Origin of the sequence: Microbacterium sp. NPDC058062, assembly GCF_042885375.1 — a bacterium.
Classification (GTDB): domain Bacteria; phylum Actinomycetota; class Actinomycetes; order Actinomycetales; family Microbacteriaceae; genus Microbacterium; species Microbacterium trichothecenolyticum_C.
This window is the reverse complement of record NZ_JBHVSC010000003.1, coordinates 369,247-425,959: the sequence shown is the minus strand read 5'-3', so window position 1 is coordinate 425,959 and position 56,713 is coordinate 369,247. Positions and strand designations below refer to the sequence as shown.

Here is a 56,713-nt window from a genome sequence, read left to right as displayed (position 1 = left end):
TGGTCGAGGGGCCGCAGGCGATCGCCTCGGGCATCGCCGCATTCGGCTGGCAGTCGCTGCTGTCGACGCTCTACACCGCGGTGCTGTGCACGATCATCGGCTACTCGATCTGGAACGGCCTGCTCGCCCGCAATCCCTCCGCAGCGGTGGTGCCGTGGGTGCTGCTCGCTCCGGTGGTCGCGATGGCGTCCGCGGCGCTGCTGCTCGGCCAAATCCCCACGCCCGCCGAGGTGATCGGCGGCGCGCTCCTGGTCGGAGGTGTGCTCGTCACCGGACTGCGTCGGCGAGGCTCTCGACGAGCACACCCCACGCCGCATCGAGATCCGCTCCGGGCGGGAACCGATGCGCGATCTCGAGGCTGACCAGCCCGTGCGGCCATGCCCGTGCGACGTCGTGACGCTCCGAAATCAGGGATCGATTTCCCGAATCGATTCGATACACTGGCTGCTGCCACTCGGCACCTCTCCGTCGCCTGCGGGCGCGGCATCCGTCCCCTTCCTCGCCTTCTCGTTCGAGAGCCGCCCTCATGACCACCGCCCTGACGACGGGCCGCCCTTGGCGCGTCATCCTCCTGTTCTCCGTCCCGCTGCTGATCGGCAACGTGGTGCAGCAGCTGTACCACTTCGTCGATGCCGTCGTCGTGGGGCGCCAGCTCGGCGTCGATGCGCTGGCCGCGGTGGGAGCGACGGGCAGCATGCTGTTCCTGCTGCTGGGGTTCGCGTGGGGTCTCACGTCGGGGTTCGCGATCCCGACCGCGCAGGCGTTCGGGGCGCGCGACTATGCGGCGGTGCGCCGTTCCGTCGCGGCGGGCACGATCCTCACGGGCATCTGCACCCTCCTGCTCACCGTCGGCGCACCGCTGCTGACGGCGCCGCTGCTCGAGCTGCTGCAGACCCCCGCCGAGCTCATGGACGACGCCATCGTCTTCGCCCAGATCAGCTTCCTCGGCGCGGGCGCGATGATGTTCTTCAACTACCTGTCGGCGATCATCCGCGCCATCGGCGACTCGCGCACGCCGCTCGTCTTCCTCACGCTCGCGTGCGCGCTCAACGTGGTGCTCGTCATCGTCATGGTCGGTCCGCTCGGCTGGGGCGTGGGCGGCGCGGCGCTCGCGACGGTGGTGTCGCAGGCGATCTCCGTGCTGCTCTGCCTCGAGTTCGTACGGCGACGGATGCCGGTGCTCCACGTCCGCCGCAGCGACTGGCGTGTCAGCCGGGCCGAGCTCGCGGAGCACCTCCGCCTCGGTCTGCCGATGGGCTTCCAGGCCTCGATCATCGCGATCGGAACCCTCTCGGTGCAGGTCGCGCTGAACGAGCTCGGTGCCGACGCGGTCGCCGCGTACACCGCGGCATCCCGTGTCGACGGTCTCGCCGTCGCCCTCCTGCAGTCGCTCGGCCTCGCCGTGTCGATGTTCGTCGCGCAGAACCACGGCGGCGGCCGCCCCGACCGCATCCGCCGCGGCGTGATCGAGGCGACGTGGATGTCGGTGGGCGCGGCCATCGTGCTCGGTGCCCTGCTCATCGCCTTCGGCGCGATGACGGTGCGCCTGTTCATCGACGAAGGCTCGGCCGAGGTCGTGGACCTCGCCGCGCAGATGCTCGCCATCAACGGTGCGACCTACTGGATCCTCGGCATCCTGTTCGTCCTCCGCGGCGCTCTGCAGGGGCTCGGCCACACCCTCATCCCCACCGTGACCGGCGTGATCGAGCTCGTGATGCGCGTCGGCGCGGCCGTCGTGCTGGGCAGCATCTTCGGCTTCATCGGCGTCGCGGCGAGCAACCCGCTCGCGTGGCTCGGCGCCGTGATCGTGCTCGTGCCCGCGTACGTCCACGCTCACCGTCAGCTCGCCAAGGCGCCGATCGCCCCGATGGAGGCCACGCTCACGACCCCGATCCCGGTCATCGGACCCACCGACGGCTCGATGGTCGTCGACGCGATCGTCACGCAGCCCATCGTGCTGCCGGCCGTCCCCCAGGGCGCGAACCGGCGACCGCGGCGATTCCGGTTCGTGCCGTCGCGCGACAAGAGGCGCACGCGCGGCTGATCCGGCGCCACCGGTCGCCGCTGTCTCGCCGAGACCGGGGCCTGGCGCCGAGACCGGGGCTAGGCGCCGAGACAAGGGCCGACACCATGGGTCTCGCGGCGGATCCCCGGTCTCGACGGGGCGTTCGGACCCGGAACGGATGCTGCACCCCGGCGTGGGCGGCCGGGCCTCAGTAGAGTGCGGCCATGACGGGCGCTTACCCGCGGGACCTCGCCGTCAGCGCGGCGGTCTTCGGCCTGGCCGCGCTGCTGTGGGCGACGTGGGCGCAGGCGCATCCGCCGCGCGGCTGGTGGTGGCGAGCGGTGCTCGGCCTCGGGAGCTTCGCGGGGATCGCGCTCGCGGTGCTCGGCACGGTCCTCCTCGCGCGGCTGTGGGCGACACCGACCGCGATCGAGCCGGGAACCACGGCGTTCGTCGTGTACGTCGTCGTCTTCTGGGTCGAGCTCGCGTTCGCGGTGGTGCTCGCGATCCTCGCGGTCCGCGCGGGATGGTCCGACTTCGTCTCCCCCGCCCTCCTCGCGCTCGTCGGCCTCGACCTCATCGTCCTCGCGCCGGCGCTGCACCAGCCGTTCCTCTTCGTGCCGGCGGTGCTGCTGATCGGCGTCGCTGCGTGGGCCCTGTTCGCGCCGTCGGATGACATCGCGCGCAGCTTCTGGTGCGGCATCCTCGGCGCGCCCGTCTTCCTCGCCGCCGGCGCGTGGGCGGCCCTCGCGACCGGCTGATCCGCCTGTCCGGCGACTCACGGTGAGGAGAACGTCGTAGTATCTGCGTATGAGTGCAGATAAGCAGGGATGCGGATACGCGGTCGACAGTCCCTTCGTCGAACTGGCGGTCGAGGTCTTCGCGATGCTCGCCGACGCCACCCGGGTGCGGATCGTCCTCGCGCTGCAGGACTCGGGGGAACTCTCGGTGAATCACCTCGCCGACATCGTCGACAAGTCCCCGGCGGCCGTGTCGCAGCACCTCGCGAAGCTCCGGCTGGCCCGCATCGTCTCGACCCGCCAGGAGGGTCAGCGGGTGTTCTACCGACTCGAGAACGAGCACGCCTCGCGCCTGGTCGCCGACGCGATCTACCAGGCCGAGCACTCGCTGGGCGGCACGCCCCGCCACCACCACACCGAGAAGGCGCCCGAATGACCGCGAAGACGGCCGGGCACCACGCCCACGACGAGCACCACGCGGCCCACGACCATGGTCACGACCACTCCCACGGCGCCCACGATCACTCCCACCCCGGTGGGCTCCGCGGCGTGCGCCACGAACTGTTCGTGCCGCACTCCCACGACGCCGCCGACTCGATCGACGATGCGATGGAGGCGCATTCCGCCGGCGTCCGCGCCCTGAAGATCAGCCTCGTCATCCTGCTCGCGACGACGGTGGTGCAGGCGATCGTCGTGGCGTTCAGCGGCTCGGTCGCTCTCCTCGCCGATACGGTCCACAACCTCTCCGACGCCCTCACGGCCGTGCCGCTGTGGATCGCATTCGTGCTCGGCCGTCGCGCGGCCTCCCGTCGCTACACGTACGGACTCGGCAGGGCCGAAGACCTCGCGGGGCTGTTCATCGTGTTCGTCGTCGCCTTGTCGGCCGTCATCGCGGCGTGGCAGGCGATCGACCGCGTCCTGCACCCGCAGCCTCTCGACAACCTCGGGTGGGTGATCGCCGCGGGCGTGATCGGATTCGCCGGCAACGAGGCGGTCGCGATCTACCGCATCCGCGTGGGCAAGCGCATCGGCTCGGCCGCGCTCGTCGCCGACGGCGTCCACGCCCGCACCGACGGCTTCACGTCACTCGCGGTCGTGCTCGGGGGCGTCGGTGTCCTCCTCGGCTTCCCGCTCGCCGACCCCATCGTCGGCCTCGTCATCGCGGCCGCGATCTTCGTGCTGCTCATCGGCACGGTGCGCAGCGTCGGCCGCCGGCTCCTAGACGGCGTCGAACCCGAGCTTGTCGATCGCGCCGAGCACGCGATCGAGCACGTCGACGGTGTCGACCGCATCGATCGCGTACGCCTTCGCTGGGTCGGACACCGCCTCCAGGGCGACGCGATCGTCATCGCTGCTCCGGAGACGGATGCCTCGATCCTCGCCACCGCGGCGGAATCCAGCATCCGTTCCCACCTGCGCAACGTCGACGACTTCACGGTCACCGTCCGTCCCACGCTCGACGTCGGCGGCGGCGCCTAGGCTCGTTGCCATGTCCGTGACGACGCGCCGCATGCAGGATCTGACCATCGACGACCACTTCCTCAGGGTCCCCCTGGTGTGGGACGATCCGTCGGACGCCCGCACGATCGACATCCACGCGGCGGTGGTCACGCGAGAGGGCGGCGAGAGCCTGCCGTATCTGGTGTTCCTGCAGGGCGGGCCCGGGCACGAGGCGCCGCGCGCGTTCCACTCGCCGTCGGGGCCGTCGTGGCTCGACGCGGCGCTCGAGCACTACCGCGTCGTGCTGCTCGATCAGCGCGGCACGGGGCTCTCGACGCCCGTCGGCGACGACGACCTCGAGCGCGACGCGTCCGAGCTCGCCGAGTACATCACGCATCTGCGCGCCGACGCGATCGTGCGCGACTGCGAGGCGGTGCGCCAGCACCTCGGCGCCGAGCGGTGGAGCGTGCTGGGCCAGTCCTTCGGCGGGTTCACCACCCTGGCGTATCTCTCGACGGATGCTGCGTCCCTCGAGCACGTCTACATCACCGGCGGCCTGAGCGCCGTGGGCCGCCACCCCGACGACGTGTACGCCGTGACCTACGACAAGATGCGCGAAGAGTCGGAGAAGTACTACCGCCGCTTCCCCGCGCACCGCGACGCGATGCGGCGCGTGATCGACCTCGCGGTCGACGGGGAGCTCATCCTGCCCGGCGGCGAGGTGGCGTCGGTCTCACGGGTGCGCTCGGTGGGATCGGCGCTCGGCCTCAACGACGGCTGGCAGACGGTGTGGGGTCTGCTCGAACGCGACCCGCGATCGAACGCCTTCCGCCACGACCTCGCGGCCGCGATGCCGTTCGGCACCCGCAACCCGCTGTACTTCGTCTTTCACGAGTCCAGCTACGCCGACGGCTACGCGACCCGCTGGTCGGCCGAGCGCACCGAGCCCGCGGACTTCCGCGAAGACCCGACGCTCTTCACCGGCGAGCACGTGCGCCGGGAGTGGCTCGACACCGTGCCCGGCTTCCAGCCGTGGCGCGACGTGACCCTCGCGCTCGCGGAGTTCGAGTGGCCGTCGCTCTACGACGCCGACGCGCTCGCCGCGTCCGACGCACGCGGTGCCACCGCCGTGTACGTCAACGACGTGTACGTGCCGTTCGAGTTCTCGATGGAGACGGCACGGCTCCTGCCCGGCGTCACGCCGTGGATCACGAGCGAGCACGAGCACAACGGCCTGCGTGGCGGCGGCGACGTGCTGTCGCGCCTCATCGACCTCGCGCACGGCCGCCGCGTGCGCTGACCGCGACGCCCCGCGCCCCGCGCCCACGGCCCGCGCCGTGTGCCCGGCGTCCCCGGACTTCCGGTGAGACGACAATCGGCGGACGAGACCGTGGGTGATCCCCAGGGTCTCGTCCGCCGGCTGTCGTCTCACGTGCGGGGGCGGGTTCCTCAGTCGTCGAGGCGCGTGATCGGCGGCGGCGCGTAGGTGCCGTTCAGCACCGCGTCGCCCGGCATGTACATCCGCAGGATCGGGCGGAACGCGCCCTCGGGCGCGGGGAGCCAGTTGGCCGCAGCATCCGGATCCGACGGCCGCGTGCGGCTGATGCGGATCGTCAGCCCGCCGTCGGCGTCGGTGATGATGCCCGGAGTGCGGTCGCCCACCGAGTAGCGGTCGATCTCGTTCGCGACGAGGTAGAACTCCGGCAGTGCGTACATCGTGACCGACCAGAAGGCGTCGACGGGCGGCGGCGGCGAGAGCTGCAGCTCGTACTCGTGCTCACCCGTGAGCGGCCGGCCGTCGCTGTCGAGGAACGTCATGACGTAGGCGGCCTCGTACCCGTGGTTGCCCCACAGCCCTGCCTTCGCCGCGACGGCGCGCTCGACGATCCGCACCTTCGGATCGGCGATCTTCCATGCGGGATCGTCGATCGTGCCGACCTCGAAGAAGTCGAGGTTGTAGTCGAACACGTGGAGGGTGACCGACCAGTCGCCCGGCTTCGCACCGGTGGCGGCACCGGCCATCGCCTTCGCGATCACGCCCGCGCCGCCCTGGAAGCCGGCGCGCAGCGCGGCCTGCTGCTCATGGCTCAGCTCCCCGACCGACTCATCGCCGGTGAGACCGAGCGCCGCGAACGATGCCTGCAGTACCTCGTCGCGGGGAGCGGGAGGGAAGGCCTGCGACCACACGCGGTACTTCTCCCAGAAATCGAGCACGTCGTCGCCCTGGGGCTCGGCCGAGGGGATGCCGGTGGCCACCGCATCCGGATCGAGCGGCGTGAGCGTCATGGCGTCCTGCAGCGCGTGGACGGCCGGCAGGTCGTCGGCACCCGAGCAGGACCAGCGGCCCACGATCGACGCCACACGCGTCGGCGCGTGGATGACGGTCAGTCCGCCGGCATCCCCGTCCCATCCCGGCGGCACGATCAGGAACTCGCCGGCATCGTTGCCCGTGCCGCGGGTGCCGACGTAGGCGAAGTTGTCGGTCCAGGCGTCGACGAACTGCAGCACGTAGTAGCGATCGGACGCCGGCACCGAGAGCCGGACAGGTCCGACCCCGAGGTCCAGCGATGCCATCGAGTAGACGGTGTCGTTGTTGATCGACACGAACGTGTCGGCGGCCGTGGCCAGCGTGCGTGCGTGCGAGAACGCGTTGAACGGCGCCTGCGGGTTGGAGCCGACGCCGGTCGACGTGTAGCGGATCACCTGCTCGAGGTCGAAGACCAGCGGGAACCCGTAGAGGTATGCCTCTGCGGCGAGGGTGTCGAGGTCGGTCACGGCGTTCAGGCCTCCTTCACGAGCTCGGGCAGCTGCCACGTCTTGTCGAACCAGGGCTCGAGCGGCCCGTACAGCCGCACCATCGGGAACCACGACTTGCCGGGGATCGTGGGGATCCAGTTCGACTCCTTGCCCTCGGGCGCGGTCGGCGAGAACCACAGCACGTACGAGCCGTCGTCCTCGGCCTGCACGGCGCCCGACAGGCTCGCGAGTGCGGGATACGCCGTCGACTGCAGGAGCGAGCGGGTCTGCGTGTCGTAGAGGTCGATCGACCAGAAGTTCTTCGCCGGCGGGTCGGCGGGGATGCGCAGCGAGTACGTGGCGGAGCCGTCCAGCACATGGCCGTCGCCGTCCTCTGCGGTGTACGCATACGCGGATCCCGCGCCGACCTGCGCGTGCGCCATCGCCGGCGTGATCACCGTCGCGAAGTAATGGAACTGCGTGCGTGCGTCGAGGTTGCGCGCCCCGCCGCGAAGGAACTCGTAGCTGCCGCCGGTGAACGCGTTCTTCCACGACGACCCCTCCCAGAAGAAGGCGTCGGGGTCGCGCGGCTTGTAGACGAGCGCGCGCGAGATCGCGGCGCCGATGCGGGCCGCCTCATCGAGGACGCCGCGGCGGTGCTCTCCGGGCTCGAACGGCGTGCCGTGCTCCAGACCGATCGCGGCGAGCGTGCCGGCCCGCTCGGGGTCGAGCGCCGTGGCCGGCTCCTCCGAGACGAGCTGCGAGATCTCCTCGAAGAACGTGAAGTCGTTCGCGTGCACGGTGTTCTGCAGCACGGCCGCGATATTGAGGAACGTGTTCTCCCGGGGCGAGTCCGCCTCGCTCAGGGGGTAGATGCGCGTCTGCTTCATCGCGGGGACGCCCCCGAGGGTGCGCAGCACGACCCAGTTCGTGTACGTCGGCGATTCGAAGGTGAAGTAGCCCTCCGGCCGATCGCCGTCGTAGCCCGGCGGGAGGAACAGGTACTTGCCGCCGGCGCCCTTGTCGGGACCGGCGATGCCCATGTCAGCGACGTACCGGAACCAGAAGTCGTCGACGACGCACAGAGACTGCGGCGGTGCCTCGATGACCGTCGGTCCCCACGCCTTCAGATCGAGGAACGTCGTGCCGTAGGTCGTCTCGGTGTTCGGCGTCAGGTAGATCCCACCCGAATTGGCCCGCGGGTCGGTGTAGCCGATCTTGTCGGGCGAATCGACGCCGGCTGTCCGCAGACCTTTCCGCATCGCCACCAGCGAGGCTCCCGGCACCGCGGTGAGGAACGCGTCGATCCCGCGCAGCAGGTCGAGCGCGTCGAAGATCGACTGCACCGAGTCGGTCTTCGGAACTCCGTCGAAGAACTCGAGGTCGCCGAACGGCGTCTTCAGCAGATCGGGCGTGGCGAGGTGGGTCACCTCCTCCGCAAGCTGCTCCTTCGTCAGTCCCGCCCCGGGGGTGCCGTCGATGGCCATACTCGTCCCTTCGTCGAAAGCGCCGCCCCCCGGCGGCGCCCATCCTCCGCATTGTGCCAGGCACCCGTGTCGCCCTGTAACGCGCAAAGTGGGTGATCCTCGCGGTTGTCCCCCCGAAACACGGGTTCGCCGCGCAACACGCCGGGGCGCAGCATCCGTCATCGGCGTGTCGTCGTCACCGCCCCCGTGTTCCGGCACGAATGCGCGGGGGTCGGGGGAACGACGAAGGGCGGGGGATGCTGCGACAGCATCCCCCGCCCGGATCGGCGGCGTCGAGGCGGGTCAGCCCGCGAGCGTCACCGTGTCGATGGTCACCGCGGCGATGCCGGGGTGGTCGCTGAAGACGCCGTCCATGCCCGCGGCGACGAATGCGCGGATCTCGCCATCCAGGTCGCCGTACGCGGCGGGGTCGGTGCTCGAGCGGAAGTCGACGGGCAGGAACTGGTTCTCGGCGCGGAACGTCCAGCCGTGCACCGTGAGCCCCGCGGCGTGCGCGTCGGCGATGACCGCGGTGGGCGTGCCCAGGCGGCCGTCGGCGGTGCGCGGGATCATGACGGACTTCTCGAGTCCCACACCGTCGGCGTAGGTCGCGAGCTCGGCGAGGCCCGCCGGCGTCACGAGGTCCTTGTAGGTGCGCGTGTCGCCCGCGAGCGTGAAGTCGTACGGACGACCCGACGCGTTCACGAGCTGGGCGAGCGTGACGTCGGTCATGCCATCGAGCTCACGCAGGTTGGCGGTCTCGAAGCTCTGCAGGATCACCGGCGCGTTCGCGCGGTCGAGTCCGTTCGCCTTCAGCGCCGCGACGAGCGGCTCCTCGAGCGACAGACCGATCGAGTCGAAGTACGACGGATGCTTCGTCTCGGGGTACACGCCGACGGGCCGGCCGTCGCAGCTCGCCGAGTGGCGAGCGAGGTCCATGACCTCGTCGAGCGTCGGGATGACGTAGAGCCCGTCGAACGCGGTGTTCGCGGGACGCGTCTGGGGCAGACGCTCCTTCGCTCGGAGGGTGCGCAGCTCGGCGAACGTGAAGTCCTCCGTAAACCAGCCCGTCACCGAGGCGCCGTCGATGAGCTTCGTGGTCTTGCGCGCGGCGAACTCGGGGTGGGCCGCGACGTCCGTCGTCCCGCCGATCTCGTTCTCGTGGCGGGCGACGAGCACGCCGTCCTTCGTGGAGACGACGTCCGGCTCGATGTAATCGGCGCACTGGACGATCGCCGTCTCGTACGCCGCGAGCGTGTGTTCCGGGCGCGAGCCGCTCGCGCCGCGGTGCCCGATGAGACTGACCCTCGACGGCTCGATCTTCGTCTTGTCGAGGTCGATGATCGCGAACTCGGTGTCGTCGGGCGTGCCGGGGATGCGTGCGTCGTTACCGGGGTAGTTGTTGTCGTTGCCGATCAGCAGGCTGCCGTCCTTCAGCTGGACGACGGTCTCGAACGACTGCACGGGCAGCGAGTAGATCTCGCCGGTGCCGTAGCCGTCGCCCGCGCCGATGCCGTGCGGGTTGGCGATGCGGAGCGCGTCGAGCACGAGCGTCTTCTCGAGGTAGCCCTCGGCGTCGGTGCGCCGCAGGTCGACCTGGTACACGCGCTTGGTGACGGCCTGCTCGCCCTCGAAGTCATCGCGCTCGATGAGCAGCAGCACGTCGTTGCGCACCGTGAACGCGTCGCCGATCACGTTCGGCTCCTGATCGGTCTGGTAACTCCACGTGCGGCCGGTGTACGCGCCCGCGCGCGTGTCGAACTCGAGGATCTCGCGGCGGCGCACGTCGCTGTCGTCCGCGTACGAGCCCTCGACGACCGGGTAGAGGTAACGCCCGTTGACCGAGGCGGCAAGCGCCTCGAAGCCGCGGCTCGCGCGCACGCGCGGGGTCTCGCCGGCCTGCAGGTACGGGTTCTGCGGCGACTTGGCGCCGTCGAGCGCGTACGGCTTCTCGAGCAGGGTGCCGTCGGCGTCGAAGTGCAGCAGGAACGGGCCGAACTCTTCGCCGACCCAGAACGTGCCGTCCTTGGCCTTGACGACCGACTCGATGTCGAAGTCGGCTCCCGTGAGGAGGCGCTCGGCGGTGCCGTCGCTCACGATCGGGAAGTCGAGCACGTGGTTGCGGTCGTTGTACGACACGAACCGCTCGATCCGGATCTCGCCGGCGCCCCCGGCGGCGGTCTGCCACGCGGGACGCACGAGGTAGTTGCGCAGCAGGAAGTCGGCGGAGTTGCCCTTGGCCCCGAAGCCGTTGTCGGGCTGAGCCCAGAACGTGCCGTCGCCGTTGTCGATCGCGGCCGAGAAGCCGGGGATGACCTGCCCGTCCCACGGGCCGGTGCGGCCGTTGGCAGAACTGGCGAGAGCGCCGGACGCCGGACCAGGCTCGAGGTGATCGGCCGACAGGGTGGCCCGCGCGACGAGCGTCGGCACGTGCGTCTGCACGTACGGCGACTGCGAGTGGGGGGATGCGGCGGCGACCGGCTGCGCGTAGGCGGCCGTGGCGGGGAGGAGGGCGACGGCGGTGGCCGTCGCGGCTGCCGCGGCGAGAAGGCGCGGCAGGACGCGTCGTGTGGGGATTCGACTCATGCCCTCGACGCAACCGGGGGCGTTCGGCCGCGTGCTGACCGATCGCCGACCACTCCGCGACGGCCCGGTGAACGGGTGGCAAGCGGCGCGTGAGAACGATCTCACAGACGGGAGGACGGTGGATGCTGCCGCACAAGCCCTGATCAGGGCCCGGTGCGGTCGCCGTCAGAGCGCGTCGAGCAGCGCCGCCAGCGGCGGCGGTACGCGATCGAGCGGCACCGCCTCCGCGAGCAGGCGGGCGTAGCGCGCCTTGTTGCCGCTGCGGCCCCCGAAGAAGCGCGCGAGCTGCGCGTCGACCGGACGTTCGCGCTGGAACGGCTGGCGCTGCAGACTCCGGAACGACTCGAGCTCGCCCTGCTCCGCGATCACCGCCTCGACGCGCGCGACGCCGAGAGCGCGCACGAACTCGGCCTCGAGGTCGGGATCGCACACGAACACCGTGTCGAGCACGCGCTCGAAGTCTCTCCGCTCCCCCACATCGACGAGACCCACGAGCGGAACGCCGACGAGCTCTCCGGCCACGCGGCGGGCGCCCTTGGAGCCGCCCACGACACGGATCTCCGGCATCCGCATCCCCATCCGCGCGGCGAGCGTCTCGAGAGCGATCCGGTCGCTCTCGCCTTCGACGAGCACGACGGTCATGCGGCCTCGGCCTCGGCACGCTCCTCGTCGAGGATCTCGAGGAGGCGCGGTGCGAGCGAGGCGGTCCCCGCGATGAGGGTCGACACGATCCACTCCGGCGCGCCGGCGGGGACCGGCAGGGTGACGAGGCCCTTCGCCTGGGGCTTGTTGGCGACGTGCTGCGGCACGATCGCGACGCCGAGCCCGCGCACGACGAGGTCGAGCAGCGTGTGCACATCGTCGACGCTGCAGCGCACCCGCCGTTCGACGCCGTGCCGCTGGAACGCGTCGTCGTTGATCGTGCGCAGCGCCCACGCCGGCCGGAAGTCCACGAAGTCGGCGTCGCGGAGGTCCCTCCACCGCGACACCGGACGCTCGGCCAGCGGGTGGGCGGGCGGGACGATGAGCACGAGGGGGATCCGCGCGAGCTCCGCGACGGCCGGCACCGGCGCGGGGTCTGCGCTGGCGACGAAGGCGACGTCCAGCTCGCCGGCTGCGACATGGTCGACCAGCTGGTGTGACCCCGCCTGCACGAATTGGATGTCGACGGCAGGGTGGCGGCGGTGGAAACGCTCGAGGAGCAGGTTCACGTCGAGGGCCCCCAGGCACTGCTCGGCGCCGATGCGCAGGGAGCCGGCGAGCTGGTGCGACGCGCGGACGACCGCATCCCGTCCGGCGGCCGTCTGGGCGAGGATCTCGCGGGCGTGCGGCAGGAGCGCGAGCGCGGCCGGAGTCGGCTCGACCGAGCGCGTCGTCCTCTCGAAGAGCTTCGCGTCGAGCTCCTGCTCGAGCCGGCGGATCGCCGCCGACAGCCCGGACTGCGAGACCCGGCACCGCTCCGCGGCGCGGGTGAAGTGCCGCTCCTCGGTGAGAGTGACCAGGTACTCCAGCTGGCGGTGCTCCATGGCATATCCATTCGCTTCGATTCTCAATCGCAGAATATACAGTTGTTGGACTTCTTTGTGGGCGGTGCCTAACGTGGACCCGGCAGTACTGACCCGACCCGAGAGCGGACCCATGAAGACCATCGACCTCACCGGCGTCGAGCGTCCGGCACCCAACGTGGTGCTCGGCCTCATGCGCATCCAGGACCTCGACGACGACGCCGTGCGCACGCTCATCCGCACCGCCCGCGACGCGGGCATCGACTTCTTCGACCACGCCGACATCTACGGCAGCGCGCTGCACGGCTGCGAGCTCCGCTTCGCCGAGGCGATGCGGCTCTCGCCGTCCGAGCGCGCCGAGATCACCATCCAGACCAAGGCCGGCATCGTGGGCGACGGGCCGTACTTCGACTTCTCATACGAGCACATCGTCGAGTCGGTGGAAGGGTCGCTCCGCGCGCTCGACACCGACTACATCGACATCCTGCTGCTGCACCGGCCCGACGCGCTGGTCGAGCCCGACGAAGTCGCCCGTGCGTTCGACGAGCTCGAGGCCGCGGGCAAGGTGCGGGCGTTCGGCGTCTCGAACCACACGCCGCGCCAGATCGATCTGCTGAAGAAGTCGGTACGCCAGCCCATCGTCGCGAACCAGATCCAGCTGTCGATCACCCACGCCCCGACCATCGCGCAGGGCGTCGCCGCGAACATGCACGGTGAGGAGCAGTCCCTCACGCTCGACGGTGGCGGGATCATCGACTACTGCCGCCTGCACGACATCGCGGTGCAGGCCTGGTCGCCGTTCCAGGCGGGATTCTTCACCGGCGTGTTCCTCGACTCGCCCGACTACCCCGAGCTCAACGCCGTGATCGACCGGCTGGCTGCGACCTACGACGTGCCGCCGATCGCGATCGCGGTGGCGTGGATCACCCGCCACCCGGCGCGCATGCAGGTCGTGCTCGGAACGACGAGCCCCGAGCGCGTGAGCGGCGCCGCCGCAGGCTCCGACATCCCGCTCACCCGTGCCGAGTGGTACGAGCTGTTCCGGGCCGCGGGCTACCGCGTGCCCTGACCCGACGCCGGAATCGTCGAGCCGAGGCGTTTCCGCCGAGACCGAGGGCGACGTCCCCGGTCTCGGCGGGCATGCCCTGGCTCGTGGTCGGGTGCGGGCCGGCCTACTGCCGAGAGAACTCCGAGGCGCGCTGGATCTGGTCGAGCGTCGGCGTGACGCCGGTGTACCGCTCGAACTGCCGGGCCGCTTGCAGCGCGATCACCTCGGCACCCGTGATGACCGGGATGCCGCCGCTCCGCGCGGCCCGGATCAGCGGCGTCTCTGCGGGGTAGGCGACGACGTCGAACACGGTCTGAGCCGCGTCGACGTGCTCCTGTGAGAACGACAGGACGTGGGCGTCGGACCCGGCCATGCCGAGCGGGGTGACGTTGACCAGCACCGCGTGCCCGGGCGGCGGGTCGGTCGTGGTGCTGCGGTAGCCGTACTTCTCGGCGATCTGCGCGCCGGCCTCGGCGTTGCGCGCGACCACGGTGACGTCGTCGAAGCCCGCACCGCGGAACGCCGCGACGACCGCTTTCCCCATGCCGCCCGATCCGCGCACCAGCACAGGGAGTGCGGGGTCGACGGCGTGCCGCTCGAGAAGTTCGGCAACCGCCTCGTAGTCGGTGTTCGAGGCGATCAGGCGCCCGCCGTCGTTGACGATGGTGTTCACGGACTCGATCGCCGCGGCGGACGGCTCGATCTCGTCGACGAGCGGGATCACGGCCTCTTTGAACGGCATCGACACCGAGCATCCGCGGATGCCGAGCGCCCGCACCCCGCCGATCGCGGCCTCGATGTCGTTCGTCGTGAACGCCTTGTAGATGAAGTTCAGCCCGAGCTCGTCGTAGAGGAAGTTGTGGAACCTCGTGCCGATGTTGGAGGGGCGCGCGGCAAGGGAGATGCAGAGGACCATGTCCTTGTTCAGAATGGGCACGGTGCCATTGTGCCCCGCCGCCGATGTCCGACCCCTGGACCACGATGCAGGAGGCGAGACGCACACGCCGCCCCGACCCTCGAAGGAGAGCACAGGATGACCGCCATCGAATACCGCCGGCTCGAGCCCGTCACCGTCTATGCGGCATCGGGCGTCGCCCCGGGCAGCGAAGGCGTGCCCGCCGTGGTCGACCGCATCCTGCCCCCGCTGCACGACGCCCTCGAGGCTGCCGGCGTCGAGTACCGCGAGCCCGGCACGTTCTGGTACGAGCCGCTCGACGGCGGCGACCTGCGCGTGTGGGTCTCGTGGATCGCAGGCGACGAGCCGGTGGAGGGCGACGGCTGGCAGGTCGTGGAGCTGCCCGCCGCCGAGCGCTCCGCCGTCACGACCTACCGGGGTGAGATGAGCGGCATCGGCGAGGCGTGGGGCGCGTTCATGCAGGCGGTCGCGGCAGACGGCGGCGAGTTCGACGGTCCGTGCCGCGAGGTGTACCTGCAGGCCGACGGCCCGCAGTCCACGTGGGTGACCGAGCTGCAGCAGCCCGTCGCCTGACCGTCGTGCAGACGCTGGACGGATGCCGCGGGCCGCGGCATCCGCCCAGCTCCGGCGTCAGCGAGCGGCGAGCACCTCGACGAGGCGCTGGGCCGTGGCCACGCTCGACTGCGGGTTCTGTCCGCTCACGAGGGAGCCGTCGGTGACGACGGTGACCGACCACGGCTCACCTGACGCGACGACGGCGCCGAGGTCGCGCAACCGCGACTCGACGAAGTACGGCGAGGCGTCCCCGAGGCCGCCCTGGTGCTCCTCCTCGTCGGTGAAGACGGCGAGCCGGCGCCCCGAGAAGGCGAACGAGCCGTCCTCGCGCACCGCGCTCAAGAGGCCGGCCGGGCCGTGGCACAGCACGCCGACCACCGCGTCGCGGTCGACGGCGTCGACGAGGAGCCGTCCGAGGTCGGCATCGGTCGCGAGGTCCACCATCGGCCCGTGCCCGCCCGGCAGCGCGATCGCGTCGTACTCGCCGGTCGTCACGTCGGCGAGAGCACGCGGGTGCGCGAGCAGGTCGCCGATCGGCGCCAGGTAGGCGCGCAGTTCGTCGGCGGACTCCCCGCCGAGGCTGCCGGGGTCGACGGTGGGGCGCACGCCGTCCGGAGTCGCGATGTCGACCGTGTGACCCGCGGCGACGAGCCCACGGTGCAGCTCGACGAGCTCCTCCGCCCAGAATCCGGTCGGGTGCAGTGTGCCGTCGGTGAGCGCGATGGCGTCCGCGCCGGTGACCGCCATGAGTACGTGTGCCATGTCTTCTCCGTTCAGGTCGGCGACCCGTGCGAGCCGCTGCGGGAAGGAACGAGGCATCTATCGGCATCATTTCCTACCATAGTGTGCAGCCATAGATTTCTTGATGAATGGATGCCGCATGCAAGAGCTCGACCTGTTGCACACGTTCCTCGAGGTGCACCGGGCGGGGTCGATCACCGCGGCCGCGGCGCGCCTGGGCGTCAGCCAGCCGTCGGTGAGCGAGCGGATCGGCCGGCTCGAGGGCGAGCTCGGCACGCCGCTGTTCACGCGCTCGGCCCGTGGGGTGACTCCGACCCCTGCGGGCGATGCGCTGGCGGTGCGCGTCGCCGGCCCGGTAGACCGCCTGCGCGAGGTCTGGGTCGCGCCCGTCTCGGGCCCGGTCGAGGCGGTGCGGATCGGAGGCGCGAGCGACGTCGTCGCATCGAGGGTCATCCCGGCCCTGGCGCCGCTCACCGGCGAGGGCGTGAGCCTCGCGTTCACGCTCGGTCTCGCGCAGGACCTGCTCGCGCACCTCGCGGACGGCGAACTCGACGTCGTGGTGTCGTCGGTGCGGACGCCGGTGCGCGGCATCCGCTATCGCGGTCTCGTGGACGAGGAGTTCGTGCTCGTGGGGGCGCCGACGCTCGCCCGGACGATCGACCGGGGGCGCCTCGCGGCCGACCCTGCCGCAGCGCTGCAGCACCTGCCTCTCGTGGCTTACGACGCCGACCTGTCGATCGTGCGCAGGTACTGGCGCAGTCAGTTCGGCCATCGACCGGCCAACCCCGTGGCCGTCACGGTGCCCGACCTGCGCGGTGTGCTCGCCGCTGTGGTGGCAGGCGCCGGCATCTCGGCGCTGCCCCGCTACCTGGCCGAGCCCGCCATCGGCGCCGGCACCGTCGAGGTGCTGCACCGCTCGGCCGAGGCGCCGATCAACACCCTGCACCTCGCGATCCGAGCCGCTGAACCCCCGACGCCCGCCACCGCCCGTGTCATCGACGCGCTGACGGATCGGGCGCGCGACTGGGACGTCTTCTGACCGGTGCGCACGCACGACGATGCCCCGGGTCCGCCGGGAGCCCGGGGCATCGTCGTCGGCAGATCACCGGTCGTCGGTGAACGCGTCCTTGATGTCGTCGCCGGCCTTCTTCATCTTGGCGCTGGCCTGGTCGGCCACGCCCTCGGCCTGCAGCTTCTCGTTGTCGGTCGCGTCGCCGACCTTCTCCTTCACCTTGCCCTTCAGGTCTTCGGCATTGTGCTTGATGTCGTCATCCATACCCATGGGTGGATCCCCTTTCTCGTGGTCTTTCGTACGGCGAGGCTCAGGAGCGGACCCGGTCGACGCGGTCCACGCCGTCGAGGCCCACGCGGTCGACACGGCGGTGGTAGCTCATGCCCGCCATGCCGCCCAGGACCGCGGCGACGAGCGTGATGACCGCGGCGCCGATCGCGGTCAGGATGCCGGTGAGCGTGGCCGTGTCGGCGGTCACCGGGATGCGCGGGAAGATGTCGACGTTCGCGAGGATGTCCCACCGGCCGCCGGCGATGAGCGTGATCACGGCGACGACGATTGCGATGAGGATCGCCCACAGCCAGACCGCGAAGCCCTGCTTGGCGCCGCTGAACCGCGCCATGCGGCCGGCGACGTAGCCCCCGGCGAAGTAGGCGATGAACAGCACGACCGCGATGGCGATCGCGCCGATGACGGTCGCTCCGCCGATGTTGCTGGTCGCGGCCTCGGCGGCGTCGTCGACCGCCTGGGGCGAGGTGAGGCCTGTGGCAGCGCCGATCGCGGCGACCACGGCGGTCAGCGCGACGAGCGCGCCGAGTGCCGTGAGCCAGCCGAAGAAGGCACTGCCGAACTTGATCCCGCCGAAGCGCTCACGCTCGCGTCCGACGACGACGTCGCGCAACGACGCCTCGCGGGTCTCGGTGACGCTGTCGATGTCACGGGCGCGACGCGCCTCCTGGGCGTCCGGCACGCCGTCGCCGTCGCGATCGCGCACCACGTCGGCGTCGCGGTCGCGGTAGATGCGCTCGGTGTCGTCGGCGGCGATGCCGTCGCGGTTGTCGGTGCTCATGACGTGAACGTAGGGGAGCACGCCCTGACACTCAGCCCGGTTGATATCCGGCACGGTGCGAGGTAACCTGTCCGGCCTTTCCGCCCGGGCGGAAAGGAGTGGGGCCCTCCTGCGTCGTCCTGCTGCGGGTGAGCGCGCGGGCGCGGGAGCAGAATGGCGATATGGATGCCGTCGCCCCGATCCTGCGCACCGAGATGCCGCCGCCCAGCTACATCATGTCGGCCGAGGGGTACCAGCTCGCGACCTACACGTGGGGCGAGCCCGACGCCGACCCCGTGCTGTGCGTGCACGGGTTCGCGTCGAGCTGCCGCGACAACTGGGTCGAGACCGGCTGGGTGCGCATGCTCACCGGCGCCGGGTATCGCGTCATCGGCGTCGATCAGCGCGGCCACGGCGCGAGCGACAAGCCCGATGATCCCGTCGCCTACTCGATGAGCGCCTTCGTCGGCGACCTGATCTCCGTGCTCGACACGTATCTCGTCGACGACGTCCGCTACGTCGGCTACTCGCTCGGGGCCCGGGTCGGCTGGCAGCTCGCGGTCGACGCCCCGGAGCACGTGAGCCGCGCGGTGCTGGGCGGCATTCCGGACGGCCGCCCGCTCGGACGGCTGCGCATCGAACAGGCACGCGCGTATGCCGAGGAGGGCATACCCGTCGAGGATCCGGTCACCCAGAACTACGTGAAGCTCGCAGAGCGTGTGCCCGACAACGATCTGCGCGCCCTGATCGCGCTCGCCGAGGGCATGCGGTTCGGCGACGCCGACCCCGACCCCGAGCGGCCCCCGCGCCAGCCGGTGCTGTTCGCGACGGGCACGGAGGATGCGATCCTGGAGCGCTCACGGACGCTGGCCGCGACGGCGCCGAACGGCCGGTTCCTCGAGATCCCAGGGCGGCACCACTTCAACGCCCCGGGCTCGCGGGCGTTCCGGGACGCGGCCGCGGAGTTTCTGGCGGCGGAGGGGACGGGCTCATGACCCACCGCATCCGCGTCGTCTACTGCACCCAGTGCGCGTGGATGCTCCGCGCGGCATGGATCGCGCAGGAGCTCCTGACCACCTTCCAGGACGAGCTCATGGGTGGCGGCGCGACCCTCGAGCCGGGCACCGGCGGGATCTTCGAGGTCTACGCCGACGACGAGCTCGTCTGGTCCCGCAAGGCCGACGGCGGCTTCCCCGACATCGTCGCGCTGAAGCGCCGCGTGCGGGATCGCATCGCCCCCGGCCGGGCCCTCGGCCACGCCGATCGCGCCGCCGCGACCCCGCCCGCACCCGACCGCTGACGCGCGTACGACCGCGGGGCGCAGCATCCGTGTCGATGACGGATGCTGCGCCCCGCGGTGCGTCGGGCGCGCCGGGTTCAGGCCACGGCGGCCGCGACGAGCTCGGTGATCTTCTTCTCGACCGCGGGCGTCCACGCGAGCACCGCGAACCCCGTCGACCAGAAGTCGCCGTCGTCGAGGTGAGCGTTCTCGTCGAACTGGATGGTCGCGTAGCGGGTCTTGAACTTGGAGGCCGGCTGCGTGAAGACGACGACCTTGCCGGCCGCGTTCGCGTACGCGGGGAAGCCGTAGAAGGTCTTCGGCACGAGGTCGGGGGCGACCTCGCCGACCACCTTGTGCAGGCCCTCGGCGATCTCCCTGTCGGTGCCGTCGAGCTTGTCGATCGCCTCGAGGACCTGCTTCGTCCCCGCTTCGCGGCTCTTGCCCGCCTTGGCCTGGTCGCGCAGCTCCTTCGCGCGGTTCTTGACCGCCTCGCGCTCCTCCTGCGACAGTCCGTCGGATGCCGTCTTCGCCATGATGCTCCTCCTCACGCTCGTGGGCGCCTTCGCGTCCCGTGATCCTCACGCTACCGAGGCGCTCCGGAGGGTGCTTCTCCATTCCTGCTTGATCGTGATGGCCGTGGCACGACGCAGGGGCGAGGCATCCGCCCCGCCCCGCGCCTCCCGCGTCGCGCCGCCGCTGTCACTCGAACTGCATCACGATGCGGCCGTCGATCCTGCCGTGCTCCATGCGCTCGAAGATGTCGTTGATGTCGTCGATCGACTCCACCGCGACGGTCGGGTGGATCTCGCCCCGCGCATAGAAGTCCAGCGCCTCGATCATGTCCTGGCGCGTGCCGACGATGGATCCGCGGATCGTGATCGCGCGGAGCACGATGTCGAAGATGTCGGCGGGGAAGTCCCCCGGAGGAAGGCCGTTGAAGACGATGGTCGCGCCGCGGCGCGCGACGCCCAGCGCCTGACCGAAGGCCTTCGGGTGCACGGCGGTGACGAGCACGCCGTGCGCGCCGCCCGTCTGCTCCTGGACGACGGCGGCCGGGTCCTGCGTGAGCGCGTTGACCGTGAGTTCGGCGCCGTGCCGGCGGGCGAGCTCGAGCTTGGCGTCGTCGATGTCGACGGCGGCGACCCGCAGACCCATGGCGCGCGCGTACTGGACCGCGATGTGACCGAGTCCGCCGATGCCCGAGATCACGACCCACTCGCCCGGACGGGCCTCGGTCATCTTGAGCCCCTTGTAGACGGTGACGCCGGCACACAGGATCGGCGCGACCTCGACGGGATCGGCACCGTCGGGGATGCGGGCGGCGAAACGCTCGTCGACGAGCATGTACTCGCCGAAGCTGCCGTCGACGGAGTACCCGCCGTTCTGCTGGTCGGGGCACAGGGTCTCCCACCCGGTGCGGCAGAACTCGCAGACGCCGCAGGCGCTCCAGAGCCACGCGTTGCCGACGAGGTCACCGACAGCGAGCGACGTGACGCCGTCGCCGAGGGCGACGACGCGGCCGTACCCCTCGTGCCCGGGGATGAGGTCGGGCTTCGGGGCGACCGGCCAGTCGCCGCGGGCGGCGTGGAGGTCGGTATGGCACACGCCGGTGGTCAGCACCTTGACGAGCGCCTGGCCGGGGCCGGGCGTGGGGATGGGCACGTCGCGCACGTCGAGAGGCCGGCCGGGCGCGGTGACCACGGCTGCGCGCATCGTGCCGGTGGGGGTCGCGGTGCCGTGTGCTGCGTGCGAGTCGGTCAGGATCGTCATCGATATCACTTCCCTGGGGCGGGCGTTCGCCGCCCTCTGATGCGACGGTAGGCGCGCGTACGTTGCACGAGGTTGCGGTGCACCGGTCGCGACGCGAGGGTGCCGTTTCGCCAGGGTCTCTTGTGGCGAACCGAGACCAGGACTAGCGTGACGGGCGCTACGGACCGGCTTCGGCACCGTTCGGGGGTGCGCCGGCCCGCCGGGGGGCGATTCGCCATGTCTGTGCGACCGCGGGTTTTTTCTATCGGGATCGGGGCTCTTCTGGTCGGAGGGCTGTTCGCGTCGGGGCTCTCTCCTGCCGCGGCGGCACCCGTCGACGACACCGGGCAACCGCCGTCCGTGACGATCGATCCGGCGAGCGGCCGCGTCGTGGCGGACCCGTCGGCGGCGGCGTTCACGGGACCGAGCGAGGCGTCGCCGGGCGACGTCGCCCTCGGCTACGTGCGGGCGCACGCCGGTGACTTCGGGCTCGCCGGGGACGCAGCATCCGGGATCTACGTCCACAAGGAGCTCGCCCTCTCGAACGGGTCGACGGCCGTCCATCTGGGCCAGCGCGTCGACGGGCTGCGCGTGCGCGACGCGGTCATGACGTTCGTCGTCGCCGCCGATGGCCGGGTGCTGTCGGTCGCGGGGTTCCTGGCGCCCGGTGACGGCACCGGCACGCGCGCCGCGCTCACGGCGCAGGCGGCGATCGACGTCGCCGCCGACGCGCAGGACGCCGATGCGACGCGGCCGCTGCGCGAGGCCGCGACGCGGTCGCCCGCGCCGCAGGAGTACCCGAACGTGTACGCCGAGGGCCTGACCGACCCGGCGCCCGTGACGTCGGAACTCGTCTGGTACCCGGGCGAGGACGGCACGTCGCTGCGGCTCGCGTGGCTCACCGACATCGAGTCGTCGGGCCAGGCGTGGTTCGAGACGGTCGTCGATGCGAACACCGGCGAGGTCATCGATCAGCGGAGCCGCTACGCGCACGCCGCTCCCGAGGGCGACGTGTTCCGCGAGGAGCACCCCGAGGCGGCGGGCGCGACGCGCCAGACCACCTCGTTCTCGGGCATCAACGGCACGTGGGTCGACGACCGCACGACGAACGGCAACAACGTCAACGCGTACCTCGACCGCAACGACGACGACGCGAACAACGAGTACCAGCCGCAGACGCCGGCGAGCGGCGACCCCGGCTACCAGCAGTTCCTCTACGCGTGGACGGATGCCTGGCGCACCACCGCCGACGTCGACTCGCTCGTCGCGCTCGACGCCGACCGCGACGCGATCATCACGCAGCTCTTCTACTACACGAACGTCATGCACGACTGGCTGTACGGCCACGGGTTCGACGAGGCGAGCGGCAACTTCCAGGTCGACAACTTCGGCAACGGCGGCTCGGGCGGCGACCCGGTGCTGGCCGAGGCGCAGGACGGCTGGGACTTCGGCTGCATCGACGACCAGAACACTCCGGCGCCGGGCGACGACGTGCCCGTGCGCTGCCTGAACAACGCGAACTTCGGCACTCCGGCCGAGGGCACCAGCCCGCGCATGCAGATGTACATGTGGGCGCCGGGCCGCCCGTTCCGCGACGGCGACATGGACGGCGACGTCATCGCGCACGAGTACGGGCACGGCGTCTCGAGCCGCCTGGTCGGCGGCGGGGCGCTCGGCTACAACGACTTCGATCAGCGCGGTGCGCTCGGCGAGGGCTGGAGCGACGTGATCTCGTTCCTGAAGTGGGACGACGCCGTGGTCGGCGAGTACGTCACGGGCGACGCCGTCAACGGCATCCGGTCCGTCGGCTACGACATCTCGACCCGCACGTACCAGTCGTACAACACGACGTCCACGAGTGGCCACGGCAACGGCGAGATCTGGGCGGCGACGATCTACGACATCCGCGAGCTGTTCCCCGGCGGCGCCGAGGCGCTCGCCACACTCGTCCTCGACGGCATGAAGGCGACGCCCGCGAGCCCGAACTACATCGATGCGCGCAACGCCCTTCTCACCGCCGACGGCGGCGCGAACAAGTGCCTCATCTGGTCGGCGTTCGCGGGCCGCGGGCTCGGCACCGCGTCCACCACCGGCCTCGACACCGTGCCCACGGCGAGCTCCGCCGTGCCGGCCGAGTGCGAGCCGACCGCCGACGCCGGCGGGCCCTACGTGACGCCGGAGGGCACGGACGCCGTGCTCGACGGCACCGGCTCCGCCACGGGCAGCCACCCGAGCGCCGGGGCGATCGCCACCTACGCGTGGGACCTCGACAACGACGGCGCCTACGACGACGCGACCGGCGCGTCTCCGTGGTTCACCGCGGTCGGCCAGGACGGCGTCTATCCCATCGGCCTCCAGGTCACCGACGCGTTCGGCCGCACGTCCACTGCGACGAGCACGGTCACCGTCACCAACGTGGCGCCGACCGTATCGATCGACGCCATCACGCCGATCGACGAGTTCGGCACGGTGACCGTCTCGGGCACCGTCACCGACCCCGGCTGGCTCGACGACCTGTCGGCCACGATCTCGTACGACGATGGGGCGGCCGCCGTCGCGCTCCCGGGCGTCGAGGAGAACACGCGGCCCGACGCCACGCTGACCTTCTCGGTGCAGCACCAGTACGGCGATGACGGGGCGTACAACGTCGAGGTGTGCGCGGCCGACGACGACACCACCGACAACTGCGACACCGCGGTGGCCGCCGTGGCGAACGTCGATCCCACCGCGACGATCGACTCGTCGGGCGAGGAGGTCTACGACGGCAAGAGCGCGTTCGTCGTCGAGGCGGGCGAGGACCTCACGGTGCCCGCCGGCTCGACCGATCCGGGCAGTGACGACCTCACCCTCACGTGGGAGTGGGGCGACACGACGAGCGACAGCGAGACGTCGCTCGTGAACCCGCCGGCGTCCGACCCGCTCACGTCGCCGAGCGTGCAGCCGCGCGACATCACCCTCGAGGCGACCCACGCGTACACCGACGCGTGCCTGTACGAGCTGGGCGTGACCGCCGAGGACGACGACGGCGGCGTCTCACCGACCGATACGGCGGCCGTCATCATCACCGGCAACGCCACCGTGTCGAAGGGCCACGGCTGGTGGCTCAACCAGTACCGCGTCAAGAAGTCGAACGACTTCACGCCCGCGGAGCTGCAATGCTACCTCGACATCGTGGGCTACTTCAGCCTGGTCTTCGACGAGGGGAAGGATGCCTCGACCCGGGCCGCCGCGACGCTCGTGCTGAACAACCCGGCGAAGGCGCCCGCCGACGTCATCTTCGATCAGCACGCGCTCGGGGCATGGCTCAACTTCGCGAACGGCTCGGTGAGCCTCGACACCCCCGTGGACACCGACCGCAACGGCAGCCTCGACAGCACGTTCGGAGCCGTCATGCTGGCGGCCGAGACCGTGCGCATGAACCCGGCGTCGACGTCCGCGCAGATCAAGGCGCAGAAGGACGTCGTCGAGCGGATCGCGACGCAGAGCGGCGACTGAGACGAGCGGGAGGGGAGGGTGCGGTGAGAAGGCGATGGCTGCCCACCCTCCTCCTGCTCGCCGCGCTCGCGGGCTGCGCGAGCGGGGAGCCGCCCACGGAGGCGACCACGGCCGGCCCTGAGTCCGCGCCCGCCCAGCCGTCGCCCTCGGCGGCGGCCCCCGCGCCCCGGTTCATCGGACCCGCCGACGACGGCCGCACGTTCGCGATGACGGTCGGGCAGACGACGACGCTGCGGATCACCGATGCCGAGGCCCCCGAGCCGGAGGCGGTCGGCACCGCCGTGCTGCTCATCCCCGTGACCAACGTCACGGCCGCCGGGGCGCGCGAGTGGGAGGTGCGCGCGGTGGAACCGGGCACCGCGGTCGTCCGGTCGACGGGCGAGCCGTCGTGGGAGATCTCGCTGACGGTGACGGAGGGCTGACGGGCGGACGGATGCCCCCGCCCCGCCTCCCTTGAACGCCGCCGCGCGCCCCTCTAGCGTGAGGTGTCACCCGATCGCCAGGAGCACCCATGACCTCGCCCACCGCCCCGGAGGAGATGCACGCCATCTCGGCCGACACCCGTCACACCGTCGAGGACGTGCTGGAGTACGCGCGGCGCCGGGCCCTCTACGAGGACGTCCCGCTCGACAAGCCGATGACCCCGCGCGACCTGGAGCGCCTGGCGTCCGGTTCGATCACCCCCGAGGGCATCGGCTCGCGGCGCGCGATCGCCCTCTTCGAGAACGTCCTCGCCCCGGCGTGCGTGTCGACCGACCACCCCGGGTACCTCTCGTTCATCCCCTCCGCGCCGAGCAAGGCCTCGCTCGCGTTCGATGTCGTGGTCTCGGCATCCGCCATCTACGGAGGCTCGTGGGTCGAGGGCGCCGGCGCGGTGTTCGCCGAGAACGAGGTGCTGCACTGGCTCGCGAAGGAGTTCGGCCTACCGGCGGGCGCGGGCGGCGTGTTCGTGCAGGGCGGCACGATCGGCAACCTCTCGGCCCTCGTGACGGCTCGGGATGCTGCGCGCCGCCGCGCGGCGGACGAGGGACGCGCGACCCCGCCGCGGTGGGTCGTCGTGTGCAGTGCCGAGGCACACTCGTCGATCGCGTCGGCAGCGGCCGTCATGGACGTCGACGTCGCGACGGCCGAGGTGGACGCGAACGGGCGCCTGCACGGTGACGCCGTCGCCCGCGTGCTGGACGAGCACGGAGACGCGGTGTTCGCGGTCGTCGCCACCGGAGGCACGACCAACTTCGGCATCGTCGACGACATCGCGAGCGTCGGCGCGCTCGCGCGCGAGCGCGGCATCTGGTTCCACGTCGACGGCGCGTACGGCCTCGCGGCGATGCTCGTCGAGAGCATGCGGCCCGTCTTCGCGGGCGTCGAGCTCGCGGACTCGGTCATCGTCGACCCCCACAAGTGGCTGTTCGCGCCTTTCGACGCCTGCGCGCTGATCTACCGGGAGCCCGCCCTCGCGCTGTCGGCCCACACGCAGAAGGCCGAGTACCTCGACACCCTCACGGGCAAGCCGGACTGGAACCCGTCCGACCTCGCCGTGCAGCTCACCCGCCGGGCACGAGGCCTGCCGATGTGGTTCTCGCTCGCGACCCACGGCACCGACCAGTACCGCGCCACGATCGAGTACGGCATCGACCTCGCGCGCCGCATCGCCGATGAGATCGAGTCGCGCGAGGGCCTGACGCTCGTACGCGACCCGCAGCTGTCGGTCGTGGTGTTCCGTCGCGAGGGCTGGACGCTCGCGGACTACGAGGCGTGGTCGAGCCGGCTGCTCGAGGAGCAGCACGCGTTCGTCGTGCCGAGCTCCCACGCCGGCGAGCCCGTGCTGCGGTTCGCGATCATCTCGCCGCTGACCACGTTCGAGCTGCTGACGGCGATCCTCGACACCCTGGACTGAGGCCGCCGACGGTGCCCGGAAGCTCCCAGCCTCCACGCACGTAGACTGGAGGCATCCGTTCTCGTCCCTGAGAACCCGCCGCTCCGCAGGATCACCGTGACCTCAGCCGATTCCCGCACGTTCGCCGTGCGCCACGTGCAGCTCGCACGCGCCGCGTTCGCGGCGCTCGCGGCACTCATGATCACGTTCTCGCCCGACCACTCCGCCCTGGTCGGCAGCTCGGTGTTCAGCGGCTTCGCGATCGCGACCGGCCTCGTGCTGCTGCTCGCGGTGTGGCTGGTCTACCCGAAGGGACTCCGCTGGCCGTCGGCCGCGCTCGGCGGTGTCGCCATCGTCGCGGGCATGGCGAGCGGACTCCTCCCGCTCCGCACAGTCACCGGCTACTTCGTCATCGTGATCGCGTGGGCGCTCATCAGCGGCGTCATCGAGCTCATCGCGGGCTGGCGCGGCCTCCGCGGCCGTCGCGAGCGGCGCGAGATCGCGCCCGGTGTCGCCGATGCGCGGCCCGCCGCGCTCGTCGGTCCGCGCTCGGAGAGCCGCGACGCGGCGGTCGTCGGCGCCCTGACGATCCTCCTCGGCATCGCGCTGCTGTTCGTGCAGCCCGCGTACGCGCTGGACTACACGATCGAAGAGGCGCACGCGACGTTCACCCTCACCGGCATCACGATCGGCGTCGGCCTGTTCGGCGGCTACGCCGCGATCGTCGCCGTGTACCTCGGAATCGCCGGCTTCTCGCCGCGCCCGGTCGAGGCCGCCGATACCCCTGACTTCACGGCGGAGGCGTCCGCGTCCGCCGATCCCACCCCGCAGAAGGACTCCGCGTGAGCCACGAAAGCCCCACCCGCCGCGACCTCATGAAGCCCCTGCAGTTGCTCGGGCTGGCCTTCGCAGCCGCTCTGTTCGCGGGAATCGTGACGCTCGTGTCGATGGGCTTCTTCCAGCAGCGCGCCGCCGGCGAGGCGGAGCGCGCGGTCGTCACGGCGCTCGTCATCGCCGGCATCAGCTTCATCGCGGTGCTGCTGATCGTGTCGCTGCTCCTGCTGGCGGTCGACCCCGCCCAGGTGACGAAGCAGATCGACAAGCCGGTGCTCTTCGACGAGAAGTCCGACGAGCCGGAGCAGGACGAGAAGCCGGATGCCGCAGCATCCGGCGACCCGAAGGCCTGAACCCGCGCCACCCCGCGCCGAGAATCGCGAAAGGGGAGATCTCCGCATGCGGAGATCTCCCCTTTCGCATTCCGGGAGCGCCGGAACCCGGTCAGCCGAGCTCGTCGACCAGCTGCGAGGCGAGGCCGTCGTAGGTCGCGGGCGTGAGGGCGAGCAGGCGCTCCTTCGCCTCGTCGCCGATGTCGAGTCCGCGCACGAACTCCGCGAGCTCGGGGGCGCCGACGCGACGGCCTCGGGTGAGGTCCTTGAGGAGCGCGTAGGGGTCGCTGATCTGCGAGCGGCCGGCGGCGATCTCGGCGCGCACGACCGTCTGGATCGCCTCGGCGAGGACTTCCCAGTTCTGGCCGAGGTCGGCCAGCAGCACGTCCTCGGCGAGCGAGATCTCCTTGAGGCCGCGCTGCAGGTTGTCGAGCGCGAGCAGCGAGTGCCCGAACGCGACGCCGATGTTGCGCTGCGTCGTCGAGTCGGTGAGGTCGCGCTGCATCCGGCTCGTGACGAGCGTCTGCGAGAGGGTCGCGAGCAGGCCCCCCGAGATCTCGAGGTTCGCCTCGGCGTTCTCGAACCGGATCGGGTTGATCTTGTGCGGCATCGTCGAGGAGCCGGTGGCGCCGGCCACCGGGATCTGCGTGAAGTAGCCGATCGAGATGTACGTCCAGATGTCGGTCGCGAGGTTGTGCAGGATGCCGCCGGCGTGACGCGTGCGGTCGTACAGCTCGACCTGCCAGTCGTGCGACTCGATCTGGGTCGTGAGGATGTTGAAGTCGAGGCCCAGCCCTTCGATGAACGCGCGGGAGACCTCGGGCCAGTCCACATCGGGAGCGGCCGACAGGTGCGCCGACCATGTGCCGGTGGCGCCCGAGAACTTCGCGAGGTACTCGCCGGCCTCGATCTGGTCGGCGACGCGGGCGAGGCGCCACGCGAACACTCCGAGCTCCTTGCCCATGGTCGAGGGCGTCGCCGGCTGTCCGTGCGTGCGCGAGAGCATCGCGGCGTCGCGGTGGTTCACCGCGAGCTCGGTGAGCGCGGCGATGACGGCGCGCAGCTTCGGCAGCCACACGCGCTGCACGGCGCGCTGCACGGTGAGGGCGTACGACGTCGAGTTGATGTCCTCGCTGGTGCACGCGAAGTGCGTGAGCTCGGCGATGGCGTCGAGGCCGAGCAACGAGAGGCGGTCGCGCACCAGGTACTCGACGGCCTTGACGTCGTGACGGGTCACCGACTCCTTCTCGGCGAGCCAGTCGATCTCGGCCTGCCCGAACTCGAGGTAGAGCGCCCGCAGCCGCTCCTTGTCGGCGTCGGCGAGCGGCGACGTGCCGAACAGCGAGCGATCCGTGAGGGCGATGAGCCACTCCACCTCGACCTCGACGCGGGCGCGGTTCAGGCCCGCCTCCGAGAGGTACTCGCCGAGCTCGCTCACGGCGGGGCGGTAGCGCCCGTCGAGGGGACTGAGCGGCTGAGGAGGCAGAGAAGTCATGGGGGCTCCCGTCGGTATCGCCGAAGACGACCGTCGATCCGGTGTCTTCACACCGGGCGGATGGCGGGTTCGAGTTGCCGGAAGAGCGCCCGGCTCGCGCTCTCGATCATACCGAGCACCTCGTCGAACATTCCGGGGCCCGCGTAGTACGGGTCGGGGACGTCGAGGGTGCGGGCCGAGGGATCGAACGCCAGCAGCAGGGCGATCTTGTCGGCGTCGCCCTCGGTGCGGGCCCAGCCGCGCAGGATCCGCTCGTGGCTGCGATCGAGCGCCACCACGAGGTCGCTGCGCGCGAAGTCCGAGTGCGTGAACTGCCGCGCGCGGTGGTGCGAGCCGTCGTAGCCGGCGCGCTCCAGCGCCTCGATCGTGCGGAGGTCGGCCTGCTCGCCGACGTGCCAGTCGCCGGTCCCGGCGCTCGTCGAGGCGACGCGGGAACCGAGGCCCGAGGCATCCGCGAATCCCCGGAACACCACCTCCGCCATCGGCGAGCGGCAGATGTTCCCCGTGCACACGAACACGACGCGGAAGGGCGTCGCGTCGGTCGCGGTCATGGGTTCCATTCTGGACCGAGCAGACACCGAACGTTAAGGAGTTCTCCTCTCAGGGTCTTTCGATGACGGATGCTGCTCCCCTAGCTTGTGACGAATGGGCGGCGACCAGGCTGTCCTTCCCCACGCGGTCCACAGACCGCCGTCATCCTGTGGAGGTTTCGTGTCCCCAGCACCCCGTCCCATCGCCGCTGCGATCGCAGCAGCGGCGCTCGCCGCCGGAGGAGTCGTGGCATTCGCCGCGCCCGCGGCCGCAGCATCCGGTGATCTGTTCATCAGCGAGTACGTCGAAGGCTCGTCGAACAACAAGGCCATCGAGGTCTACAACCCCGGCACGACGGCGGTCGACCTCGCCGCCGCCGGATACAAGCTGCAGCAGTACTCCAACGGCAGCGCCACCGTCAGCCTGACGATCAACCTCACCGGCACGGTCGCCGGCGGGGATGTCTTCGTGTTCTCCCACGCGCTCGCCAACGCTGCCATCCTGGCCCAGGCCGACCAGTCGGCGAACCTCGGGCTCTTCAACGGCAATGACGCCGTCGCCCTGGTCAAGGGCACCGAGATCGTCGACGTCATCGGTCAGATCGGCGTCGACCCCGGTTCCCAGTGGGGCACCGGGCTCGCGTCGACGATGGACAACACGCTGCGCCGCAATGCGAACATCGTGCAGGGCGACACGAACGGGTCGGACGCGTTCGATCCCGCCGTCGAATGGACCGGCTTCGCCAACGACACGTTCGACGGCCTCGGCTGGCACCTGACTCCGCCCGACCCCGATCCCGGGCCCGTGGCGGACTGCGCAGCGACCCCCGTGACGATCGGCTCCGTCCAGGGCTCCGGCGCGGCGTCCCCGATCCAGGGACAGGACGTGCTGATCGAGGGCGTCGTCGTCGGCGACTTCCAGACCGGCGGATTCGACGGGTACTACGTGCAGGACGCGGGTGACGGCAACGCCGCGACCTCCGACGGCATCTTCGTCTACGCGCCGGGCGGCGCGCCGGTGGACGTGGGCGACAGCGTCAGCGTCGCGGGCGAGGTCGCGGAGTTCTTCGGCCTCACGCAGGTCGTGGCCGCCGACGTCGAGGTGTGCGCGACCGACCAGGCGCTGCCGACGGCGACGCCGCTCACCCTCCCGGCGACGAACGCGCAGCGCGAGGCGCTCGAGGGCATGTACGTGACGCTGCCGCAGAACCTCGCGATCGGCGAGACGTTCGAGTACGGCCGCTTCGGCACGATCACCCTCACCAACGGCCGCCTCGACACGCCGACCGCGGTCGTCGAGCCGGGGGCTGCGGCCAACGCGCTCGCCGCCGCCAACCTCGAGAACAGCATCACGCTGGACGATGGCCGCGGCAGCCAGAACCCCGACCCGGCCATCCACCCGGATGGCGCGGTCTTCACGCTCGACCACTCGTTCCGCAGCGGCGACCTCGTCCAGAACGCCACCGGCATCCTGGACTACCGCTTCGACACGTGGGGGGTCCAGCCGACCGAGGGCGCCGACTTCACCGTCGCCAACGCGCGGACCGGCGTGCCCGACGTGGGCGGCGACCTGAAGATCTCGAGCTTCAACGTGCTGAACTACTTCACCTCGATCGATCCGACGCCCACCAACTCGAACGACGACGACTACTACCGAGGTGCGGACACGGCCGAGGAGTTCCAGCGCCAGCAGGACAAGATCGTCGCTGCGCTCGCCGCGATCGACGCCGACGTGTTCGGCCTCCTCGAGATCGAGAACAACGGCACCGCCGTCCAGGCGCTGGCCGACGCGCTGAACGCGAAGGTGGGCGCGGGCACGTACGTGCCGGTGACCACCGGCGTGATCGGCACCGACGCGATCACCACGGCGGTCATCTACAAGCCGTCGACGGTGACCCCCGTCGGGGCGTACCAGCTGATGACGAGCGCGGTCGACCCGACCTGGTCGGACGCGCGCCACCGCCCCGCGGTCACGCAGCGATTCGCGTCGACCGAGACGGGCGAGGAGTTCGTGGTGTCGGTCAACCACCTGAAGTCGAAGGGCTCGGCATGCTCCGAGAGCCCCGACCTCGGTGACGGCCAGGGCAACTGCAGCGCGTCGCGCACGGCGGCCGCCACGGCGCTCACGAAGTGGCTCAACGAGACGGTGGCTCCCGACGGTCGTGCGATCGTCATCGGCGACCTGAACTCGTACGACCACGAGGACTCGATCGACGCGTTCGTCGCGGGCGGCTTCACCGACCTGGAGAAGCAGTTCAACGGCGAGCACGCGTACTCGTACATCTTCGACGGCCAGCTGGGCTACCTCGACTACGCGCTCGCGCAGCCCGCGCTCACCGCGGACGTGTCGGGGGTCGCGTCGTGGCACATCAACTCCGACGAGCCGAGCCTGATCGACTACGACATGTCGTTCAAGCTCCCGGCCCAGGATGCGCTGTATGCGCCGGACGCCTACCGTTCGAGCGACCACGACCCGGTGATCGTCGGGCTCGACCTGACGCCGCCGGACACGACGGATCCGACCATCGAGGTGACGGCCGACCCGGAGCTGATCTGGCCGCCGAACAACAAGATGCGCACGGTGGAGTTCACGATCGACGCGGCCGATGACCGCGGCGACGTGACCGTCGAACTCACCGACGTGAGCGTCTCGGGCGCGAAGGCGTCGTGGACCCAGGTCGACGACGACACGTTCACGGTCAAGGCCGCGAAGGGCGCCGTCTACCGCTTCACCTGGACGGCGACGGATGCTGCGGGCAACACCAGGGCCGACACGGTCGAGGTGGTCGTGGGCAAGTAGCCCGCGATCGCTCCGCCCGGAGGGGCGTCGTTCCGAGCGGAGCGGCGCCCCTCCTCCACATCCGGGGTGGGGCGCTGCGCCGTGAACAGATCGTCGCTCGCGCGGCCGCGGGAAGGTCGCTCCCCGCGACGATCGACGGGTGACACTGCTCGAACCGGCCGCCGACGCGGCTTCTCACCATCTCGCCCAGGTCGCGCGCGAGCTCGCGCGGATCATCGACCGGATCACGGATGCCGCGTTCGTCGCCCGCGGGCTCGCCGACGCCGTCGACTGGCAGGCGAAGGCCGCCACCGCGTTCCACGATCGGGCGACGTCGTGGGCGAGCGACGTGTCCGGCCTCGCGTGCCTGGCCGAGACGGCCCGGTACGACGTCTCCCGGGCACAGGACCGCGCCGCGTTCGCGGGCTCCTTCCCCGGCCTCTTCCCGGGGGCGGCGCGATGAGCGACACGAAGCCCGGCCCGAACCTCCTCGATCCCGAGCTGGCGCCGGAGGTGGGGCGCCTCGGCCCGAACGAGGGCGCCATCGGCCTCCTCGCCGAGCACTGGCCGCGCGTCGACGACGGCCTGCAGATCCGCGGCGGGGGCGCCGTCGCCGTCGACACCGCGACGCTCTCGGCGGCGGCGGTCCGCTTCGACACATCCCGGGAGGAGCTCGCCTCGATCGGCCGGCGACTGCGCGCGCTCCGCGCCGAGCTGGGGGCGCACCCCGAGTACACGGCAGAAGCGCGGGCCGCAGCATCCGTCCTCGCCGCGAAGCTCGACGCGGTGCAGATCGAGGCCGACGAGATCGCCGCGGCACTGAGGCAGGCCGGCTGGGCGTACGAGATGGTGGAGATCGAGGTCGCGCACCGCGCCGCCGTGCTCTCGGGCGACACCGACCGCGCGCAGCGCCTCGACGCTCGCATGACCGCCCTCGTCGACGCGAACCCCGACGCGTGGCGCATGGCACTCGGAGCGCAGTTCGAGCGCACCGTCATGTGGCCGTCGGAGCTCGTCCGTCAGGCGACGCAGTGGGGCGTGGCGGTCGGTGGCGAGGTCAGCGACCCCGGTTCGGTCGTGGTCGGCTGTGCGGCGGGGCTGCTCACCCTGGGCGGGGCGGCGGTCGTGGGGCTCTCGGGCGCCGGCCTGCTGTCCCGAGACGCGCGGCTCTCGGGCACGGCGGGGCCGGTCACGGTGACCCCGGTCGCAGCCGGCCCGCCGGCGGGCGCGACCTCAGCCGGCGTCGCCGCGTCCCCGCCGTCGCGGTCGCCCGCATCGGTGGCGCCGCAGAGCCTGGCCGCCGTGACGGACCGGATGCCGGGGGCCGGTGACTCGCGAGTGCGCGTCGAGCGATACACGATGCCCGACGGGTCGCGGCAGTACGCCGTGTACCTCGCCGGCATGCAGTCGTTCGACGTCGGAGGCGAGGAACCCTGGGACAACGCCTCCAACGTCGAGCTGTACGCGGGGCAGAGGTCGGACTCGTACACGGCCACCCAGGCGGCGCTCGCCCAGGCGGGCGTGCAGCCGGGCGACGCCGTCCACCTTTTCGGGTTCTCGCAGGGCGCCATGATCGCCGGGCACCTCGCGCTGGAGGGCGGCTACGACACGCAGACGCTGGTCTCGATCGGGTCGCCCGTCGACACCGACGTCGGATCGGGCACCCTCAGCGTGACGCTGCGGCACACCGACGACCCGGTCGCCGGCCTCGCGGGCGGCGGTCACGCCGCCGCGGTCGGCGCACCTGGGAGCTTCGTCGCGGAGCGGGTCTTCGATCCCGACGTCGGCACCGACGAGCCCCGGCTGCCCGCGCATCGGCTCAACGCCTACGCCGAGACCGCGGCTCTGGTGGATGCCTCGACCGACCCGCGGATCGACGCGTTGCGCGGCGTCTTCGCCGAGCTCGCGCGCGCCGAATCGGTCGAGGTGACCGAGTACGCGGCGACTCGCGGTGCGGGGTGAGTCAGTCCTTGCGCGGGCGGATGATGATGCCGACGACCCAGTTGATGAGGGTGATGATGATTGCCGCGACGACGCCCCACCAGAAGTCCTCGACCCGCAGGCCCCAGTTCCAGAAGCTCGTGAACCACGCGGTGAGCCACAGCAGGAACGCGTTGATGAGGAGGCCGATGAGGCCCAGCGTCAGGATGTAGAGCGGGAACGCCAGCACCTTGATGACGGTGCCGATGATCGTGTTCACGAGCGCGAAGATCGCGGCGACGATCAGCAGCGTCAGGATCAGCTGGAGCGTCTCGCCCGGCGGGAACGGGATGACCGAGACCTGGAGCGCCGGGATCAGGGTGACGACCCAGATCGCGAAGGCGTTGATGACCACGCGGATGAGGAAGCCCATAGTCCGCCCAGTCTTCCACGGCCCTCGCGCGGGCCGGTAGCCGCAATCCGATGCTCTTGATACCGAATTGGTATCGACCTACCCTGAGGCCATGCCCATGACTCTCCGGCTCCCCGAAGAACTCGACCGTGCGCTCGACGCGATCGCCGAGGCGGAGCACGTCTCGAAGCACGCGCTGGTGCTCCAAGGCGTGGAGCTCATCATCGCCCGACGCGGCCGGCGCGGGGCCGTCGACGAGGCCGTCGACTTCGTGCTCAGTCACGATGCCGAGCTGCTCCGCCGGCTCGAAGACGCATGACCGAGTTCCTGACCCTCGACGACGCCCTCCACATCTCGTCGAGACTGGGATTCCACATCAGAGACGCCGGGCTCCTCGCATCGGCGCTCGCGCGGCCGGCGACCACGCTCTTCGGAGACGACGCCTACCCCTCGCTGAGTCTCAAGGCCGCAGCGCTGCTCGAGAGCGTCGTGCGCAATCACCCGTTCGTCGACGGCAACAAGCGCAGCGGCTGGACGCTCGCGGTGACGTTCCTCTGGGTCAACGGGTACCGCCACGACATGACCGCGGACGAGGGGTTCGACCTCGTGGTGGGTGTCGCGGAGGGCCGGGTCGACCTGGAGTCCCCGGGCCGGACGTGGGAGGCGCATCTGATCCCCCGCTCGTAGACTCGGGGCGTGACCGACGCTCCCGAGATCCCCGTCCGCGTGCGCCCCGAGGTCGCCGCCCTGCCGCCGTACAAGCAGGGCCGGCAGGCCGGCGCAGACGCGTTCAAGCTGTCGAGCAACGAGAACCCGTTCGACCCGCTGCCCGGAGTGCTCGAGCGGGTGCGGAACGCGTCAGCGCTCAACAGATACCCGGATGCGACGGCCGCACGGCTGCGCGAGCGGCTGGCCGAGCGGTTCGGCGTCGGCGCCGACTCCGTCCACATCGGTGCCGGCAGCGTCTCGATCCTCGCGCAGCTCGTGCTGGCGACGTCCGGCCCCGGCGACGAGGTCATCTACGCGTGGCGCTCGTTCGAGGCGTATCCCTGGCTCGCCGTCGTCGCCGGTGCCACCGCCGTTCAGGTGCCGCTCGCCGAGGGCGCCCGCCACGATCTCGACGCCATGGCGGCGGCGATCACCGACCGCACCCGCGCGATCATCGTGTGCAGTCCCAACAACCCCACCGGACCGATCGTCACGCAGGCCGAGTTCGACGCCTTCGTCGAGAAGGTGCCGTCCGACGTGCTCGTCATCCTCGACGAGGCCTACGCCGAGTTCGTCACCGACCCCGAGTCGGTCGACGGGCTGCGCGTGCTCGGCGGGTCGGACCGGCCCAACGTCGTCGTGCTCCGCACGTTCTCGAAGGCGTACGGTCTCGCCGCGCTCCGCGTCGGGTACGCGATCGGACACCCTCGCGTGCTGGACGCCGCCCGCAGCACCGCGATCCCGCTGTCGGTGACCGCCCACGGCGAGGAGGCCGCGCTCGCGAGCCTCGACGCTGAGGACGAGCTGCTCGAGCGCGTCCACGTGATCGCCGATCGTCGCGACCGGCTGGCGGCGGGCCTCCGCGAGGCCGGGTGGGCCGTCCCCGTCGCGCAGGGCAACTTCGTGTGGCTGCCTACCGGCGACGACACGATGGCGTTCGCGGCGACCTTCGAGGAGGCCGGACTGATCGTGCGGCCGTTCGCCGGGGATGGCATCCGGATCTCGGTCGGCGAGGAGGAATCCGTCGAGCAGGTGCTGCGGATCGCGGCGACGGTCGCCGCCCGCGGCGAGGGATGACTGCCGGTGCGGTTGTCGATCGCGTGCGGTGGATCTCAACAACCGTTGTCGAACGCATGCAGAATCGCGCATGCACGGAGAGATAGCGTGAATTCATGACCCCGGTCGACGATCACGCCCTGGTGCGGTTTCTGGAGGCGGACGGAACGTTCGCGCCGAGCCCTGCCGCCGAACCGTATCGGGAGGCCGTCGAGAGTCTCGGCGATGCCGACCTCGAGACGTTCTACCGCGATATGGCCGTCATCCGCGCGTTCGACGTGCAGGCGACGAACCTCCAGCGGCAGGGGCAGCTGGCCCTCTGGCCGCCGAGCTACGGGCAGGAGGCCGCGCAGGTGGGCTCGGCCCGCGCGGCGCGCGCACAGGACCACCTCTTCCCGTCGTACCGCGAGCACGTGGTCACGAAGATCCGCGGCGTCGACCCGATCGACATCATCCGCGTGATGCGCGGACTGACGCACGGCGGGTGGGACCCGACCCACCCGAAGAACGGCAACACGCACATCTACACGCTCGTGCTCGGGTCGCAGACGCTGCACGCCACGGGCTTCGGGATGGGTCTCGTCTTCGACGGCCGCTGCGGCACCGGCGACCTCGACCGCGACGAGGCCGTCATCGTCTACTACGGCGACGGCGCCTCCAGCCAGGGCGACGTGCACGAGGCGATGGTCTTCGCGAACAGCTACCGCACGCCCGAGGTGTTCTTCCTGCAGAACAACCAGTGGGCGATCTCGGTGCCTGTCGCGACGCAGTCGCGCTCGCCGCTGTACAAGCGCGGCGAGGGCTACGGCATGCCGAGCACGCTGATCGACGGCAACGACGTGCTCGCGAGCTGGGCCGTGACGCGCACCGCACTCGACGAGGCGCGCGCCGGCGGCGGACCGCAGGCGATCGAGGCCATGACCTACCGCCTCGGCGCGCACACCACGAGCGACGACCCCACCAAGTACCGCACCTCCGACGAGGAGGAGTCGTGGCGCCGCCGCGACCCGATCGCGCGGATGAAGGCGTTCCTCATCGGGCGCGGCGCCTCGGAGGCGTTCTTCGCCGACGTCGAGGCCGAGTCGCAGGCGCTCGCCGACGACGTCCGCACCCGCACCAACGCTCTGGGCGGGCTCGAGCGCGACGACATGTTCGCGCACGTGTACTCCGAGCAGCACCCGCTGATCGACGAGCAGCGGCAGTGGCTCGCCGACTACGAGGCATCCTTCGAAGGAGGCGCATCGTGAGCACCTCGACCACCGCATCCGCGGCCACCGAGACGACGGCCCCCGCCGTGCAGACCATGCCGTTCAGCCGGGCGATCAACGCCGGACTTCGCGCGGCGCTCGCCGGCAGCGACCGGGTACTCCTCATGGGCGAGGACATCGGCAAGCTCGGCGGCGTCTTCCGCGTGACCGAGGGCCTGCAGGCCGAGTTCGGCGAGCAGCGCGTGCTCGACACCCCGCTCGCGGAGTCGGGGCTCGTCGGCACCGCGATCGGACTCGCGATGGTCGGCTTCCGCCCCGTCGTCGAGATCCAGTTCGACGGGTTCGTCTTCCCGGCGTTCGACCAGATCACGACGCAGCTCGCCAAGCTCACGAACCGCCACGAGGGCGCGCTGCAGATGCCGGTCGTCATCCGCATCCCGTACGGCGGGCACATCGGCGCCGTCGAGCACCACCAGGAGAGCCCCGAGGCGTACTTCACGCACACGGCCGGCCTCCGGGTCGTGAGCCCGTCGACGCCGAACGACGGCTACTGGATGATCCAGGACGCCATCGCCTCGCCCGACCCGGTGATCTTCCTCGAGCCGAAGAGCAAGTACTGGCAGAAGGGCGAGGTCGACACGTCGGCGCGCGCCCTGCCGCTGCACGCATCCCGCGTGGTCCGTCGCGGCACCGACATCACCCTCGTCGGCCACGGCGCGATGGTGACGACGATGCTGCAGGCCGCCGTGCTCGCCGAGGCCGAGGGCACCAGCATCGAGGTCATCGACCTCCGCTCGCTCTCGCCGGTCGACTACGGGCCCATCCTCGACTCCGTCCGCCGCACCGGCCGCATGGTCTACGCGCAGGAGGCGCCGGGCTTCACCTCGCTCGGCTCCGAGGTCGCCGCGACCGTCATGGAGCGCGCCTTCTACGCGCTCGAGGCCCCCGTGCTGCGCGTGTCGGGCTTCGACACTCCGTTCCCCCCGGCCAAGCTCGAGGGGTCGTATCTCCCCGACGCCGACCGCATCCTCGAGGCCGTCGACCGGTCCCTCGCCTACTGACCTCCACCCTTTGACCGCGAGAGAACACCTGGTGGCCGAGATGCGGGTTGCTTCCCCACCTCTCGGCGACCAGCTGTACTCTCGCGAAAAGGGCGGGATCGAAAGGAGCTCCGCATGAGCACCCAGACGTTCGTCCTCCCCGATGTCGGTGAAGGCCTCACCGAGGCCGAGATCGTCCAGTGGCGCGTCGGCCCCGGCGACAGCGTCGCCGTCAACGACGTCCTCGTCGAGATCGAGACCGCGAAGTCGCTCGTCGAGCTGCCCTCGCCGTTCGCCGGCACCGTGGGCGAGCTGCTCGCGGCCGAGGGCACGACCGTGAACGTCGGCGCCGCGATCATCACGATCGCTTCGGCGACGGATGCTGCGCCCCCGGCCACCGTCGGGCAGTCCGAGCACGGCGAGCCCGCCGAGGCCGCCGGCGAGGGTGCGGTGCTCGTCGGCTACGGCACGGGCGGACACGTCCAGTCGCGGCGGCGCAAGCCCGCGGTTCCGGCCGAGGAGCGGGTCGCAGCATCCGTCGGCGTCATCGCGAAGCCCCCGATCCGCAAGCTCGCGCGCGACCTCGGCGTGGAGCTCTCGGCCGTCGCGCCCAGCGGCCCCGCCGGCGAGGTGACCCGCGAGGACGTCGTGCGGCACGCGTCGCAGGCCAGCGTCTTCCGCAACATCGAGACGCCCGAGTGGGGCGACGTGCGCGAGGAGACCATCCCTGTCTCCGCGCCCGCGCCCGCGCCGGGTCCCGCAACCGTCGCACCGTCGACGCCCGCGCCCGACGCGGCCGGCCGCGAGGAGACCATCGCGGTGCGAGGCGTGCGCAAGGCGACGTCGTCGGCGATGGTGCAGTCGGCGTACTCCGCCCCGCACGTCTCGGTGTGGACGGACGTCGACGCCAGCCGCACGATGGAGCTCGTCAAGCGCCTGAAGACCTCGCCGGACTTCGCCGACATCAAGGTCTCGCCGCTCCTCATCATGGCGCGCGCCGTCATCTGGGCGGCCCGGCGCACCCCGATGGTGAACGCGGCGTGGGTGGATGCCGAGAACGGCGCCGAGATCCGTGTGCGCCGCTACGTGAACCTCGGCATCGCCGCCGCGACCCCGCGCGGCCTGCTCGTGCCCAACATCAAGGACGCGCAGGATCTGTCGATGCGCGAGCTCGCCCGCGCGCTCGAGAAGCTGACGCTCACGGCGCGCGAGGGCAAGACGACCCCGGCCGACCAGCACGGCGGCACGATCACCATCACGAACATCGGCGTCTTCGGCATGGATGCGGGCACCCCGATCATCAACCCCGGCGAGGCCGGAATCGTGGCGCTCGGCACCATCCGCCAGAAGCCCTGGGTCGTCGACGGCGAGGTGCGTCCCCGCTGGGTCACGACCGTCGCCGGCTCGTTCGACCACCGCGTGGTCGACGGCGACGGCATGTCGCGCTTCATCGCCGACGTGGCGTCGATCCTCGAGGAGCCCGCGCTGCTCCTCGACTGAGCTCTTGTGTGACCGAAGCGCCGCCGCGGCTCTGTGCCGGGCGGCGCTTCGTCGTTCCTCGGGGCCTGGGCCGCAGCATCCGCTCCTCATCTGAGGACCTGAGCCGGGGTGCGGAGCGATCGAGACCGCGGGCTCCGCAACTCAGCAACGGTCCTCAATTGAGGAACGGGTGTCGCAGGGCTGCGACTGCCGCGGGAATCGCAAGCTCGACGGCGGGCGGCTTCGGGGAAAGGGATTTGAGAACGATTCTCATTAGCGTTAGGGTCGAATGCATGACCTCCCTGCGACGTTCCCTGCCCGTGCTCGGCCTGGCGGCAGCATCCGCCCTCGTCCTCGCCGGATGCGCGGGAACGGCCGCCGGTGACGAGACGAGCGACGGGAAGATCGCGGTCGTCGCCTCCACCAACGTGTACGGGCAGATCGCGCAGGAGATCGGTGGCGACCTCGTCGACGTCACGTCGATCGTGACGAACGAGTCGCAGGACCCGCACTCGTTCGAGCCGAGCGCGCGCGACCAGCTCGCCGTGTCGAAGGCCGATCTCGTCATCGAGAACGGCGGCGGCTACGACGCGTTCATCGACGCGCTCATCGAGTCCAGCGGCACCGAGGCTCCGGTCGTCACCGCGGTCGAGTACTCGCACGACTGGCCCGAGAACGGCGGTCACGACGAGGAGAGCGGCGACGGCGCCGAGGATCACGCCCACGATCACGGCGACCACGAGCACGTCGAGGGCTTCAACGAGCACGTCTGGTACGACCCGCACACGATCGCGCATGTCGCGGAGGCCATCGCGACCGAGCTCGGCGAGCTCAGCCCCGAGAACGCCGAGACCTTCACCGCGAACGCCGAGGCGTTCTACAGCGAGATCGACGGACTCGAGGCGTCCCTCGACGAGATCGCGGCGGCGCACGAGGGCGACAAGGTCTTCGTGACCGAGCCCGTGCCGGTGTACCTCATCCAGGCGGCCGGACTCGAGAACGCGACGCCCGAGAAGTTCAGCGAGGCCGTCGAAGAGGGACAGGATGTCGCGCCCGCGACCCTGCTCGAATCCCTCGCGCTGGTGAAGGGCGGCGACGTGCGCGTGGTCATCACCAACACGCAGACCGGCGGCGCGGAGACGCAGGAGATCGTCGACGAGGCCGACGGGCTCGGCATCCCGGTGATCGCATTTTCGGAAACGCTTCCGGAGGGGGAGACTTACGTCTCGTGGATGCAGGCGAACATCGAGGCGCTGAACGCAGCGCTGGACGCGTGACGCCGGCCGCCGCGGGCTCTCGCCCCGTCATCCTCAGCATCCGGGACGCCGCGCTCCAGCGCGGCGACCGGGAGCTGTGGGCGGGTCTCGACCTCGATGTGCACGCCGGCGAGCTCGTCGCCGTGCTCGGGCCGAGCGGCTCCGGCAAGACGACGCTGCTCCGCGCGATCCTCGGCCTCGAGCCGCTTTCGAACGGCGAGATCACCGTCGAGGGCGAGCCGGTGGCCCACAAGGGCAGCCGCAGCATCGGATACATCCCCCAGGCGCGGCCGTTGCCCCGCGACACCTCGCTGCGCGGCCGCGACCTCGTGGCGCTCGGCGTCGACGGCCACCGCTTCGGCTTCCCGATCCCGCGCCGCGGCGATCGCGCCCGCGTCGACGCCCTCATCGACGCGGTCGGCGCCCGCGAGTTCGCCGACCGCCCCGTCGGCCTGCTGTCGGGCGGCGAGCAGCAGCGCCTTCGTGCCGGGCAGGCGCTCGCCGACGACCCGCGCCTGCTCCTCTGCGACGAGCCGCTCACGAGCCTCGACCTCGCGAACCAGCAGGCGGTGATCCGGCTCATCGACGGGCATCGGCGCGAGAAGGATGCCGCGGTCCTGCTCGTCACGCACGACATCAACCCGCTCCTGGGCAAGGTCGACCGCATCCTGTACATCGCGAACGGACGGTTCACCCTCGGCACGCCGCAGGAGGTGCTCCGCTCGGACGTGCTCACGGCGCTGTACGGCGCGCACGTCTTCGTCCTGCGGGCGGGCGACCGGCTCGTGGTGGTCGGGGCCCCCGATGCCGAGGCATCCCATCACCATCACGACCACGGGGCGCACGAATGAACTGGAACGACATCGCCGACGCGATGTTCGGCGGGCTGCCCTATTACGGCGAGATCCTCGCGCTCGTGTCGAACTCGGTGTGGGCGGGCGCGGTCCTCGGGCTCGTGGGCGGGCTCGTCGGCGTCTTCGTCATGCAGCGCGACATGGCGTTCGCGGTGCACGGCATCAGCGAGCTGTCGTTCGCCGGCGCCGCAGCGGCGCTCCTCATCGGGTGGGACGTCGTCACCGGGTCCATCGTCGGTTCGCTCATCGCCGCCGCCATCATCGGCGTGCTCGGGGCGAAGGCGCGCGACCGCAACTCGATCATCGGCGTGCTGATGCCGTTCGGGCTGGGTCTCGGCATCCTGTTCCTGTCGCTCTACGACGGCCGCAGCGCCAACCGGTTCAGCCTGCTCACCGGCCAGATCGTGTCGGTGCAGACGGGCCAGCTCGGCTGGCTGATCGGCATCGGGGCGGTCGTGCTGCTCGGGCTGCTGCTCATCTGGCGCCCGCTGCGGTTCGACTCGCTCGACCCGCAGTCCGCCGCCGCGCGCGGTGTGCCCACCACCGCGGTCTCGCTCGGGTTCATGCTGCTGCTCGGGCTCATCGTCGCCGTGGCCGTGCACATCATCGGCGCGCTGCTCGTGATGGCCCTCCTCGTCACCCCCGCCGCCGCCGCGATGCGCATCGTGTCGGGCCCGCTGTCGGTGCCGCTGCTGTCGGCGCTGTTCGGGTTCGTATCGGCGGTGGGCGGCATCCTGCTCGCGATCATGGGCACCCTTCCCGTGAGTCCGTACATCACGACGATCTCGTTCCTGATCTACGTCGTGTGCCGCGTCGTCGGCGCCCGCCGTGACCGCGTCACGAGGGTCGCGGCCTGACCCGCGCCCGGGCGACGCACAGGACGCCTCGGTAGACTCCCCACCATGGCCCAGCGCAACACGTGGCAGCGCGAACGCGTGCGCGAAGCGCTGTCGGACGCCCGCGGATTCGTCAGCGCGCAGTCGCTGCACGCCACCCTCCGCGACGAGAACACCGGCATCGGGCTGGCGACCGTGTACCGCGCACTCGCCGGGCTCGCCGCCCAGGGCGAGGCCGATTCGCTGCAGAGCCCCGAGGGCGAAGCGCTCTACCGCGCCTGCTCCAGCACCGGCCACCACCACCATCTGATCTGCCGCTCCTGCGGACTGACCGTCGAGATCGAGGCGACGGACGTCGAGCAGTGGGCCAAGCGCACCGCCGAGCGCCACGGATTCCGCGACGCAGAACACGTCGTCGACATCTTCGGGCTCTGCGCGAACTGCGCCGCCGCCCGGGATGCCCAGCGTGACGCGAACTGACCCTACCGTCCGCCGGGGTACGCCGAAGCGCCACGACGCTCCGGCGACCGCGCGGCTCGAGCCGTCCGCGCAGGCCCGCACGCTGCTCTGGCTCGGTGTGGGCGTCGCCGTCGTCGCCGGCCTCTTCCTGATCGACTGGCTCGCCCCGACGCTGTTCCCGGCGTCGCTCCCGACCCGCGCGCAGGACGGCCTGACGCTCGCGATCAGCGTGCTCATCGAGTCGCTGCCGTTCGTGGCGCTCGGCGTGGTGCTGTCGATCGTCGTGCAGGTGTGGGTGCCCCCGGGGGTCATCGAGCGATGGATGCCGCGGCGAGGGTGGGCGAGACGCGCGGTGCTGTCGCTCCTCGGCATGATCGTGCCGGTATGCGAGTGCGGCAACGTGCCGTTCGCGCGCGGCCTCCTCATGCGCGGATTCTCGGTGCCGGAGACGCTGACGTTCCTCATCGCCGCGCCGATCGTGAACCCGATCGTCATCATCACGACCCACCAGGCGTTCGGCTTCAGCGACGGCATCCTCGTCGCCCGCCTCCTCGGCGGGTACGCGATCGCGAACCTCATCGGGTGGCTGTATTCGCGGCATCCGTCTCCCGACGCCCTGCTGACCGACCGCTTCCGTGACACGTGCGAGCTCGTGGTGCACGAGCCGGGCGGCAAGTGGCGGCGCACGCTCGCGCAGTTCGTGATCGAGCTGCGCGCGGTGATGCCCGCGCTCGTCATCGGCTCGGCTCTCGCGGGCGCGGTGCAGGTGCTCATCCCCCGCGAGGCGCTGCTCGCGATCGGCGCGAATCCCGCCCTGTCGATCGTCGCGATGATGGCGCTGGCGATGGTGGTGTCGATCTGCTCGAACGTCGACGCGTTCTTCGCGCTGTCGTTCGCCTCGACGTTCACGCCCGGCTCGATCGTCGCGTTCCTGCTGGTCGGGCCGCTCGTCGACGTCAAGATGCTCGCGCTGATGCGCACGACGTTCACGTGGCGCACCCTCGGCGGCATCGTCGTGGTGGTCGTGCTGTCGGCCTTCGCGATCGGGACGGCGGTGAACCTCCTTGCGTAGGACAGGGTTCGTCGGCACACGGTGGCTCGGGGTCGGGCTGGCCGCGGCCCTCGCCGTCTTCACGATCTCCCTCGCGGTGACGGGGCGGCTGGGCCTGTACATCAACCCCGACTCGACATGGTTCGCGGTGTCGATGTCGGTGTTCGTGCTGATCGGCGCGGTGGCCTCGTTCGCCCTCCCGCTCGGCGCCGAAGCCGACCACGGCCACGACCACGGGGAAGAGCCGGAGCAGGACCACGCCCACCACACCTCGCACCCGCTCGCCGTCGCAGCCACCGTCGCCGGCGGGGTGGCGGCATCCGGGGTCGTCGTGCTCACGCTCGTCCTGCCGCCGGCCTCGCTCAGCGCCGAGCTCGCGATGTCGCGCGACGTCGGGGCCACGCCGCTGTTCGGTGGGGCCGACACGATCCAGCTCGCCTCGACCGGCGACACCGCCTCGTTCGGCGTCGGCGAGTGGGCGACGGTGTTCGCCACGGCCACCAACCCCGACGCGTTCGATGGCGAGACCGTCGAGCTCACCGGCTTCGTGACACCGGGCGAGGACGGCGCCTTCGATCTCACGCGTCTGGTCATCACGCACTGCGTCATCGACGCGCAGCCCGCGAGCCTGCCCGTCGTGAGCGGCGCGAGCGCGCCCGACACCGGGCAGTGGGTCACGATCACCGGAACCGTGCGCTCCTCGTCGGACGGGCAGCTCGTGGTCGACGCCGCCGCGGTCGAGGAGATCGGCGAGCCCGAGGACCCGTATGAGTACTGACGGGTCGTCACGTCGTTCGCGGTCCCGGCGTCGTCGGGGCCGCGCGTTCGTCGGAGCCTTCGCGATCGTCGTGGGCGTCCTCGCCGTGCTCGGACTCGCCGGCGCCGCCGCGAGTGTCGCGCAGGGGCCGCGGGTCACCGACGCGTACGTCGATCCGGAGGCGGCGGCCGCAGCATCCGGCGCCCGTCTCATCGTGACCACGACGCAGTCGCTCGCCGAGGTCGACCCGTCGCAGGTGACGATCACCCCTGAGACGCCGTTCGTCGTCGACACCTCGGGACGCAGCGTCGGCGTGCGCTTCACGCTGCCGCTGTGGGACGACACCGAGTACACCGTGACGATCGACGATGTCGCGTCGCTCGGCGGCGGGCCGACCGCGACGATCACGCAGACCTTCACGACGCCTGCGGCCGAGGTGTTCCTCATGCAGCGCGGCACGAACTCGGGCGACCTCATCTACCGCACCGACCTCACCGGGCAGAACGCGGTGCCCGTGTTCCGGCACGCGCACATCGAGGACTTCCGCGCGACGGCCCAGCACCTCGTCGTCTCGGTGCGCACCGACGACGACCAGGCCGGGCTCATCGTCACCGACCTCGACGGCGAGAACGCGCACGAACTGCCGCTTCCCGGCGACGGGTTCGTGTCGAACCTGCAGACCGCCGATCGCGGTGAGCGCATCGGGTACACGTTCTCGGACGCCGAGCTCACCGCCGACTCCGGTCGCGAGAGCCGGCTCTACACCGCGTCGCTCAGCGACCCCGGCGCCGATCCGACGGCGATCGAGGTCGAGGGTGCCGACCCCCGCGTGGCGGAGTGGCGGTTCGTGCCCGACACCGACAGCATCCTGCTGCTGTCGTTCGACGGCTCGCTGCTCTTGACCGGATCGGATGCCTCGGCCGGCGCGCCGACCGCGCTCGGCGACGCGATGACCATCGAGGGCATCGCCCGCGGTTCGAGCGAGGCGGTCGTGGACCGGGTCGACCGGGCGACCGTGATCGACCTCACCGACGCGAGCGAGGCGGACCTCGTCGCGCCCGACGTCGACCTCGGCGGGACGACGTCGGTGACGCCGCTCCCCGACGGCTCGACGATCCGCACGGCGGCGGTGCTCGACGCCGACGGCGTGCCGACAGGGCGCACCTCGGTCGCCCACGTGGGCGCCGACGGTGCGACGACCATGCTCACCGAGATCGCCGACACGGATGCCGTCATCCAGGTGTGCGTGTCGCCCAGCGCCCGCTACCTCGCGGTGCTCGTGGCGCCTGACGCCGTGACGAACTCCTACGACACCTACCAGCACCCGCTGCCGAAGCGCCCCGAGACGCGCGTCCTCGAGGTGGCCGACGGCGACCCCGTCGTCGCCCTCAACGGCTCGTCGATCTCGTGGTGCCAGGTGCCGCCCCGCTGACCCGCCCGCGACCAGGCGGCCCGCACGGGCGCGGGGGCGCAGCATCCGTCCCCGCGCTCCTCAATTGAGGACCAGGGCCGAATTGCGGGCGTCTCACCCCAGCGCGGTACGCATCTCGGCGCACCTCCTCAATCGAGGACGCGCCCCGCCGCCGGCCGAACCCGCCTCGATATCTTCCTATTGACATTGGGAAGATATCTGCCTATAACTGGATCCATGAGACGCAAGGCCGGCACGCTGCTCCCGCTCGAGGCGGAGATCCTCGATGCGGCGCTGCGGCTGAACCGCAGCGGCGAGCAGCGATTCCACGGCTTCGGCATCGCCAAGGTGATCGCCGAGGGTGATGAGACGTCGACGTTGACGTCGCACGGCACGCTCTACAAGGCGCTCGGGCGACTGGAAGCGGCCGGACTCCTCTCGAGCGACTGGGAAGACGCCGACGCCGCGGCCGAGCAGGGCCGCCCGCGCCGTCGCCTGTACGAGGTGACCGGGGCCACCCAGGTGGCACTCGCCGAGCACCGCATTCAGACTTCGCGCACGGCGCCCCTCGGGCGCGCGGCGTGGGAGACGCCGTGAACGGGCCGACGGCCCCGGAACGGACCGGGACGACCGCGGCGACGGGTGTCGCCGCGCGCCTCGTCCTCGCGTGGGTCGACTGCTACACGAACGGGGTGAGCGCAGAGACGTCCGAGCGTCGGCGCGCCGAGATCCACTCCGACCTGTGGGAGCAGCAGGCCGACGCACGCGCGAGCGAGAGGCCGCCGTACGCGGTCACGCTCTCGATCGCACGACGAGCAGTGCTCGGCGCTCCCGCCGACCTGCTCTGGGCACAGACACAGCGCGCGGCATCACGGGGTCTGCCGGCCGAACAGAAGGCCAGATCCATGAACACCGCAACACGTCTCCTCGCCCGCTGGTGGTGGGTGGTCGGCGCTGCCGTCCTCGCCGTCCTCATCTTCGCGATGAGCCTCGGGCAGCTCCTCGAGCCCGGCATGCCCTACCTCGAGGGCACCATCCAGGGCTTCACGATGTCGGCGCTCCTCGCCGCGGGTGTCGTCCTCCGGGCCCGCATGCCCCGCACCGCGGGAACCCTCGTCGTCGCAGGCGGGTCGGTCTGCACCATCCTGTGGTGGGCGCCGCTCATCATGGTGCTCGGCATCGTCGTGGTGGTGGGCGCCGCCATCGAGGTGGTCCGGCTCCTCGCCGGCCGAGATGCCGGTCTTGCGGTCCTCGCATCGGCCGGACTGCTGGCCGTCGCCGCGACGCCGGTCGGCTACATCGGATTCGGCTTCGACGCCGGTGCCCTGGGCTGGATGTGGTTCGTGCTCGGCGCCGTCGGCGTCGCGCTGCTCATCGCGGTCGGCACCTCGTCGCAGCGCTCCGCCGCACGAGCCGCCTGACTCTCACGCACCCACGCCCACGAGGGCTCGCATACTCCGACGCGGAGGGGCTTGCGCCCCGACTCCGTCCGCGTCGGCGCGCGTCCCGGGACGCCGCTCGGAACGGCGTACCGGGACGCGTTGCGTGCTCGCCTATACGCCGGAGGACGGAGTGACGGATGCTGCGTCCTCATCGTCCGTCTTCGCTCCGGCGGGGACCGGCAGCTTCGAGGGCAGCCCGCTCGACAGCATGAGCCCGAGCACCGTGAGGACGAACACGAAGAACAGCGACTGCCGCAGCGACTCGACCTGCGTGTCGGCGTAGAGCTGGGCGATCTCGGTGGCTGATTCGGGGTCGGCGCCGGCATCCGTCAGCAGGTCCTCGGCCTGCTGCTGCGAGATGATCGGCGCCCCCTTCGAGGCTGTGGCGACGACCTGCTGCTGGATGTCGGACGGGATGGTCGTGCTCTGCTCCACCGCCGCGGTGAAGCCCGACGTGAGCAGCAGGATGAACACCGAGCCGACGATCGCCGTGCCGAACGACGAGCCGAGGTTCTGGAACGTGCCCTGGAGGCCGCCGACCTCGGACGTGTCGGACTGCGACACCGCCGACATGTTGACGTTGCCGAGCTGCGACGCGAGCAGGCCGAAGCCCGCGCCGACCACGAACATGCCGGCGGCGAATGCGAAGTCGGCGAGCTCGGGCTGGACCGCGAGGAACACCACGAGCACGCCGAGGCCCAGCGTGAGCTGCCCGATGCGGCCGATGTTCTGGGCCGAGCGCACGGTCGAGAGCCGCGACCCGAGGATCGAGAACAGGATGAGCCCGAGCGACAGCGGCAGGATCTTGAGGCCCGTCTGCAGGGCGTCGTAGCCGAGGATCGTCTGCAGGTACACCGGCACGACGAAGAACAGCGCGGCGATCGCGAAGTACTGCGCCATGAACATCGTCAGGCCGCTGCGCAGCGCTGTGATCCGCAGCAGGCTCACCTTCAGCAGCGGCACGCGGCCGGTCCGCTCGAGCCGCTGCTGCCGCTTCACGAACAGCCACAGCACCACGAGCGACAGCAGGATCAGGTACGCGACGGGCGAGATGCCGAGCGGGGCGAACGGCTGGCCGTTGATCACGGGCGGGTCGAGCGGCTGGAACCAGCCCCACGTCTTGGACTGCAGGATGCCGTAGACCAGCAGGCCCAGGCCCAGGGCCGAGAGCACGACGCTCAGCAGGTCGATGCGGAGCTTGCGGTCGCCGGGCACGTCCTTGATGCGCCCCGAGACGATGAGCACGAGGGTCATCACGACCGCTTCGGCGACGAAGACGTACCGCCAGGACGAGTAGGTGGTGACGAGACCGCCGATGAGCGGGCCGGCTGCCGCGGCGCCGCCGGTGACCGCGCCGAGCACGGCGAACGCGACGACGCGCTCGCGGCCCGTGTAGTTGATCGCCGCGAGGGCGGCGATCGCGGGGATGACGAGCACCGCGCCGAGGCCTTCGACGAGCGACCAGCCGAGCATGAGGACCGTCAGGTTCGGCGCGAGCGCCGTGGTCAGCGAGCCGATGCCGTACACGACCGACCCGATGCGGAAGGCCATGCTGCGGCCCCAGCGGTCGCCGAGCTTGCCGCCCGTGAGCATGAACGCCGCCATCGTCAGCGCGTAGAACGTGATGGCGGCCTGCATGCCCGAGATGTCGGTGCCGAGGTCATGCGCGACAGTCGAGATCGAGACGTTCATCACCGTGCTGTCGAGCACCATGATGAACTGCGAGACACTCAGCAGGATGAGCACGAACCATTTCCCCATGCGCGAACAGTAGCGCTCGCCGCGGCGGCCGGACGCACGTGTTGCATGGACGCGCGGACGTAGACTCTGCCCATGGCGCGGGACCTGTGGCGTGCGGCGACCCGCACGGACCTGCAGGGTCTTCCCGCCGACGTCGCGCCGCGCCTGCTCGGCGCCCGGCTCACGACCGTCGTCGAGGGCGAGACGGTGGCCGTGCGGCTCACCGAGGTCGAGGCGTACCACGGTCGCGGGACCGGGCCGGTCCCCGATCCGGGCTCGCACGCCCGCATGGGGCAGACCGCGCGCAACGCGACGATGTGGGGCGAACCCGGGCACCTGTACGTGTACCTCAGTCACGGCATCCACTCGTGCGTGAACGTCGTGTGCGGTCCCGAGGGGGTCGCCGGCGGAGTCCTGTTGCGGGCGGGCCAGGTGATCGAGGGGACGGATGCTGCGACCCGCCGCCGACCGGCGGCGCGCACACCGCGCGACCTGGCGCGCGGACCCGGTCGGTTCGGCGACGCGGTGGGGCTGCGGCATCCGCGGCACGACGGCATCGACGCGATCACCGGTGCGCCGCTGCACGGCGCCGTGGCACGCCTGGAGCTGCTCGCCGACCCGCTCGCCGAGGTGGCGTCGGGGCCGCGTGTCGGCGTCGCAGGCGTGGCCGGTACCGCCGTGTTCCCGTGGCGCTACTGGGTCCCCGGCGAGCCGACCGTGTCGCCGTTCCGCTGGGGTCGCGGCGCGCGCGAGGTCAGCGAAGGGCCTGAAGCGCAGGTCCTGTGACCCACCGTTCGTTGAGCGAGCGAGGAACGAGCGAGACGAAACGCCGGAGCGCGCCGCAGACCCCGCGTCCCGTGCGGGTCAGCGAAGCGACGTGACCGCGACGACGGTCGTGCGCAGCGCCTTCATGTTCTTCTCGTAGCGGGCGGCCATGAAGATGAGCAGCGCGCCGCCCAGGCCGAGCCACAGCCACCACGGCACCGCGACGTACGTGGTGGAGATCCACGGCCACAGCTGGGCGACTCCGTGCACGACCAGCACCGCCGAGCCGAGCAGCAGAGGTGCCTGCAGCCGATAGATCGCGCCGACCACGACCATCGCGATCGCGACGACGCCGAGCGAGACGACGCGCCAGAGCTCGGGCTGGCCCAGCCACCCCGCTTCGGCGGCAACGCCAGGTTGGGACCCCGCGAAGTCGGTCAGCAGCGACGGCACGGTCAGCAGCGCCAGCCACGGGCCGAGCGTCGGCCACGTGCGCGACGCCGGTTCGCGCCGCAGCGTGCGCACCCCGTACGCGATGCCGCCGAGCGCCGGCGGCACCGTGACGAGTTCGATGGGGCGCACGTCCCCGATCGTGAGCGCCAGGATGCCGAAGCCCGCGCCGGCGATCGCCGCGGCGATCACGAGGGCCAGTCCGAGCCGGGCGCGTGCGGCCGTGCCGACGACGGTGGCCGCCGTCAGCGCCGCCATCACCGCGGCCGTCCGGAGCTCGTCGCCCGTCTGCTGCACGAGCAGCAGCTGCAGCTCGGCGAGAGCGAACAGCACCGATGCGACCGCGAAGCCCGCGCCGGCGGTGAGGCCGACCGCGCGCGACGGCGTCGCGCGGAGTGCGGCCAGTGCGATGACGCCCGCGATCCCCGCCCCTGCCACGGCCCACAGGTCGGGCTCGAGGCCGCCGGCGGGTGCGATCTCGAGGAACCGCACGCCGCACGCGACCACTGCGACCACGAGTCCACCCACGGCCAGCACGCCGCCGAGCGGCGCCCAGCGCCGGAGCCCCAGCACCGAGGCGCCCGCGACGCCGAGCACGCCGCCGATGACGGCGGTGACGGTGGTGAGCACGAGATCAGCCTCGGGGCGTGTGAGCGACATCGCGACGAGGACGGCGGTCCCGGCGCCGGCGAGGACGGCCGCGCCGCGGGCGGCGGCGTCGGCCGATCCGCGCGCCGTCAGCAGGACGGCCACCGCGACGACGCCGAGGCCCGCGAGGATCGCCGCGGCGGCGTCGCCCTCGACGGCCGGCGGGACGAGCCCACGAAGCCCCATCAGGACGGCGGCGAACCCGAGCAGCATCGCCGTCGGGGTGCGCAGCGACCAGATGTCCATGAACCGCGGCGTCCGCGGCACGGACGGCGCGGCGGCTCCTTCGGGCAACGCTGCGTACGCCGGCGGCGCGACGGGCTGCACGGGCGATCCCGCGGGCGGAGCGTAGGCGGAGAGCTGCGCGGACGGGGCGTTCGTCGCGAACGGTCCAGGCGGGATCGGCGGTACCGCGCCCCTTACGGGCGCCGGCGACGCGGTGACCTGCGCCGGCGACGGTGGGGCCGCCGCGGTGGCGGGCTCCGTATCGGCCGGCGCCTCGCGCGCGGGCTCGCGCAGCGCTGCCACTCCGGCCGCCGCCGCGAGGGTGAGCGCGAGGTACGCCCAGACGCGCACGGGCTCGGCCGCGACCAGGAGGCTCGGCGCAGTGGCGAGCACCAGACCCACGATCCACGCGGGGCCCTCCGCTCCGGGCCAGACATCGCCGGCCCGTCGACGCCGGAGCATGCCGAGCACGGCTCCGATGAGACACATCGCGGCGACGGGGAGCGATACCGCCTCGACCTCGGTGGCCGCCCCCAGGAACCAGCCCGCGGCGCCGACGGCGAAGGCTCCCGCGAGCGAGATCCAGCGGGTCGTGCCGGTCAGCGGAAGGCGGTCCAGCCCCGCGGCGGCGAGGTGCAGTGCGGCGAGCATGATGATCGTCCCGGCGACGATGCGCGGCTCGTCGGCGAGCGGCATGATCGCGACGATCGCCGCGATGAGGGCGGCCGGGGGCACGATGAGTGCGTAGAGCCCAGACGCCAGACGGCTCGGCCGGGCGAGGGTCGCACCCCAGCCCGACGCGTACGCGACGGCGACCAGCAGCACGAGCCAGAGCACCTGCCAGTCGGGCCCTTCGAACGCGCGCTCGACGGCGACCAGCCCGATCGCGATCACCGCGACGGCGGCTCCGAGAGGAGCGGCGGGACGGATGCTGCGCACCGGCGTGAACGACAGCGCCAGGCACACCGCCACGGCGACGAGGGCGATGATCACGCCGCGCAGCGGCTCCCCGGTCCACCCCTCGACGGCGGGCGCCCACAGCCCGAGCGCGAGTCCGCCGGCGAGGGCGATGCTCGCCTCGACGCGGCGGCGCAGCCGCACCAGCAGAGCGGCGAACACCACGAGCACCACGGCGGACGGCACCACGTACGACTCCACCGTGAAGTACGTCTCGGGTGTTCCGGCGTCGAGCCATGTCCACCACGCCGCGATCGCGGCGACGACCGCCGGCCATGCCAGCAGGCGGCGCGGGGCGTCGAGGAGCGGCATCCCGTCACGCGTCGTCGCGAAGCGATCGTCGGCAGGATCTGCCGAGATCGTCCCCACCCACCCGCGGGAGACGGATGCCGCGGCGAAGCCGACGGCGATCATCGCGACTGCGGCCCATACGAGCAGAGGAGTCACCGGCCACACCACGACGAGCACCGTGAGGGCCGCGCCGAGATCGGCGGCGAGCCTGCGGAGCACGCGATCCGTCGGGCGCGGTCGCGGAGGTACGGGGGCGATGTCGGCGGGCCACTGCGAGACGGGGGCAGGTGGAGCGTCGGAGGTGCGGCGCCGGAACACGGTGGCCGCCGAGACGAGCGGCACGACCACCGCGGCGGCGGTGAGGGCGAGCGGCGCCCAGTCCGTCGAGCGCAGCTCGAGGGTGCCGAGCACGTCGTACGCCGTCGCGGCGGCGACGGGCGCCGTCAGGGCCGCGGCCAGGATCGTGGCCACCCCGGAGATGCGGGTGAGGCCGAAGGCGACGATCGTCAGACCCGTGAGCAGCAGTGCTCCGCGCGCGATGCCGAGACCGGGCTCGCCGATCGCAGTCAGCAGGACGTTCTCGGAGAGGGCGGCGGGGTTCATCGCCACCGCCGAGAAGGTGCCGGCCAGCCCGATCGCGGCGAGGACCTCGCCGGCTACGGCCAGCCCGGTGCGGCTCGCCCGTTCGACCGGGAGCGCGACGGCCGCGACCAGCGTCGCAAGAGCGACCCACTGCAGCAGCACCGCGATGACGGGCGTCGCCTCGCCGTACAGTCCTGTCACCGCGGATGTCGCCCCCGCGGCGAGCGGAGTGGACAGGGCGGCGACGGCCACCGGAGCGAGTGCCGCCGCCACCGCTGCCACCCCGATCGGGCGCAGGGCCAGCCGTAGCGCGATCGGGTACGCCATCGCGACGGCGACCCCGACGAGCCACAGCCACGGCGTCGCCACCCCGCCCGCGTAGGCGGTCGCGGCGGCGAGTCCGCCGGCGATCAGGTACCCCACCGGGACTCCGCGTGCCATGAGGCCGGCGTCGGGTTCGGGCGCGGCGCCGGCGTCATCGACGCGTCGGCGAGCGCGGTTCCGCAGGATCGCAACGACGACGACGGTGACGACGACCAGCGCGACGGAGACCCCGACGAGCACGCCGGGCACCGCCGTGCGCGCGCCCGCGACCAGCAGCAGGATCGTCGCCACCACCGGCACGAGCTCGCGCAGCACCGGGCGGGCCAGTGTGGGAGCGGCGAACAGCAGGCCTGTGACGACGACGGCGGCGATCACCGCGAGCAGCGGGGCCTCGGGGGCCTCGACAGGCACGGCGAAGGCATCCGTGCGCCACGCCGTCCAGGAGGCGCCGATGACGGTGATGGCCTGCACACCCCAGCCGAGCGCGACGGCGATGATCGACAGCCCGGCGACGAACGCCGATGCGATCGCCGCCGGCACCCATGCGGCTGTGCCGCGCCGGCTGCGCACGACGTCGATGGCGACGGCGACGAGCACGGCGAGCACGGGGCCGACCAGCACGCTGTAGACCGGGAGGTCGCTGCGCAGAGCCAGCTGCCAGCCTGCGAGACCCGCAGCCGCCGTCGCGACCACCGAGGCGACGCCCGAGACAACGGCGGCGGCGGGCAGGCGAGCGCCGTCGACCGGTCGATGGGCGAGCCACGCGTGCGCGGCGCCGAGCACGACGAGCCCGATGCTCGACCAGATCACGACCGGCAGCGCGTCCGCGGTCAGGAACGCCGCGGTGAGACCCGCGCCGACCAGGGCGCCCACCCCGCTGAGCGCGAGCACCAGACGCTCGGCCGCGTGGTCCTCGCCGCGCCGCGCCGACGACCAGGGCGCGGGAAGCGCGTGCACCAGCCCGCCGGCGGCGGCGCCGAGCAGGCCCGCAGTGAGGGCTTCCTCGGGCGGCAGCGACGTCAGTCCGCCCACGAGGAATCCGAGGCCCGCGGGAAAGGCGAGCGAGGCGGCGAGGTCGGGTCCGCGAAGATGCGACACCCGCGCCCACAGGCGGCAGATCACCGCGACGACGAGAGCGGACACCCCCGCATACAGAGCGGCGTCGGTCGACCCGGTGCCGAACAGGTCGTTCGCCCGCACGGCCCACGCGTCCAGCGCGAGCAATCCCACACCGAGCGCGCCGATGCCCTCGGCCGTCGCCCCCAGATCGCGGCGGCGCAGCCACGAGGCCAGCGCGATCGTCGCGAGCGTGATGCCGCCGATAATGAGCGCGCGCACCGCGATGCCCCACAGGAACCACGCCAGCAGCAGGAAGAACACGGCGGCGATGCCGACCAGCGACACGCCGACGATGAGCAGCAGCACCGGAACGGTCAGCCGGCGGCGGGGAGCGGATGCCGCCACCACGACCGGTGCGGACGGTCCAGGCCCCTGCGGCACCGAAGCGGCCGGTGCGGGCGGCTTCGGGGGCACGACGATCTCGGGTGCCGTCGTCGCGGGCGCCGCGGTGGTGGACTCCGGCACGGTGACGAGCTCGAGCGCGTCGGGCGCCGTGAGGGAAGCGCCCTCCGCTGCGGGCTCGGCGACGACGGCGATGGCGCCGGTCGGTGGGGCCGAGGCGCTGAGCATCGCGTCGGCGGCGGGCGCCAGATGCACGGCGACGCCGGCGTCGGCGACGGCCTCGGCCGCGACGAGCTCCGGCGGGCCCGCGAGCGTTGCGGGCGCAGCATCCGGTCTCGCCACGGCTGCCGTCGCGTGTGCGAGCCGGATCTTGTCCATCAGCCGCTGACGCGACAGCTCGAGCGTGAGCATCTCGCGGCCGAGCTCCAGCACGCGCGGTGCGCGCGGGTCGGTCAGTGCGAAGCCGCACGCGGGGCACACCTGCGCCGTGACCGCGGTGAAGCACGACGGGCACCGGTGCGCGTCGGCGAGATCGAAGGGAGACGCAGGCCACAGGGGTCCGTCGTCGTGCGTTGCGCTCATGTCCATCCCCTCTCCCGGGATTGACGACATGGTCCACCCGGATCCGCCGCGTGCGCGAGAATTTGTAGACAGGCACACGCCCCTCGGCGCCCCAGGCCCCTCGCATTGGACCAGGTGTCAGGAGAGATTCCTGCCCCGGAATATAGCGGTGCGCGCGCGGATCGCCCCGCAGCCTCGGCGTGTGGAGGCCGAACCGGGCCGCGTCAAGTGCGACACGCCGTCCGTGCTAGACTGACTCTTTGTCTGCGCGCCTCCAGCACGCAGTACGTATCCCACACCAGTTCGCGGGCCTTCACCGGCCGGATCCGGCGCGGGGTGCAGACAAGGGATCTTGGGTGAGGCCGTCCGGCCTCACGGTACTAAGGAGACATCACTATGGCAGCAGTGTGCCAGGTGACTGGAGCAGTTCCCGGCTTCGGTCACAACATCTCGCACTCGCACCGCCGGACGAAGCGCCGCTTCGACCCGAACGTGCAGAAGAAGACCTACTTCGTTCCGTCGCTGGGTCGCAACATCAAGCTGAACGTTTCGGCCAAGGGCATCAAGGTCATCGACGCTCGCGGCATCGAGGCGGTCGTGCGTGACCTCCAGGCGAAGGGTGTGAAGCTCTAATGGCCAAGAAGGCACAG

General features: G+C 71.4%; 53 protein-coding genes (2 of these 53 running past the window's edge). 37 read left to right on the top strand and 16 right to left on the bottom strand.

Features of this window, described 5'->3' with window-relative positions; all coding sequences use genetic code 11:
* The 6 genes from ACFVSU_RS11185 to ACFVSU_RS11160 form a co-directional block, all read left to right on the top strand.
* Positions 1-362 carry the 3' end of an EamA family transporter gene (locus tag ACFVSU_RS11185; protein ID WP_387142369.1) on the top strand. The gene continues 580 nt to the left of window position 1, outside the view, so 362 of the gene's 942 nt are visible here — the last part of the coding sequence; its start codon lies off the left edge, out of view; its stop codon occupies positions 360-362.
* A gap of 164 nt (positions 363-526) precedes the next feature.
* Complete coding sequence (locus ACFVSU_RS11180; protein ID WP_387142366.1) at positions 527-2,044, top strand: MATE family efflux transporter; 1,518 nt, start codon at positions 527-529, stop codon at positions 2,042-2,044.
* Between the two features lie 185 nt (positions 2,045-2,229).
* The gene (locus ACFVSU_RS11175) at positions 2,230-2,766 is read left to right on the top strand and encodes a hypothetical protein (RefSeq protein ID WP_387142363.1); all 537 of its coding nucleotides are present in this window, start codon (positions 2,230-2,232) and stop codon (positions 2,764-2,766) included.
* 49 nt (positions 2,767-2,815) lie between these two features.
* Positions 2,816-3,181 carry an ArsR/SmtB family transcription factor gene (locus ACFVSU_RS11170; protein ID WP_387142360.1) on the top strand — a complete coding sequence of 122 codons (366 nt, stop codon included), beginning with the start codon at positions 2,816-2,818 and terminating at the stop codon, positions 3,179-3,181.
* Positions 3,178-4,224: a cation diffusion facilitator family transporter gene (locus ACFVSU_RS11165; protein WP_387142357.1), complete on the top strand. Its 1,047-nt coding sequence runs from the start codon at positions 3,178-3,180 to the stop codon at positions 4,222-4,224. Before ACFVSU_RS11170 ends, ACFVSU_RS11165 begins: the two co-directional genes overlap by 4 nt.
* A gap of 10 nt (positions 4,225-4,234) precedes the next feature.
* Positions 4,235-5,485, top strand: a complete 1,251-nt coding sequence (locus ACFVSU_RS11160; protein ID WP_387142354.1) for an alpha/beta fold hydrolase — start codon at positions 4,235-4,237, stop codon at positions 5,483-5,485.
* 149 nt (positions 5,486-5,634) lie between these two features.
* Here ACFVSU_RS11160 and ACFVSU_RS11155 read toward each other — a convergent pair whose 3' ends face one another.
* The 5 genes from ACFVSU_RS11155 to ACFVSU_RS11135 all read right to left on the bottom strand — a co-directional run bounded on the left by ACFVSU_RS11155 (position 5,635) and on the right by ACFVSU_RS11135 (position 12,499).
* The gene (locus ACFVSU_RS11155; RefSeq protein ID WP_387142351.1) at positions 5,635-6,960 is read right to left on the bottom strand and encodes a DUF1254 domain-containing protein; all 1,326 of its coding nucleotides are present in this window, start codon (positions 6,958-6,960) and stop codon (positions 5,635-5,637) included.
* Positions 6,961-6,965: 5 nt separating this feature from the next.
* Complete coding sequence (locus ACFVSU_RS11150) at positions 6,966-8,408, bottom strand: DUF1254 domain-containing protein (protein ID WP_387142348.1); 1,443 nt, start codon at positions 8,406-8,408, stop codon at positions 6,966-6,968.
* A 282-nt stretch (positions 8,409-8,690) separates the two neighbouring features.
* A complete protein-coding gene (locus tag ACFVSU_RS11145; protein ID WP_387142345.1) occupies positions 8,691-10,973 on the bottom strand; it encodes an esterase-like activity of phytase family protein in 2,283 nt (760 codons plus the stop codon).
* A 165-nt stretch (positions 10,974-11,138) separates the two neighbouring features.
* Positions 11,139-11,615, bottom strand: a complete 477-nt coding sequence (locus ACFVSU_RS11140) for an ATP-dependent endonuclease (RefSeq protein WP_387142342.1) — start codon at positions 11,613-11,615, stop codon at positions 11,139-11,141.
* Positions 11,612-12,499, bottom strand: coding sequence for a LysR family transcriptional regulator (locus ACFVSU_RS11135; protein WP_387142339.1), 888 nt, complete (start codon positions 12,497-12,499; stop codon positions 11,612-11,614). The genes ACFVSU_RS11140 and ACFVSU_RS11135 overlap by 4 nt, the downstream gene beginning before the upstream one ends.
* A 112-nt stretch (positions 12,500-12,611) precedes the next feature.
* Between ACFVSU_RS11135 and ACFVSU_RS11130 the strand changes: the two genes are divergently transcribed.
* Positions 12,612-13,547, top strand: a complete 936-nt coding sequence (locus ACFVSU_RS11130; protein WP_387142336.1) for an aldo/keto reductase family oxidoreductase — start codon at positions 12,612-12,614, stop codon at positions 13,545-13,547.
* A gap of 103 nt (positions 13,548-13,650) precedes the next feature.
* On the opposite strand, the gene ACFVSU_RS11125 is transcribed toward ACFVSU_RS11130, so the two are convergent.
* Positions 13,651-14,463: a shikimate 5-dehydrogenase gene (locus ACFVSU_RS11125; protein WP_387142333.1), complete on the bottom strand. Its 813-nt coding sequence runs from the start codon at positions 14,461-14,463 to the stop codon at positions 13,651-13,653.
* A 96-nt stretch (positions 14,464-14,559) separates the two neighbouring features.
* On the opposite strand from ACFVSU_RS11125, the gene ACFVSU_RS11120 reads away from it, so the two are divergent.
* Entirely contained in the window at positions 14,560-15,015 is a 456-nt protein-coding gene (locus ACFVSU_RS11120) for a GyrI-like domain-containing protein (RefSeq protein WP_310286765.1), read from the top strand.
* A gap of 57 nt (positions 15,016-15,072) precedes the next feature.
* Here the strand turns inward: ACFVSU_RS11120 and ACFVSU_RS11115 are convergent, their stop codons facing one another.
* Positions 15,073-15,759 carry a type 1 glutamine amidotransferase domain-containing protein gene (locus tag ACFVSU_RS11115; protein ID WP_387142330.1) on the bottom strand — a complete coding sequence of 229 codons (687 nt, stop codon included), beginning with the start codon at positions 15,757-15,759 and terminating at the stop codon, positions 15,073-15,075.
* A 118-nt stretch (positions 15,760-15,877) separates the two neighbouring features.
* Here ACFVSU_RS11115 and ACFVSU_RS11110 point away from each other — a divergent pair, with 118 nt between their 5' ends.
* Positions 15,878-16,777: a LysR family transcriptional regulator gene (locus ACFVSU_RS11110; RefSeq protein ID WP_387142327.1), complete on the top strand. Its 900-nt coding sequence runs from the start codon at positions 15,878-15,880 to the stop codon at positions 16,775-16,777.
* Positions 16,778-16,840: 63 nt separating this feature from the next.
* On the opposite strand, the gene ACFVSU_RS11105 is transcribed toward ACFVSU_RS11110, so the two are convergent.
* Together ACFVSU_RS11105 and ACFVSU_RS11100 are read right to left on the bottom strand one after the other, a co-directional pair.
* The gene (locus ACFVSU_RS11105) at positions 16,841-17,020 is read right to left on the bottom strand and encodes a CsbD family protein (protein WP_310286763.1); all 180 of its coding nucleotides are present in this window, start codon (positions 17,018-17,020) and stop codon (positions 16,841-16,843) included.
* A gap of 40 nt (positions 17,021-17,060) precedes the next feature.
* A complete protein-coding gene (locus ACFVSU_RS11100; RefSeq protein ID WP_387142324.1) occupies positions 17,061-17,819 on the bottom strand; it encodes a YrzE family protein in 759 nt (252 codons plus the stop codon).
* Positions 17,820-17,980: 161 nt separating this feature from the next.
* Here ACFVSU_RS11100 and ACFVSU_RS11095 point away from each other — a divergent pair, with 161 nt between their 5' ends.
* A complete protein-coding gene (locus ACFVSU_RS11095; protein WP_387142321.1) occupies positions 17,981-18,793 on the top strand; it encodes an alpha/beta fold hydrolase in 813 nt (270 codons plus the stop codon).
* A complete protein-coding gene (locus tag ACFVSU_RS11090) occupies positions 18,790-19,098 on the top strand; it encodes a SelT/SelW/SelH family protein (protein WP_387142318.1) in 309 nt (102 codons plus the stop codon). Before ACFVSU_RS11095 ends, ACFVSU_RS11090 begins: the two co-directional genes overlap by 4 nt.
* A 77-nt stretch (positions 19,099-19,175) precedes the next feature.
* Here the strand turns inward: ACFVSU_RS11090 and ACFVSU_RS11085 are convergent, their stop codons facing one another.
* Both ACFVSU_RS11085 and adhP read right to left on the bottom strand, forming a co-directional pair.
* Positions 19,176-19,613 carry a hypothetical protein gene (locus ACFVSU_RS11085; RefSeq protein ID WP_387142314.1) on the bottom strand — a complete coding sequence of 146 codons (438 nt, stop codon included), beginning with the start codon at positions 19,611-19,613 and terminating at the stop codon, positions 19,176-19,178.
* A 166-nt stretch (positions 19,614-19,779) separates the two neighbouring features.
* Entirely contained in the window at positions 19,780-20,850 is a 1,071-nt protein-coding gene (adhP, locus tag ACFVSU_RS11080) for an alcohol dehydrogenase AdhP (protein ID WP_387142311.1), read from the bottom strand.
* A 339-nt stretch (positions 20,851-21,189) separates the two neighbouring features.
* Here adhP and ACFVSU_RS11075 point away from each other — a divergent pair, with 339 nt between their 5' ends.
* From ACFVSU_RS11075 to ACFVSU_RS11055, 5 genes are all read left to right on the top strand, one after another.
* Entirely contained in the window at positions 21,190-24,324 is a 3,135-nt protein-coding gene (locus tag ACFVSU_RS11075; protein ID WP_387142308.1) for a M36 family metallopeptidase, read from the top strand.
* A 23-nt stretch (positions 24,325-24,347) separates the two neighbouring features.
* Positions 24,348-24,746 carry a hypothetical protein gene (locus tag ACFVSU_RS11070; RefSeq protein WP_387142305.1) on the top strand — a complete coding sequence of 133 codons (399 nt, stop codon included), beginning with the start codon at positions 24,348-24,350 and terminating at the stop codon, positions 24,744-24,746.
* An 89-nt stretch (positions 24,747-24,835) separates the two neighbouring features.
* Complete coding sequence (locus tag ACFVSU_RS11065; RefSeq protein ID WP_387142302.1) at positions 24,836-26,221, top strand: pyridoxal phosphate-dependent decarboxylase family protein; 1,386 nt, start codon at positions 24,836-24,838, stop codon at positions 26,219-26,221.
* A 96-nt stretch (positions 26,222-26,317) separates the two neighbouring features.
* The gene (locus ACFVSU_RS11060; RefSeq protein WP_387142299.1) at positions 26,318-27,046 is read left to right on the top strand and encodes an acyl-CoA synthetase; all 729 of its coding nucleotides are present in this window, start codon (positions 26,318-26,320) and stop codon (positions 27,044-27,046) included.
* Positions 27,043-27,387 (top strand): amino acid transporter, encoded by a 345-nt coding sequence (locus tag ACFVSU_RS11055; protein ID WP_387142296.1) that lies wholly within the window; start codon positions 27,043-27,045, stop codon positions 27,385-27,387. Before ACFVSU_RS11060 ends, ACFVSU_RS11055 begins: the two co-directional genes overlap by 4 nt.
* Before the next feature lie 91 nt (positions 27,388-27,478).
* Here ACFVSU_RS11055 and purB read toward each other — a convergent pair whose 3' ends face one another.
* A complete protein-coding gene (purB, locus tag ACFVSU_RS11050; RefSeq protein WP_387142294.1) occupies positions 27,479-28,861 on the bottom strand; it encodes an adenylosuccinate lyase in 1,383 nt (460 codons plus the stop codon).
* Positions 28,862-28,908: 47 nt separating this feature from the next.
* Positions 28,909-29,412, bottom strand: a complete 504-nt coding sequence (locus ACFVSU_RS11045; protein WP_310286741.1) for a low molecular weight protein-tyrosine-phosphatase — start codon at positions 29,410-29,412, stop codon at positions 28,909-28,911.
* 160 nt (positions 29,413-29,572) lie between these two features.
* On the opposite strand from ACFVSU_RS11045, the gene ACFVSU_RS11040 reads away from it, so the two are divergent.
* The 3 genes from ACFVSU_RS11040 to ACFVSU_RS11030 all read left to right on the top strand — a co-directional run bounded on the left by ACFVSU_RS11040 (position 29,573) and on the right by ACFVSU_RS11030 (position 34,132).
* Positions 29,573-32,191, top strand: coding sequence for an ExeM/NucH family extracellular endonuclease (locus ACFVSU_RS11040; RefSeq protein WP_387142291.1), 2,619 nt, complete (start codon positions 29,573-29,575; stop codon positions 32,189-32,191).
* Positions 32,192-32,330: 139 nt separating this feature from the next.
* Positions 32,331-32,633, top strand: coding sequence for a hypothetical protein (locus ACFVSU_RS11035; protein WP_387142288.1), 303 nt, complete (start codon positions 32,331-32,333; stop codon positions 32,631-32,633).
* A complete protein-coding gene (locus ACFVSU_RS11030; RefSeq protein ID WP_387142285.1) occupies positions 32,630-34,132 on the top strand; it encodes a hypothetical protein in 1,503 nt (500 codons plus the stop codon). Before ACFVSU_RS11035 ends, ACFVSU_RS11030 begins: the two co-directional genes overlap by 4 nt.
* Position 34,133: 1 nt before the next feature.
* On the opposite strand, the gene ACFVSU_RS11025 is transcribed toward ACFVSU_RS11030, so the two are convergent.
* The gene (locus ACFVSU_RS11025) at positions 34,134-34,523 is read right to left on the bottom strand and encodes a phage holin family protein (protein ID WP_045301844.1); all 390 of its coding nucleotides are present in this window, start codon (positions 34,521-34,523) and stop codon (positions 34,134-34,136) included.
* A gap of 91 nt (positions 34,524-34,614) precedes the next feature.
* Between ACFVSU_RS11025 and ACFVSU_RS11020 the strand changes: the two genes are divergently transcribed.
* From ACFVSU_RS11020 to ACFVSU_RS10950, 15 genes are all read left to right on the top strand, one after another.
* On the top strand, positions 34,615-34,821 hold the full coding sequence (locus ACFVSU_RS11020; protein ID WP_387142281.1) for a ribbon-helix-helix protein, CopG family: 207 nt from the start codon (positions 34,615-34,617) through the stop codon (positions 34,819-34,821).
* Positions 34,818-35,189, top strand: coding sequence for a type II toxin-antitoxin system death-on-curing family toxin (locus ACFVSU_RS11015; protein ID WP_387142278.1), 372 nt, complete (start codon positions 34,818-34,820; stop codon positions 35,187-35,189). The genes ACFVSU_RS11020 and ACFVSU_RS11015 overlap by 4 nt, the downstream gene beginning before the upstream one ends.
* A 9-nt stretch (positions 35,190-35,198) precedes the next feature.
* A complete protein-coding gene (locus tag ACFVSU_RS11010; protein ID WP_387142275.1) occupies positions 35,199-36,287 on the top strand; it encodes a histidinol-phosphate transaminase in 1,089 nt (362 codons plus the stop codon).
* 95 nt (positions 36,288-36,382) lie between these two features.
* On the top strand, positions 36,383-37,513 hold the full coding sequence (locus ACFVSU_RS11005) for a thiamine pyrophosphate-dependent enzyme (protein ID WP_387142272.1): 1,131 nt from the start codon (positions 36,383-36,385) through the stop codon (positions 37,511-37,513).
* A gap of 56 nt (positions 37,514-37,569) precedes the next feature.
* Positions 37,570-38,535, top strand: a complete 966-nt coding sequence (locus ACFVSU_RS11000; protein WP_387143490.1) for an alpha-ketoacid dehydrogenase subunit beta — start codon at positions 37,570-37,572, stop codon at positions 38,533-38,535.
* Positions 38,536-38,649: 114 nt separating this feature from the next.
* Complete coding sequence (locus ACFVSU_RS10995; RefSeq protein ID WP_387142269.1) at positions 38,650-40,014, top strand: dihydrolipoamide acetyltransferase family protein; 1,365 nt, start codon at positions 38,650-38,652, stop codon at positions 40,012-40,014.
* Between the two features lie 272 nt (positions 40,015-40,286).
* On the top strand, positions 40,287-41,270 hold the full coding sequence (locus tag ACFVSU_RS10990; RefSeq protein ID WP_387142266.1) for a metal ABC transporter solute-binding protein, Zn/Mn family: 984 nt from the start codon (positions 40,287-40,289) through the stop codon (positions 41,268-41,270).
* Complete coding sequence (locus ACFVSU_RS10985) at positions 41,267-42,100, top strand: metal ABC transporter ATP-binding protein (RefSeq protein ID WP_387142263.1); 834 nt, start codon at positions 41,267-41,269, stop codon at positions 42,098-42,100. The genes ACFVSU_RS10990 and ACFVSU_RS10985 overlap by 4 nt, the downstream gene beginning before the upstream one ends.
* A complete protein-coding gene (locus ACFVSU_RS10980) occupies positions 42,097-42,960 on the top strand; it encodes a metal ABC transporter permease (RefSeq protein WP_045301828.1) in 864 nt (287 codons plus the stop codon). The genes ACFVSU_RS10985 and ACFVSU_RS10980 overlap by 4 nt, the downstream gene beginning before the upstream one ends.
* Before the next feature lie 45 nt (positions 42,961-43,005).
* A complete protein-coding gene (locus ACFVSU_RS10975; RefSeq protein WP_310286721.1) occupies positions 43,006-43,419 on the top strand; it encodes a transcriptional repressor in 414 nt (137 codons plus the stop codon).
* Positions 43,406-44,470, top strand: coding sequence for a permease (locus tag ACFVSU_RS10970; RefSeq protein ID WP_387142258.1), 1,065 nt, complete (start codon positions 43,406-43,408; stop codon positions 44,468-44,470). Before ACFVSU_RS10975 ends, ACFVSU_RS10970 begins: the two co-directional genes overlap by 14 nt.
* Entirely contained in the window at positions 44,463-45,227 is a 765-nt protein-coding gene (locus ACFVSU_RS10965; protein ID WP_375870319.1) for a TIGR03943 family putative permease subunit, read from the top strand. Before ACFVSU_RS10970 ends, ACFVSU_RS10965 begins: the two co-directional genes overlap by 8 nt.
* Positions 45,217-46,638, top strand: coding sequence for a hypothetical protein (locus tag ACFVSU_RS10960; protein WP_387142254.1), 1,422 nt, complete (start codon positions 45,217-45,219; stop codon positions 46,636-46,638). The genes ACFVSU_RS10965 and ACFVSU_RS10960 overlap by 11 nt, the downstream gene beginning before the upstream one ends.
* 216 nt (positions 46,639-46,854) lie before the next feature.
* On the top strand, positions 46,855-47,214 hold the full coding sequence (locus tag ACFVSU_RS10955; protein ID WP_387142251.1) for a PadR family transcriptional regulator: 360 nt from the start codon (positions 46,855-46,857) through the stop codon (positions 47,212-47,214).
* Positions 47,211-48,038: a hypothetical protein gene (locus ACFVSU_RS10950; protein ID WP_387142248.1), complete on the top strand. Its 828-nt coding sequence runs from the start codon at positions 47,211-47,213 to the stop codon at positions 48,036-48,038. Before ACFVSU_RS10955 ends, ACFVSU_RS10950 begins: the two co-directional genes overlap by 4 nt.
* A 132-nt stretch (positions 48,039-48,170) precedes the next feature.
* Here the strand turns inward: ACFVSU_RS10950 and ACFVSU_RS10945 are convergent, their stop codons facing one another.
* Positions 48,171-49,820: an MFS transporter gene (locus ACFVSU_RS10945; RefSeq protein ID WP_387142245.1), complete on the bottom strand. Its 1,650-nt coding sequence runs from the start codon at positions 49,818-49,820 to the stop codon at positions 48,171-48,173.
* A 72-nt stretch (positions 49,821-49,892) separates the two neighbouring features.
* Here ACFVSU_RS10945 and ACFVSU_RS10940 point away from each other — a divergent pair, with 72 nt between their 5' ends.
* Entirely contained in the window at positions 49,893-50,585 is a 693-nt protein-coding gene (locus tag ACFVSU_RS10940) for a DNA-3-methyladenine glycosylase (RefSeq protein ID WP_387142242.1), read from the top strand.
* Positions 50,586-50,663: 78 nt separating this feature from the next.
* Here ACFVSU_RS10940 and ACFVSU_RS10935 read toward each other — a convergent pair whose 3' ends face one another.
* On the bottom strand, positions 50,664-56,084 hold the full coding sequence (locus ACFVSU_RS10935; RefSeq protein WP_387142239.1) for an SCO7613 C-terminal domain-containing membrane protein: 5,421 nt from the start codon (positions 56,082-56,084) through the stop codon (positions 50,664-50,666).
* Positions 56,085-56,459: 375 nt separating this feature from the next.
* Here ACFVSU_RS10935 and rpmB point away from each other — a divergent pair, with 375 nt between their 5' ends.
* Both rpmB and rpmG read left to right on the top strand, forming a co-directional pair.
* Positions 56,460-56,696 (top strand): 50S ribosomal protein L28, encoded by a 237-nt coding sequence (rpmB, locus tag ACFVSU_RS10930; protein WP_013584774.1) that lies wholly within the window; start codon positions 56,460-56,462, stop codon positions 56,694-56,696.
* Positions 56,696-56,713, top strand: partial view of a 50S ribosomal protein L33 gene (gene rpmG, locus ACFVSU_RS10925; RefSeq protein WP_018173550.1) — the beginning only. Its footprint extends 153 nt past the window's final position; the window shows 18 of its 171 coding nt (coding positions 1-18); the start codon lies at positions 56,696-56,698; the stop codon falls past the right edge of the window. The genes rpmB and rpmG overlap by 1 nt, the downstream gene beginning before the upstream one ends.

Coding starts and splice junctions, on each gene's coding strand:
- ACFVSU_RS11180 (WP_387142366.1), top strand. CDS start 527: ATGACCACCGCCCTGACGACGGGCCGCCCTTGGCGCGTCATCCTCCTG.
- ACFVSU_RS11160 (WP_387142354.1), top strand. CDS start 4,235: ATGTCCGTGACGACGCGCCGCATGCAGGATCTGACCATCGACGACCAC.
- ACFVSU_RS11130 (WP_387142336.1), top strand. CDS start 12,612: ATGAAGACCATCGACCTCACCGGCGTCGAGCGTCCGGCACCCAACGTG.
- ACFVSU_RS10990 (WP_387142266.1), top strand. CDS start 40,287: ATGACCTCCCTGCGACGTTCCCTGCCCGTGCTCGGCCTGGCGGCAGCA.
- ACFVSU_RS11100 (WP_387142324.1), bottom strand. CDS start 17,819: ATGAGCACCGACAACCGCGACGGCATCGCCGCCGACGACACCGAGCGC.
- ACFVSU_RS10975 (WP_310286721.1), top strand. CDS start 43,006: ATGGCCCAGCGCAACACGTGGCAGCGCGAACGCGTGCGCGAAGCGCTG.
- ACFVSU_RS11115 (WP_387142330.1), bottom strand. CDS start 15,759: ATGGCACACGTACTCATGGCGGTCACCGGCGCGGACGCCATCGCGCTC.
- purB (WP_387142294.1), bottom strand. CDS start 28,861: ATGACTTCTCTGCCTCCTCAGCCGCTCAGTCCCCTCGACGGGCGCTAC.
- ACFVSU_RS10995 (WP_387142269.1), top strand. CDS start 38,650: ATGAGCACCCAGACGTTCGTCCTCCCCGATGTCGGTGAAGGCCTCACC.
- ACFVSU_RS11165 (WP_387142357.1), top strand. CDS start 3,178: ATGACCGCGAAGACGGCCGGGCACCACGCCCACGACGAGCACCACGCG.
- ACFVSU_RS11000 (WP_387143490.1), top strand. CDS start 37,570: ATGCCGTTCAGCCGGGCGATCAACGCCGGACTTCGCGCGGCGCTCGCC.
- ACFVSU_RS11120 (WP_310286765.1), top strand. CDS start 14,560: ATGACCGCCATCGAATACCGCCGGCTCGAGCCCGTCACCGTCTATGCG.
- ACFVSU_RS11110 (WP_387142327.1), top strand. CDS start 15,878: ATGCAAGAGCTCGACCTGTTGCACACGTTCCTCGAGGTGCACCGGGCG.
- ACFVSU_RS11170 (WP_387142360.1), top strand. CDS start 2,816: ATGAGTGCAGATAAGCAGGGATGCGGATACGCGGTCGACAGTCCCTTC.
- ACFVSU_RS11145 (WP_387142345.1), bottom strand. CDS start 10,973: ATGAGTCGAATCCCCACACGACGCGTCCTGCCGCGCCTTCTCGCCGCG.
- adhP (WP_387142311.1), bottom strand. CDS start 20,850: ATGACGATCCTGACCGACTCGCACGCAGCACACGGCACCGCGACCCCC.
- ACFVSU_RS11090 (WP_387142318.1), top strand. CDS start 18,790: ATGACCCACCGCATCCGCGTCGTCTACTGCACCCAGTGCGCGTGGATG.
- ACFVSU_RS10945 (WP_387142245.1), bottom strand. CDS start 49,820: ATGGGGAAATGGTTCGTGCTCATCCTGCTGAGTGTCTCGCAGTTCATC.
- ACFVSU_RS11015 (WP_387142278.1), top strand. CDS start 34,818: ATGACCGAGTTCCTGACCCTCGACGACGCCCTCCACATCTCGTCGAGA.
- ACFVSU_RS11005 (WP_387142272.1), top strand. CDS start 36,383: ATGACCCCGGTCGACGATCACGCCCTGGTGCGGTTTCTGGAGGCGGAC.
- ACFVSU_RS11095 (WP_387142321.1), top strand. CDS start 17,981: ATGGATGCCGTCGCCCCGATCCTGCGCACCGAGATGCCGCCGCCCAGC.
- ACFVSU_RS11085 (WP_387142314.1), bottom strand. CDS start 19,613: ATGGCGAAGACGGCATCCGACGGACTGTCGCAGGAGGAGCGCGAGGCG.
- ACFVSU_RS11030 (WP_387142285.1), top strand. CDS start 32,630: ATGAGCGACACGAAGCCCGGCCCGAACCTCCTCGATCCCGAGCTGGCG.
- ACFVSU_RS11135 (WP_387142339.1), bottom strand. CDS start 12,499: ATGGAGCACCGCCAGCTGGAGTACCTGGTCACTCTCACCGAGGAGCGG.
- ACFVSU_RS10960 (WP_387142254.1), top strand. CDS start 45,217: ATGAGTACTGACGGGTCGTCACGTCGTTCGCGGTCCCGGCGTCGTCGG.
- ACFVSU_RS10935 (WP_387142239.1), bottom strand. CDS start 56,084: ATGAGCGCAACGCACGACGACGGACCCCTGTGGCCTGCGTCTCCCTTC.
- ACFVSU_RS10940 (WP_387142242.1), top strand. CDS start 49,893: ATGGCGCGGGACCTGTGGCGTGCGGCGACCCGCACGGACCTGCAGGGT.
- ACFVSU_RS10980 (WP_045301828.1), top strand. CDS start 42,097: ATGAACTGGAACGACATCGCCGACGCGATGTTCGGCGGGCTGCCCTAT.
- ACFVSU_RS11140 (WP_387142342.1), bottom strand. CDS start 11,615: ATGACCGTCGTGCTCGTCGAAGGCGAGAGCGACCGGATCGCTCTCGAG.
- rpmB (WP_013584774.1), top strand. CDS start 56,460: ATGGCAGCAGTGTGCCAGGTGACTGGAGCAGTTCCCGGCTTCGGTCAC.
- ACFVSU_RS11150 (WP_387142348.1), bottom strand. CDS start 8,408: ATGGCCATCGACGGCACCCCCGGGGCGGGACTGACGAAGGAGCAGCTT.
- ACFVSU_RS11025 (WP_045301844.1), bottom strand. CDS start 34,523: ATGGGCTTCCTCATCCGCGTGGTCATCAACGCCTTCGCGATCTGGGTC.
- ACFVSU_RS11105 (WP_310286763.1), bottom strand. CDS start 17,020: ATGGGTATGGATGACGACATCAAGCACAATGCCGAAGACCTGAAGGGC.
- ACFVSU_RS11020 (WP_387142281.1), top strand. CDS start 34,615: ATGCCCATGACTCTCCGGCTCCCCGAAGAACTCGACCGTGCGCTCGAC.
- ACFVSU_RS11175 (WP_387142363.1), top strand. CDS start 2,230: ATGACGGGCGCTTACCCGCGGGACCTCGCCGTCAGCGCGGCGGTCTTC.
- ACFVSU_RS10955 (WP_387142251.1), top strand. CDS start 46,855: ATGAGACGCAAGGCCGGCACGCTGCTCCCGCTCGAGGCGGAGATCCTC.
- ACFVSU_RS11045 (WP_310286741.1), bottom strand. CDS start 29,412: ATGACCGCGACCGACGCGACGCCCTTCCGCGTCGTGTTCGTGTGCACG.
- ACFVSU_RS11065 (WP_387142302.1), top strand. CDS start 24,836: ATGACCTCGCCCACCGCCCCGGAGGAGATGCACGCCATCTCGGCCGAC.